The 57,671-nt window shown below is 45.1% G+C and carries 56 protein-coding genes and 3 tRNA genes (1 of these 59 running past the window's edge); 52 read left to right on the top strand and 7 right to left on the bottom strand.

Annotated features, from left to right (window positions below):
- From D1151_RS13670 to D1151_RS13560, 23 genes are all read left to right on the top strand, one after another.
- Positions 1-263 carry the 3' portion of a cell division protein ZapA gene (locus tag D1151_RS13670; protein ID WP_160200506.1) on the top strand. It extends 202 nt beyond the left edge of the window, so only the last 263 of its 465 coding nucleotides appear in the window; the start codon falls outside the window, past its left edge; it ends in the stop codon at positions 261-263.
- A gap of 10 nt (positions 264-273) precedes the next feature.
- Positions 274-2,655, top strand: a complete 2,382-nt coding sequence (locus D1151_RS13665) for an endonuclease MutS2 (protein WP_161909262.1) — start codon at positions 274-276, stop codon at positions 2,653-2,655.
- A 5-nt stretch (positions 2,656-2,660) separates the two neighbouring features.
- Complete coding sequence (locus D1151_RS13660) at positions 2,661-3,107, top strand: DUF523 domain-containing protein (RefSeq protein WP_160200504.1); 447 nt, start codon at positions 2,661-2,663, stop codon at positions 3,105-3,107.
- A complete protein-coding gene (gene argS, locus D1151_RS13655; RefSeq protein WP_161909261.1) occupies positions 3,094-4,818 on the top strand; it encodes an arginine--tRNA ligase in 1,725 nt (574 codons plus the stop codon). Before D1151_RS13660 ends, argS begins: the two co-directional genes overlap by 14 nt.
- 33 nt (positions 4,819-4,851) lie before the next feature.
- Complete coding sequence (locus D1151_RS13650) at positions 4,852-5,724, top strand: radical SAM protein (protein ID WP_160200502.1); 873 nt, start codon at positions 4,852-4,854, stop codon at positions 5,722-5,724.
- Entirely contained in the window at positions 5,724-7,250 is a 1,527-nt protein-coding gene (locus D1151_RS13645; RefSeq protein ID WP_161909260.1) for a B12-binding domain-containing radical SAM protein, read from the top strand. The genes D1151_RS13650 and D1151_RS13645 overlap by 1 nt, the downstream gene beginning before the upstream one ends.
- Positions 7,250-8,272 carry a lipopolysaccharide assembly protein LapB gene (locus D1151_RS13640; RefSeq protein ID WP_161909259.1) on the top strand — a complete coding sequence of 341 codons (1,023 nt, stop codon included), beginning with the start codon at positions 7,250-7,252 and terminating at the stop codon, positions 8,270-8,272. The genes D1151_RS13645 and D1151_RS13640 overlap by 1 nt, the downstream gene beginning before the upstream one ends.
- 473 nt (positions 8,273-8,745) lie before the next feature.
- Positions 8,746-8,820: transfer RNA gene (locus tag D1151_RS13635), tRNA-Asn, on the top strand.
- Between the two features lie 26 nt (positions 8,821-8,846).
- Positions 8,847-8,935 (top strand) — tRNA-Leu (locus D1151_RS13630).
- 25 nt (positions 8,936-8,960) lie between these two features.
- Positions 8,961-9,036: transfer RNA gene (locus tag D1151_RS13625), tRNA-Met, on the top strand.
- A gap of 340 nt (positions 9,037-9,376) precedes the next feature.
- Complete coding sequence (locus D1151_RS13620; protein WP_161909258.1) at positions 9,377-9,982, top strand: CAP domain-containing protein; 606 nt, start codon at positions 9,377-9,379, stop codon at positions 9,980-9,982.
- A 106-nt stretch (positions 9,983-10,088) separates the two neighbouring features.
- A complete protein-coding gene (locus D1151_RS13615; protein ID WP_160200498.1) occupies positions 10,089-10,589 on the top strand; it encodes a DUF4358 domain-containing protein in 501 nt (166 codons plus the stop codon).
- 15 nt (positions 10,590-10,604) lie between these two features.
- Positions 10,605-11,600 carry a transglutaminase domain-containing protein gene (locus tag D1151_RS13610; protein WP_161909257.1) on the top strand — a complete coding sequence of 332 codons (996 nt, stop codon included), beginning with the start codon at positions 10,605-10,607 and terminating at the stop codon, positions 11,598-11,600.
- On the top strand, positions 11,587-12,984 hold the full coding sequence (locus D1151_RS13605) for an MBOAT family protein (protein ID WP_161909256.1): 1,398 nt from the start codon (positions 11,587-11,589) through the stop codon (positions 12,982-12,984). Before D1151_RS13610 ends, D1151_RS13605 begins: the two co-directional genes overlap by 14 nt.
- A gap of 17 nt (positions 12,985-13,001) precedes the next feature.
- Entirely contained in the window at positions 13,002-14,150 is a 1,149-nt protein-coding gene (locus tag D1151_RS13600; RefSeq protein ID WP_161909255.1) for a DHHW family protein, read from the top strand.
- A gap of 121 nt (positions 14,151-14,271) precedes the next feature.
- Positions 14,272-16,539 carry an aspartate kinase gene (locus tag D1151_RS13595; protein ID WP_161909254.1) on the top strand — a complete coding sequence of 756 codons (2,268 nt, stop codon included), beginning with the start codon at positions 14,272-14,274 and terminating at the stop codon, positions 16,537-16,539.
- A gap of 3 nt (positions 16,540-16,542) precedes the next feature.
- Positions 16,543-17,541, top strand: coding sequence for a nucleoid-associated protein (locus D1151_RS13590; protein WP_161909253.1), 999 nt, complete (start codon positions 16,543-16,545; stop codon positions 17,539-17,541).
- Positions 17,542-18,477: a DUF1848 domain-containing protein gene (locus D1151_RS13585; protein ID WP_161909252.1), complete on the top strand. Its 936-nt coding sequence runs from the start codon at positions 17,542-17,544 to the stop codon at positions 18,475-18,477.
- A 374-nt stretch (positions 18,478-18,851) separates the two neighbouring features.
- The gene (locus tag D1151_RS13580; RefSeq protein ID WP_161909251.1) at positions 18,852-19,289 is read left to right on the top strand and encodes a 4Fe-4S dicluster domain-containing protein; all 438 of its coding nucleotides are present in this window, start codon (positions 18,852-18,854) and stop codon (positions 19,287-19,289) included.
- A complete protein-coding gene (locus D1151_RS13575; protein ID WP_160200490.1) occupies positions 19,289-20,230 on the top strand; it encodes an AEC family transporter in 942 nt (313 codons plus the stop codon). Before D1151_RS13580 ends, D1151_RS13575 begins: the two co-directional genes overlap by 1 nt.
- A gap of 32 nt (positions 20,231-20,262) precedes the next feature.
- Positions 20,263-21,081, top strand: a complete 819-nt coding sequence (locus D1151_RS13570; RefSeq protein WP_161909250.1) for an Mrp/NBP35 family ATP-binding protein — start codon at positions 20,263-20,265, stop codon at positions 21,079-21,081.
- A gap of 12 nt (positions 21,082-21,093) precedes the next feature.
- Positions 21,094-22,074 carry a hypothetical protein gene (locus D1151_RS13565; protein ID WP_161909249.1) on the top strand — a complete coding sequence of 327 codons (981 nt, stop codon included), beginning with the start codon at positions 21,094-21,096 and terminating at the stop codon, positions 22,072-22,074.
- A gap of 440 nt (positions 22,075-22,514) precedes the next feature.
- Positions 22,515-22,982 (top strand): helix-turn-helix domain-containing protein, encoded by a 468-nt coding sequence (locus tag D1151_RS13560; protein ID WP_160200487.1) that lies wholly within the window; start codon positions 22,515-22,517, stop codon positions 22,980-22,982.
- 65 nt (positions 22,983-23,047) lie between these two features.
- On the opposite strand, the gene D1151_RS13555 is transcribed toward D1151_RS13560, so the two are convergent.
- Genes D1151_RS13555 through D1151_RS13545 form a run of 3 tightly spaced genes read right to left on the bottom strand, consistent with a single transcriptional unit; the run spans position 23,048 to position 24,108 of the window.
- Positions 23,048-23,224, bottom strand: a complete 177-nt coding sequence (locus tag D1151_RS13555; RefSeq protein ID WP_160200486.1) for a CrcB family protein — start codon at positions 23,222-23,224, stop codon at positions 23,048-23,050.
- A 15-nt stretch (positions 23,225-23,239) separates the two neighbouring features.
- On the bottom strand, positions 23,240-23,722 hold the full coding sequence (locus D1151_RS13550) for a DUF6548 family protein (RefSeq protein WP_161909248.1): 483 nt from the start codon (positions 23,720-23,722) through the stop codon (positions 23,240-23,242).
- 20 nt (positions 23,723-23,742) lie between these two features.
- Positions 23,743-24,108 carry a metal-dependent transcriptional regulator gene (locus tag D1151_RS13545; protein WP_160200484.1) on the bottom strand — a complete coding sequence of 122 codons (366 nt, stop codon included), beginning with the start codon at positions 24,106-24,108 and terminating at the stop codon, positions 23,743-23,745.
- Positions 24,109-24,233: 125 nt separating this feature from the next.
- Here D1151_RS13545 and D1151_RS13540 point away from each other — a divergent pair, with 125 nt between their 5' ends.
- From D1151_RS13540 to D1151_RS13520, 5 genes are read left to right on the top strand one after another with little or no spacing between them, the layout of a single operon-like run.
- The gene (locus tag D1151_RS13540) at positions 24,234-24,530 is read left to right on the top strand and encodes a DUF2325 domain-containing protein (RefSeq protein ID WP_160200483.1); all 297 of its coding nucleotides are present in this window, start codon (positions 24,234-24,236) and stop codon (positions 24,528-24,530) included.
- Positions 24,531-24,578: 48 nt separating this feature from the next.
- On the top strand, positions 24,579-24,791 hold the full coding sequence (locus tag D1151_RS13535) for a FeoA family protein (RefSeq protein ID WP_160200482.1): 213 nt from the start codon (positions 24,579-24,581) through the stop codon (positions 24,789-24,791).
- Positions 24,792-24,805: 14 nt separating this feature from the next.
- Positions 24,806-25,027, top strand: a complete 222-nt coding sequence (locus tag D1151_RS13530) for a ferrous iron transport protein A (RefSeq protein ID WP_160200481.1) — start codon at positions 24,806-24,808, stop codon at positions 25,025-25,027.
- Positions 25,028-25,041: 14 nt separating this feature from the next.
- The gene (gene feoB, locus D1151_RS13525; protein ID WP_161909247.1) at positions 25,042-27,213 is read left to right on the top strand and encodes a ferrous iron transport protein B; all 2,172 of its coding nucleotides are present in this window, start codon (positions 25,042-25,044) and stop codon (positions 27,211-27,213) included.
- 21 nt (positions 27,214-27,234) lie between these two features.
- On the top strand, positions 27,235-27,393 hold the full coding sequence (locus D1151_RS13520; RefSeq protein ID WP_160200479.1) for a FeoB-associated Cys-rich membrane protein: 159 nt from the start codon (positions 27,235-27,237) through the stop codon (positions 27,391-27,393).
- A 60-nt stretch (positions 27,394-27,453) separates the two neighbouring features.
- On the opposite strand, the gene D1151_RS13515 is transcribed toward D1151_RS13520, so the two are convergent.
- The gene (locus D1151_RS13515; protein WP_161909246.1) at positions 27,454-28,065 is read right to left on the bottom strand and encodes a nitroreductase family protein; all 612 of its coding nucleotides are present in this window, start codon (positions 28,063-28,065) and stop codon (positions 27,454-27,456) included.
- A 284-nt stretch (positions 28,066-28,349) separates the two neighbouring features.
- Between D1151_RS13515 and hrcA the strand changes: the two genes are divergently transcribed.
- The 10 genes from hrcA (at position 28,350) to D1151_RS13465 (ending at position 40,425) form a co-directional block, all read left to right on the top strand.
- Positions 28,350-29,393, top strand: a complete 1,044-nt coding sequence (hrcA, locus tag D1151_RS13510; protein ID WP_161909245.1) for a heat-inducible transcriptional repressor HrcA — start codon at positions 28,350-28,352, stop codon at positions 29,391-29,393.
- A 14-nt stretch (positions 29,394-29,407) separates the two neighbouring features.
- Positions 29,408-29,956, top strand: a complete 549-nt coding sequence (grpE, locus tag D1151_RS13505; protein WP_330588345.1) for a nucleotide exchange factor GrpE — start codon at positions 29,408-29,410, stop codon at positions 29,954-29,956.
- 191 nt (positions 29,957-30,147) lie between these two features.
- Positions 30,148-32,031 carry a molecular chaperone DnaK gene (dnaK, locus tag D1151_RS13500; protein WP_160200475.1) on the top strand — a complete coding sequence of 628 codons (1,884 nt, stop codon included), beginning with the start codon at positions 30,148-30,150 and terminating at the stop codon, positions 32,029-32,031.
- A gap of 212 nt (positions 32,032-32,243) precedes the next feature.
- Positions 32,244-33,395 (top strand): molecular chaperone DnaJ, encoded by a 1,152-nt coding sequence (dnaJ, locus tag D1151_RS13495; RefSeq protein ID WP_160200474.1) that lies wholly within the window; start codon positions 32,244-32,246, stop codon positions 33,393-33,395.
- 125 nt (positions 33,396-33,520) lie between these two features.
- Complete coding sequence (locus tag D1151_RS13490) at positions 33,521-34,684, top strand: iron-containing alcohol dehydrogenase (protein WP_161909243.1); 1,164 nt, start codon at positions 33,521-33,523, stop codon at positions 34,682-34,684.
- A gap of 146 nt (positions 34,685-34,830) precedes the next feature.
- Complete coding sequence (locus D1151_RS13485; RefSeq protein ID WP_160200472.1) at positions 34,831-36,123, top strand: DUF362 domain-containing protein; 1,293 nt, start codon at positions 34,831-34,833, stop codon at positions 36,121-36,123.
- Positions 36,123-36,395 carry a hypothetical protein gene (locus tag D1151_RS13480; protein ID WP_161909242.1) on the top strand — a complete coding sequence of 91 codons (273 nt, stop codon included), beginning with the start codon at positions 36,123-36,125 and terminating at the stop codon, positions 36,393-36,395. Before D1151_RS13485 ends, D1151_RS13480 begins: the two co-directional genes overlap by 1 nt.
- A 29-nt stretch (positions 36,396-36,424) precedes the next feature.
- Positions 36,425-37,744, top strand: a complete 1,320-nt coding sequence (locus tag D1151_RS13475) for a nitrate/nitrite transporter (protein ID WP_161909241.1) — start codon at positions 36,425-36,427, stop codon at positions 37,742-37,744.
- Positions 37,745-37,825: 81 nt separating this feature from the next.
- Positions 37,826-39,004, top strand: a complete 1,179-nt coding sequence (locus tag D1151_RS13470) for a thiolase family protein (protein WP_160200469.1) — start codon at positions 37,826-37,828, stop codon at positions 39,002-39,004.
- 92 nt (positions 39,005-39,096) lie between these two features.
- Entirely contained in the window at positions 39,097-40,425 is a 1,329-nt protein-coding gene (locus tag D1151_RS13465; protein WP_161909240.1) for a uracil-xanthine permease family protein, read from the top strand.
- 87 nt (positions 40,426-40,512) lie between these two features.
- Here the strand turns inward: D1151_RS13465 and D1151_RS13460 are convergent, their stop codons facing one another.
- Complete coding sequence (locus D1151_RS13460; protein ID WP_160200467.1) at positions 40,513-42,042, bottom strand: sigma-54-dependent Fis family transcriptional regulator; 1,530 nt, start codon at positions 42,040-42,042, stop codon at positions 40,513-40,515.
- 174 nt (positions 42,043-42,216) lie between these two features.
- On the opposite strand from D1151_RS13460, the gene D1151_RS13455 reads away from it, so the two are divergent.
- The 8 genes from D1151_RS13455 to D1151_RS13420 all read left to right on the top strand — a co-directional run bounded on the left by D1151_RS13455 (position 42,217) and on the right by D1151_RS13420 (position 49,958).
- Entirely contained in the window at positions 42,217-42,972 is a 756-nt protein-coding gene (locus D1151_RS13455) for a LarC family nickel insertion protein (protein ID WP_160200466.1), read from the top strand.
- A 3-nt stretch (positions 42,973-42,975) separates the two neighbouring features.
- The gene (locus tag D1151_RS13450) at positions 42,976-43,827 is read left to right on the top strand and encodes a 3-keto-5-aminohexanoate cleavage protein (protein ID WP_161909239.1); all 852 of its coding nucleotides are present in this window, start codon (positions 42,976-42,978) and stop codon (positions 43,825-43,827) included.
- Positions 43,828-44,087: 260 nt separating this feature from the next.
- Complete coding sequence (locus tag D1151_RS13445) at positions 44,088-45,005, top strand: cyclase family protein (protein ID WP_160200464.1); 918 nt, start codon at positions 44,088-44,090, stop codon at positions 45,003-45,005.
- 75 nt (positions 45,006-45,080) lie between these two features.
- On the top strand, positions 45,081-46,025 hold the full coding sequence (locus D1151_RS13440) for a 3-hydroxyacyl-CoA dehydrogenase family protein (RefSeq protein ID WP_160200463.1): 945 nt from the start codon (positions 45,081-45,083) through the stop codon (positions 46,023-46,025).
- Between the two features lie 12 nt (positions 46,026-46,037).
- The gene (locus tag D1151_RS13435; RefSeq protein WP_161909238.1) at positions 46,038-47,516 is read left to right on the top strand and encodes a 4-hydroxyphenylacetate 3-hydroxylase family protein; all 1,479 of its coding nucleotides are present in this window, start codon (positions 46,038-46,040) and stop codon (positions 47,514-47,516) included.
- A gap of 130 nt (positions 47,517-47,646) precedes the next feature.
- Positions 47,647-48,612, top strand: coding sequence for a 50S ribosomal protein L11 methyltransferase (prmA, locus tag D1151_RS13430; protein WP_161909237.1), 966 nt, complete (start codon positions 47,647-47,649; stop codon positions 48,610-48,612).
- Positions 48,613-48,630: 18 nt separating this feature from the next.
- Positions 48,631-49,227, top strand: coding sequence for a hypothetical protein (locus D1151_RS13425; protein ID WP_160200460.1), 597 nt, complete (start codon positions 48,631-48,633; stop codon positions 49,225-49,227).
- The gene (locus D1151_RS13420; protein WP_161909236.1) at positions 49,224-49,958 is read left to right on the top strand and encodes a 16S rRNA (uracil(1498)-N(3))-methyltransferase; all 735 of its coding nucleotides are present in this window, start codon (positions 49,224-49,226) and stop codon (positions 49,956-49,958) included. Before D1151_RS13425 ends, D1151_RS13420 begins: the two co-directional genes overlap by 4 nt.
- 30 nt (positions 49,959-49,988) lie before the next feature.
- On the opposite strand, the gene D1151_RS13415 is transcribed toward D1151_RS13420, so the two are convergent.
- The gene (locus D1151_RS13415) at positions 49,989-51,716 is read right to left on the bottom strand and encodes a polysaccharide deacetylase family protein (RefSeq protein ID WP_161909235.1); all 1,728 of its coding nucleotides are present in this window, start codon (positions 51,714-51,716) and stop codon (positions 49,989-49,991) included.
- 104 nt (positions 51,717-51,820) lie between these two features.
- On the opposite strand from D1151_RS13415, the gene mtaB reads away from it, so the two are divergent.
- Together mtaB and D1151_RS13405 are read left to right on the top strand one after the other, a co-directional pair.
- Positions 51,821-53,110, top strand: a complete 1,290-nt coding sequence (gene mtaB, locus D1151_RS13410) for a tRNA (N(6)-L-threonylcarbamoyladenosine(37)-C(2))-methylthiotransferase MtaB (protein WP_161909234.1) — start codon at positions 51,821-51,823, stop codon at positions 53,108-53,110.
- Positions 53,103-53,444: a histidine triad nucleotide-binding protein gene (locus D1151_RS13405; RefSeq protein WP_160200456.1), complete on the top strand. Its 342-nt coding sequence runs from the start codon at positions 53,103-53,105 to the stop codon at positions 53,442-53,444. The genes mtaB and D1151_RS13405 overlap by 8 nt, the downstream gene beginning before the upstream one ends.
- A gap of 292 nt (positions 53,445-53,736) precedes the next feature.
- Here the strand turns inward: D1151_RS13405 and D1151_RS13400 are convergent, their stop codons facing one another.
- Positions 53,737-55,050, bottom strand: coding sequence for a uracil-xanthine permease family protein (locus D1151_RS13400; protein WP_161909233.1), 1,314 nt, complete (start codon positions 55,048-55,050; stop codon positions 53,737-53,739).
- 392 nt (positions 55,051-55,442) lie between these two features.
- Here D1151_RS13400 and D1151_RS13395 point away from each other — a divergent pair, with 392 nt between their 5' ends.
- The 4 genes from D1151_RS13395 to D1151_RS13380 all read left to right on the top strand — a co-directional run.
- The gene (locus D1151_RS13395) at positions 55,443-55,694 is read left to right on the top strand and encodes a hypothetical protein (protein WP_160200883.1); all 252 of its coding nucleotides are present in this window, start codon (positions 55,443-55,445) and stop codon (positions 55,692-55,694) included.
- The gene (locus D1151_RS13390) at positions 55,588-56,490 is read left to right on the top strand and encodes a phage replisome organizer N-terminal domain-containing protein (protein WP_306770905.1); all 903 of its coding nucleotides are present in this window, start codon (positions 55,588-55,590) and stop codon (positions 56,488-56,490) included. The genes D1151_RS13395 and D1151_RS13390 overlap by 107 nt, the downstream gene beginning before the upstream one ends.
- Positions 56,491-56,711: 221 nt before the next feature.
- Positions 56,712-57,245 (top strand): HNH endonuclease, encoded by a 534-nt coding sequence (locus tag D1151_RS13385; RefSeq protein WP_161909231.1) that lies wholly within the window; start codon positions 56,712-56,714, stop codon positions 57,243-57,245.
- A 37-nt stretch (positions 57,246-57,282) separates the two neighbouring features.
- Positions 57,283-57,671 (top strand): hypothetical protein (locus D1151_RS13380; protein WP_161909230.1); only part of this gene is annotated, 389 nt, incomplete at its 3' end.

Raw genomic sequence — 57,671 nt, 5'->3', positions numbered from 1 at the left:
GTGAGGTGGAACTGCTTCGCACTGCCAAACAGCAGATGGAAAACGACTCCAAGTATTATCTGAAGATGTGGGAGGACGCAAAGAAAAACTTTGCCCAATATAAGGATAATATGGCGGAGATGAAAAACCAGAAGCAGGAAAGCGACGAACGCTTCAAAGAACTGCAATCCAAATGCACGGAGTTCGAGAATTCCTTTTTCGATTTACAGATGGAGAACATTCAGCTCAAGAGTGAACTTGAAAAACTGAAAAATAATCGATAGAGGATATATTATGAACAAAAAAGCACTGGATGTGTTAGAATATCACAAAATTATTGAGCTTCTGAAATGCGAGGCAGGTTCAGAGATGACCCGGGAAATCATCTCTGAACTTTCTCCCTATACCGATGAACGGGTAATTTCAGAAGAGCTAAGGTCAACCACGGAAGCGGTTGACCTTATTGTGCATAAAGGAGCGCTGCCTACAGGCGGTATCTATGATATCGTCTCAAGCGTTGAATTTTCAAGAAAAGGCGGCACATTGACCATGAAACAGCTTTTGCAGATTCTTTTCAATCTGCGCATTGCTGAGCGGGTTATTTCCTTTACTAAGGGGAGCGATTTGCCTCCTATGCCGCTAATTTCCTCCATGACGGAGCTGCTTGTGGCAATGCCCAGACTTTCTGAGAGAATTGACCGCTGCATTCTGTCTGAAGATGAGATGAGCGACAATGCGTCACCTGCGCTTAGGGATATCAGGCGCAGCATTGCAAGGCAAAATGACGCAATTAAAAACAAGTTAAACCATATTTTGAATACAGCAGATAACAGAACCTATTTGCAGGATGCGCTGGTTACCATGCGCGACGGCAGATATGTGATTCCGGTTAAGCAGGAGCATCGAAGCAGATTTCCGGGGATTATCCACGATCAGTCCAAGGCAGGGGCAACCCTCTTTATTGAGCCGCAGGTCATTGTCAACCTGAACAATGAGCTCAGAGAACTGGAGCTTGCCGAGGAAGGTGAAATCGCAAAGATTCTCAAAGAACTGTCTGAAGCAGTGGCAGAACACTACCACGATATTAAAAATAATCAAAAGCTGCTCTTGCAGCTGGACTTTATTATGGCAAAGGGAAAACTTTCTCGTAAGATGGAGGGAGAGGAACCCCTCATTGATTCGAAAGGCGTGCTTGATATCAGAAGGGGCAGACATCCGCTGATTGACAGCAAGAAGGTAGTTCCAATCAACGTATCGGTGGGAGATGGATACAGGACCTTGGTGGTGACAGGTCCCAATACCGGTGGCAAAACTGTCACTCTGAAAACTATCGGACTTCTTTCCATGATGGCGCAAAGCGGTCTGCACATTCCGGCAAGCAGTCAGAGCAGAATCCCAATTTTTACAGAAATTTTTGCGGATATCGGCGACGAGCAGAGCATCGAGCAGAGCCTGTCCACCTTTTCTTCTCACATGAAGAACATCGTAAAAATTGTGGGTAAGGCAGACCGGCATTCCTTGGTGTTGGTAGACGAACTGGGCGCGGGTACGGATCCGACAGAGGGCGCAGCCCTTGCTATTGCGATTTTGGAAACCCTGTACAGGCAGGGAGCGGTAACGGTTGCCACGACCCATTACAACGAAATTAAAAAATATGCCCTTTCTACAGAGGGAGTAGAGAACGCTTCTATGGAATTTGATGTGGAAACCTTAAGTCCGACTTACAGGCTATCCATCGGCATTCCCGGTAAGTCCAACGCTTTTGAAATTTCAAAGAAGCTGGGGCTTTCGGACAGTCTCATAGAAAGAGCCTCTAAGCTGATTGAGCGAGGCGATATCGAGTTTGAAGACGTCATCGGCGCCATTGAAGCAGATAAGAAAAAAGCTGAAGCTGAGCGTGACGAAGCTATTGCCATTCGCATTACAATGCAAAAACAGCAGGAAGAGGCGAAAGCAAAGCTTGATGAAATCAATAGAAAAAAAGACAAAATTATTGCAGACGCAAGGCAAGAGGCAAGGGAGATGCTCAAAGATGCCAGAGAAACGGCAAGCGAGGTACAGAAAGAGCTGAAAGAGCTTGCTAAGCTTGAGAGTATGGGTGAGCGCAATAAGCGCTACGATAAGAGCAGGAAGCGTTTGCGGGAAAAAGAAGATAAATATGCAGAGCGAATTGTTGCCAAGGTCAACAGCAACCCGGTCAGTGCTGCAGAAATCAAAGTAGGCGACAGGGTCAAAGTGGTGTCTCTCGATCAGAACGGCGAGGTTTTATCTCTGCCGGATGAGAAGGGAGATTTACAGGTAAAAATCGGTATCATGAAAGCAAACCTGAATGTGGATGATTTAATGCTGATCAATGATGGCACCAAGAAGAAAAAGAAACCGAAAGCCACCGGCTACGGCAGTCTTTATAAGAAGAAAGCCCAGAATATTTCCATCACTATCAATGTACAAGGAAAGTATCTGGACGATGCCATTGTGGAGGTGGACAAATACCTGGACGACGCTTATGTAGCAGGACTTTCCGAGGTGACCGTTATTCACGGCAGAGGCGAAGGTGTTTTACAAAAAGGTCTGCGAGACATGATGAAACGACACAAACATGTGGTCAGCTTCCGCAAAGGAAACTATAATGAAGGCGGCGAGGGCGTGACCATTGTCAGGTTAAAAACGGAGTAAAGAATATGTATGTAATCAGCGGATGTCTTCTTGGACACAATTGCAAATATAACGGTGGCAATAACCGAAATGAAGCGGTCATTGAGTTTTGTAAAGGACGCAGTTTCTGTGTTGTCTGCCCGGAAGCTTTAAGCGGGCTTCCCGTGCCGAGACCGCCTGCAGAGTATATAGGCGGCCATATTGTAGACAAAGAAGGCAGTGATGTTACGAAGGCTTTTGAGAAAGGGGCGCAAATCTCCCTTGAGAAAGCCATAAAAGAAGCCGAAAAGCTCGGCGAACCAATAGATGGAGCAATCCTGAAGGCCAACAGTCCTTCCTGCGGCAGCGGGCAGATTTATGACGGCACCTTTACAGGAACATTAACAGCAGGCTATGGCTGCTTTGCAGGAAAGCTTCGGGACAGAGGAATCAAAGTCATTTCAGAAAAGGAGATTATGGATGGTAAATTTTAAAGAAGAAATTGCAAAGATCATTGCGAAACACGTAGATGGTCTGGAACTTGCAGAAATTATGGATATGGTCGAGGTGCCGCAGGATACCAAAATGGGTGACTATGCGTTTCCTTGTTTTAAACTGGCCAAGGTGCTCAGAAAGGCGCCGCCGCTCATTGCAAAAGGAATCGCTGAGGGAATCAGTGCAGAGCCTCTCTTTGAAAAGGTTGAGCAGGTTAACGCCTATGTGAACATGTTCATTTCCAAAGAAGAATTTGTGAAAGATGTGTTGGATGAAGTTTTGACAACTGGCGAAGATTTTGGAAAATCCAACGTGGGCGAAGGCAAGAAAGTCATCGTGGAATACTCTTCCCCGAACATTGCAAAGCCGTTCCATATCGGTCACATCAGAAGTACCGTAATCGGTAACTCCATCTACAAAATTTATGATGCCCTCGGCTACGATGTAGTCAGAATCAACCACCTGGGCGACTATGGCACCCAGTTCGGCAAGATGATCTGTGCTTATAGACATTGGGGCAACAAAGAAGATGTCATCAAAGAGCCGATTAAGACTCTGCTCAGCTACTACACGAAGTTCCACGTAGAAGTAGAGGAACACCCGGAACTGGACGATGAAGCCAGAGAAATCTTTACAAAGCTGGAACACGGTGAAAAGGAAGAAACCGAGCTATGGCAGTGGTTCAGAGACGAATCACTGAAGGAATTCAGCCGCGTATACGACATGCTGGGCATTACCTTCGACTCCTACGCCGGCGAAAGTTTTTACTCCGATAAGATGCCGCGTTTTGTAAAGGAATTAGAAGAAAAAGGTCTTTTGGAAGAATCTCAGGGCGCTCACATTGTAAATCTGGAAGAAGAAGGTCTGGGCGTTGCGCTGATTACAAAGTCGGATGGTTCCACCCTTTACATTACCCGAGATATTGCGGCTGCCGTTTATAGAAAAGAAACCTACGATTTTTATAAAAACATTTATGTTGTTGCGTCTCAGCAGAATCTCCACTTCCAGCAGTGGTTCACTATTTTAGGCAAGATGGGCTATGCATGTGCTAAGGATTGCGTTCATGTTCCGTTCGGTCTTGTCAGTCTAGAAGAAGGTACCATGTCCACAAGACACGGCAGAGTGGTATTCCTGGAAGACGTGCTGAACAAGGCTGTCGAAAAGACCAGGGAAATCATCGCAGAGAAGAACCCGAACGCTTCCGAGGAGGATATCGACGAAATTGCAAAGACTGTCGGTATCGGCGCTGTTATTTTCCAGGAACTGTCGAACAACAGAATCAAAGACTATGTTTTCAAGTGGGATAAGGTCCTTAACTTCGACGGTGAAACTGGTCCTTACGTACAGTACACTCACGCAAGATGTGCTTCTGTACTGCGCAAAGCCGGTGATGAAGTTACAGAAAAGGCAGCCGCTCTTGAAGACATCGACTGCAAATATCTGTGCAGTGAAAGCGCATATGAACTTGCTAAGCTGTTATACAAATTCCCAGAAGTTGTTGCTGACGCAGGTGAAAAATATGAACCGTCTATCGTAACCAGACATATTGTAGATATTGCGCAGAGTTTCAACCGCTTCTATCACGATGAGCATATTCTCACTGACAACGAAGCCGAAAAGACTGCCAAGGTAGCGCTGGTACTGGCTGCGAAAAATGCAATCAGAAACGGTCTTGCGCTTCTTGGCATGAAAGCGCCTGAACGTATGTAATTTTGAAAAGACGGAAAGGAAAAGATAGAAACTATGAGATATGAAGGGGATATTTACAGACCGCCAAGTGAAGCCTATAGTTTGCTGATTCAGGTGACGATAGGCTGTTCTCACAACAAATGTACCTTCTGCAGCATGTTCAAGGACAAAATGTTTCGCGTGCGGGAGGTTTCAGAAGTCATGGAGGATCTGGAAACGGCGAGAAAGACCTATCGCAAGGTGGAAAGAATTTTTCTCTGCGACGGGGATGCCCTTTGTCTGTCAAACGATAAGCTGTTAGTTATTTTGGACAGAATCAGAGAGCTGTTTCCGGAGTGCAAAAGAGTCAGCGTATACGGCTCTGCCAAAGACGTACTGCGCAAGACGCCTGCTGAACTTAAAACTCTTCGTGACCACGGCATGGGCATGATTTATCTGGGTGCGGAGTCGGGCAGCCAGAAGGTGCTGGATATGATCTGCAAAGGCGTCAGCCGCGAGGAAATGATTGAGGCTGTCTGCAAAATTGAGGATGCGGGAATCCCAGCATCGGTAACCTTTATTTCCGGTCTTGCAGGAAAAGAGGCCTGGGAAGAGCACGCAGTCGAGACAGGCAAGATGATCAGCGAGATGAACGCTTCCTATGTGAGTCTTCTGACACTGATGTTAGATAATCGTGCGCCTATTGTGGGACAGATCAATAGAGGTGAGCTTACTCTGCTTTCTGCGGAGGAAGTGGTGGCGGAGGCTTATCTTCTCTTAAAGCACGCAAATCCGACAAAACCTTGCGTATTTAGAAGCAATCACGCCTCCAACTATGTGTCCCTTAGAGGTAATTTGCCGGCTGATAAACCGAGATTGATGGAACAGCTGGAGCGAGCCATGGCAGATACCGGACTTCTCAAAGACGAAAGATTCAGGATGCTGTAATGAAAATTTTACTGACGACGCTGAATTCAAAATATGTCCATTCTAATCTGGCGCTGAAATATCTCTACAGTGTGGCGGTTGGCTCCGGGCTTGACATTGCCCTTAAGGAGTTTACCATCAACAACGAGATGGGCTACATCTACGGTGAAATTTTGCGAGGCGGCTATGATTTAGTGTGTTTTTCTACTTACATTTGGAATGTGGAGAAAATCTGCCAGCTGGGCAGGCAGCTGAAACAGGCAAATCCATCAATTCGAATTATGCTGGGTGGACCTGAGGCTAGTTATGAGGCGGCATCCTTTATGGAAGAGAACCCTTGGTCAGACTATATTCTACGCGGCGAGGGAGAACTGGGATTTTTCCAGTTCTGCAAAGAACTGGTTCTTGGCGGCAGCGTGCTTTCTGGACTCAATCCGGAAAAGGTCTGCGGGCTTACCTATCGCAAGGACAAAGAGGTGCGGGAGACTGCAGACGGTCCTGTGCTCGCTATGGAGAAACTCCCTTTTCCTTATGAGATTTTGGAGATGGAGACGGACAAAGTGGTCTACTACGAATCGGCAAGAGGATGTCCATATCGGTGCAGCTACTGCCTGTCGTCCTTAGAAAAGACTATCAGAGCCCTGCCCCTTGAGAGAACTTTTAAGGAACTGGATTTTTTTCTTGCTGAGAAGGTCAAGCAGGTTAAGTTTATCGACAGAACCTTTAATTATGATAGAAATCGGGCGAGGGAAATCTGGAAACATCTCATTGAGCAGGATAACGGAGTGACCAACTTTCACTTTGAAATCTGTGCGGAACTTTTGGACGAGGAAACTTTTGCGCTGCTTGGGATGGCGAGGGACGGTCTGTTTCAGTTTGAAATCGGCATTCAGACGACCAATGAGAAAACGCTTACCGCCATCGAGCGAAGCAGCAACATACCGAAACTGCTTTCCAATGTGGAGCAACTGATTGCTCTTGGAAACAGTCATATCCATGTGGATTTAATCGCAGGGCTTCCCTTTGAGGGATATACTTCCTTTGGACATTCCTTCAATGCAGTCTATGCCTTGGGTGCGGACAACCTGCAGCTGGGATTTTTGAAGCTTTTGAAAGGCACAAAGGCACGCAGTAAGGCGGAAAGCTATGGCTATGTGTACCGTAGTGAAGCGCCTTACGAGGTGATTGCAAATGATTTTATATCTGCTGGCGAACTGGTGAGGCTGAAGATGATTGAGCACGTACTGGACCTGTATGCAAACAAGGGCGGATTTTCACAGAGTTTGCACTACCTTTGCAAAGCTTCTTCTGCGACGGCTTTTCGGTTTTATGAGAAATTGTCGGCATTCTTCTATGAGGAAGGCTACCAGCACAGATCGCACAAAAAAGAAGATTTGTACCGTATTTTGTTTCGCTTTGCTTTGCATCTGGAAGAAGATTTTCCGGGCATTTCCGAAAAGACAAAAAGGCTGCTTTCTGCCGATTTAGAGCAGACCATGAATTTTGACGCAGTAAAGAAATTTCATAAAAAAGGATGGGAATTTTAATGGATTTTGAACATAAAGAACCGCAAATTTTGCAGGACCGTATCGGTGAATATCTGCTGCCCCATGCAGACCAGTTTATCTTTGATGAACTGTCGGACAGCTACCTTGAAAAAGCAGGCATTGCAGATATTCTGACCGGTGTTCCGGTGCCAATTCGCAAAACTGCCATGACAGGACTTTCGACCTTGGTAATTGCTAAGAATATGGCATTTATTATCGGCTGTGACATCAACTTCAAATATAGAGATCATTATGTGGCATATATTACCAGAACCTTTACCAAAGAGTTTGTAAAGCCTTTGATTAACGAAGGTGTGGAATCTGCTGCTAAAAATGATTTTGACTATGCCTGTATCTGCTTTCGTAGCGCTCTCTTAATTGATCCTGAGTCCGCTGACGCGCTGTACTGCTACGGCAGAGCCTGCAAGGACTCCTATGAAATCGGAGAAGGGGAAGAGTATGTCGGACGCTATAAGGCAGAGTCCCTGGAAGCCTTTGAAAAACTGACCCTGATGAAACCGGACTTCGACATGGGATTTTACTTCTTGGGTTATGGTTATCTGAATATGGGACTTTACGTAAAAGCGAAGCTGACCTTTGATACCTTTATGGAACTTTCGGATAACAAGGAGCAGAAAGAAGAAGTCAGCGGCTGGCTGGAAAAACTGGCTGAGCCTGTAAAAATCGAAGAGGGCTATAATCATGTGCTGGCAGGCCGCTTTGCAGAAGGAATCACCATTCTGGCTGGCTACAAGGAGGACGAACGTTTCAATACCTGGTGGCCTCTGTGGTACTATCTGGGCGTTGCCTACGAAGCAGAAGAACAACTGAAAGATGCCGAAAGCTGTTATCTTCGAGTTCTGCAGCTTTCACCAAGCAATGTAGAAGCGATGGAAAGCCTGGCCGCCTACTATACGGCCTCCGGAGAGATAGAAAAAGCGGAAAAATATACTAAGAAAATTGCAGTAGTTAAACATAACGCGCAGCTGGATAAAGCAGAGAAAAGCAGCAGCCTGTCCTAAGGATAGGCTGCCGGCTTGTGCGCCAGTCGGCGGCTGGTTGCCTGGTTTAATGAGTTGCGGTCAGCGGCTGGCAGCTGTTTGCGGGCATTGAGTCTGTCAAGCAGTCGCCCACATCCCCTCCTGCGTTGACAAAATTGACAAGAAAGCTGAAATTTGTCAATTTTGTCAAAAAATATCCGAATTTCAGTTGTCTTTTGCTGAATTTTTAAGGAAAGATTGACAAAAGTAGCGAAAAATCGAGAATTTGTCAATGTAGGAAATCTATGACCCCGAGATCTTCTGATAATTTTTTTGGAAATCAGTAAAAAGCAGGAATAAAACCGGAATTTATTGTTATAATAGACTGTAGATGGTGAGCGGAAGCCTAAATTCGAATTGAATCTGAAAATATAAAAAAAGTAGAAAAAGATATTGACAATAACTGTGATACTGGTGTATAATAATATCTGCCGTCAGGAATGACGGAACATTGTTCCGAGATAGCTCAATGGTGGAGCAACCGGCTGTTAACCGGTAGGCTGTGGGTTCGAGCCCCACTCTCGGAGCCATTTTTTTGACAGATTTGTATTGATGTGCCGGAATGGCGGAATTGGCAGACGCACAGGACTTAAAATCCTGCGATCCTTACCGATCGTACCGGTTCGACCCCGGTTTCCGGCACCAATTTCTTATCTGTACAACTTAATATCGCGGGGTAGAGCAGCTGGTAGCTCGTCGGGCTCATAACCCGGAGGTCGCAGGTTCAAGTCCTGTCCCCGCAACCATAGAAAAAGAAAACACCTTTCTGATGAATGGTGTTTTTTTGTTGCTTGCGATGACAGGGCTTAAACCTTAGAAGGCTTGCGATATGAAGGAGGAAGCTCCATACTGTTTTTTCCATTCTTTTCGAATAAAGGAAATATTCTTTCCAGCGCTTCCGAAACTGGAAAAAAGTTCAATTTCGAGAGAGAAAAAAGCGGCAGCAGACGTATCAAGATAATTTATTTTAAAACTTTTTTCCCTTACATTCCAACGACTATGGGGAAATGTCAGCTTTTTTCCCTTTCTTTTTGGGAAAAAGTCGGATACAATAACGGCAAAGAAAAGAGCAGGGGAGGAATAAGTGTGATAAAAAATAAGATGCAGATGAGATTCATAGTGTGGATGATTTTTGCAATGGTTTTGCTCGTGCAGCTGCACGCCACAGCAAATGCAGCATATGCAGAAGCCGCACCAGTGCTGGAAACAGCTGATATGACGGAAACATTGACATTGGAGGCTTATGCAAAACGTTATCAAAGAGAAGCTTTGAAGCTACTTAATGCGTATCGCAGGGCTCACGGAGTAAAACCTCTTTCTCTCAATAAGAAGCTGCAGAAAGCAGCAGATTTGAGAGCGACGGAGGCGTTGCAATATCCACAACTAAGCCACAGGCGCTATAATAAAAAAGGAGAACTTCGAAGTTTTTCCAGCGTGTATACAGATTTGAAATTGCGTATCTCTTATCGGGGCACTGGAGAAAACTTAGCATGGAGAGCTTATCAGACTTCGCCGGAAGCCGCAGCAAAGGGAATGTTTCAGCAGTGGAAGAAATCATCGGCTCACCGCAAAAATATGCTGGAATCCAGGTATGACACTGTGGCTACTGCTATCGCTTATGACATGACTGGCAGCAGAGGATACGAGTATGGTGCAGCTTCGGTGCAGCTTTTTATCAGCAGCAGGAAGTAGCGAGGGTATTCTTAATAATTCTTAAATCTCAGAAATCCTATATATTTTTCCCTTAGAAAGTTGTAGAATGAATTTTACAGAGAAAACTTTGGGAAAGGGGAAAAACATGAAGAAAATAATAAAAACTATGACGTTAGTAACTTGTATTCTACTTACTGTAAGTGTGCTTTGCAGCTGTAGTGAGGACAAGGACGAAGGGCGATGTAATGAGGCGGTGAAAACTGTACTGGAACAGTTTGACACCACGCCGATGGATACAACCGTCAGCTTAGGGGAAGATGTATATGCTGATAATTTTGAAAGGCTGTACAATTTCTCCATAAAGAAGATTGACGGAGGAACTATTGCCTATGCAGCAGATGGTGGTAATGCAGATGAGATTTCCATCGTTAGAGCAGGCGAAAATGCAGACGTTAGCGAAATCAAAAAATACATGGAAGCAAGGCTCGCAAAACGGCTCCATGATTTTGAGAACTACAAGCCGGATGAGGTTTATAAGCTAGAAAATGCAAGGGTTACAGTGTTAAAGAATTACGTATTTCTGGTAATTTCAGATCAGCCGGAAGAGATGATTACAGTAATTCAGGGTGTATTAAATCAGGATTAATAGGAGATGCAGAAAATGACAAAGAAGACAAAAATTTTAACAGGGATTTTAATCGGAATGCAGGCGATTTTGCTTATTTCTGTTGCGGGTGTTTTTTTGCAAAACAATGCTCTGGCAGATATGCTAAAGGAATATGTTGCTTCAAAAGGTGAAATTCACGAGATTTACGATGATACGGCAGTGGTAGAAGCCTACAAGTCAGGAACGACAGAAGGACTCAATGAACAGGATAAATATGTGCTGGAGCAGGCAAAGAAAGTCATCGACGAGAATATAACAGATGGCATGAGCGACTACGAAAAGGAAAAGGCAATCTACGACTGGCAGATGGCATATACGGCATATAATGATAATTCTCTGGCTCCAATTGCAAGCGGCGGACAATACAGCCATCTTCCATACGGAGTTTTCAAGTATCATCAGGCAATTTGCGTGGGTCATGCGACTACCTTTAAACTACTGATGGATATGCTGGATATTGAGTGTCAGATTATTCATTCTACAGAGGAAGGCGAGCATGCATGGGATTTAGTTAAGCTGGATGACGAATGGTATCACTGCGATGTAACTTTTGATGGAGGCACCGGCGAAAAACCGGGATATACATATTTTAATGTGCCTGACAGTGTTAAAGATGATGGAAGTTATCCATGGAATCACGAGGAAATTCCGGCTGCTGACGGTACCAAGTACTGTTACCTTGCAGAAAATGCCGGTGATTTAAAGGATATCTACGATATACCGGAATACGTGAAAACACAGATGGACGAAGGCAGCCGTAGAATTGCTTTTACTTTAAAGAATGCTGAAAACTATAATGAAGATGTTGCAAGCTATATTACCAGTGCGTTTAATGACGGTATGACTGAATTGTGCCAGGGTACAACTATGCAGATTGGGGATAAAACTATTTACACGATAGAAGCATATCAGGCAGATGACGGAATGGGTGGACAGCTTGATCCGGAAATTTTAGAGAAGCTGCAGGAGATCATCGATGGTCTTCAGTAGTACAGTTTTTCTGCTGGCATTTTTGCCAACTGTGATAATCTTGTATTATCTTGTGCCCAAGGGTATGCGAAACGGTGTACTGCTCTTAGGAAGCCTCTTATTCTACGGCTTTGGAGAGCCCAGATATTTACTGATTATGCTGGTGTCCATTCTATTTAACTACGGATGCGGGCTGGCAATACCGTGTTGTAAAAATTTCGGAAATAACGAGCATAGGCCAGCGAGGCTTATGCTCTGTTTCGCTGCTCTTGGAAATTTGATTATATTGGGGTATTTTAAATATGCAGGTTTCTTCTTTGGACGTCTGGGATTTCCGGAGGTGGTACTGCCTATCGGCATATCATTTTACACATTTCAGGCTATGTCCTATGTGATAGATGTGTACAGGGAAAAGGCAGCATCACAGAAGAATCTGCTTCGATTTGCACTTTATATTACTTTATTTCCGCAGCTCATTGCGGGGCCTATCGTGCGTTATGTAACCATCCAGATGCAGCTTGCTGAAAGAGAGAGCAATCTGGAAAATTTTGCGGAGGGCGCACGACGTTTTGTCATGGGTCTTGGGAAAAAAGTCCTTCTTGCCAATCAGGCGGGGCTTATATGGGACGAAATCTCGTCTATGAATATCGATCAGATGCCGGCAGCGACGGCGTGGCTGGGCGCAATTGCCTTTACCTTTCAGATTTATTTTGATTTTGGCGGTTACTCGGATATGGCAATCGGTCTTGGACGAATGTTCGGTTTTCATTTTGAAGAGAATTTCAATTATCCGTACACTGCAAAGAACATTACCGACTTTTGGAGAAGATGGCATATTTCGCTGAGTACATGGTTTAAAGAGTATGTGTACATTCCGCTGGGTGGAAATCGCAAAGGAATGAGCCGTCAGGTGGTAAATATTTTTATTGTTTGGGCGCTGACCGGATTTTGGCATGGCGCCAGCTGGAATTTTCTGTGGTGGGGTGTGTATTTCGGTATTCTGCTGATTTTAGAAAAAGTATTTTTGCTGCGGGTTTTGGAAAAGCTGCCGTGTTTTGTGCAGCATGCGTACGCGCTGTTTTTTATCGTGCTGGGCTGGGTCATTTTTGCTCTGACCGATGGTACAACGTTTTTCACCTATTTGAAGGCCATGGCTTTTTGCAGTGGTCTTTGGAACGGGCGAAGCGGGTACTTCCTTGCAACGTCTGGGATGCTACTTGTCATCATGGCTTTTGCGTCTACGCAGTTTCCATCAAAATGTGCAAGAGCGCTGCTTGGAAAGCTTCAGAGAAAGCCAGCAGTTTATCTGACTGTAAAGAATGTCACATATTTGCTGATTTTAACAGCATCTATGGCGTTTTTAGTCAGCGATACATATAATCCGTTTCTGTATTTCAGGTTCTGATAGGAGGCGTGTGGAAGATGAGAAAGAAAGATGACATTATCATGACTGTGCTGTTTGCTGGATTTCTGCTGATTCTTCTCCTGGGAGGAATCTTCCTGAAGGATAAGGTTTTTTCTGACAACGAAAACCGGATGCTGCAGCAAGCGCCGAAATTTACCGCAGAACGTGTGCTCTCAGGAGCGTTTGAGGAGGATTTTCAGCGGTATATGGACGATCAGGTACCGCTTCGCAACCAGTGGATTTCTGCAAAGACTGCCTTACAGCGGCTGTTATTGAAAAAAGATATCGGCGGCGTTTATCTGGGTAAGGATGGCTGGTTTATAGAAAAACTCACCGAAGAACAGATGGATCACCAACAGTTTTTAAAGAATCTGCAGGGGATAAAATCCTTTTATGAGGAGTTGCCTTCTGACATGGAAAAATCCGTTATGTTGGTGCCGACTACTGGCGCGGTGATGGGAGATAAGCTGCCTGGCGGGGCTGCTTGCTTTGATGAGGCGGCTTACGCAAAAGAAGCAGCGCAGCAGCTGACAAACTGCGGTTATGTGGATCTTTACGAGACCTTTAGCTTCATTGCAGGCCGCGGAAATACCCAGCTTTACTATAGGAAAGATCACCACTGGACCACAGACGGGGCGGCTATTGCCTTTGGTGTGTGGAAGCCGTGGCTGGATTTTTTGGGAACGGAAGAAAACGTGCTGACTGAGGATTTTCAGGGCACGCTGTATTCTAAAGTCCTCTGGGACGATGGTCATCGGGATACCATCAGTGCGTTTACAGCGCTGGAGCAGGATGGCTACAAAGTGACTGCAGACGGCAAGGCGCTGCCGGGAGGCATGTACCAAAGGCAGTTCCTTGAGAAAAAGGATAAGTACGCTGTGTTTTTCGGCGGAAATTACGGCAGACTTGCCATTGAAACAGGAAAGAAGGAAACCGGGCAGAATCTGCTGATTATCAAGGACTCCTTTGCTAACTGTTTTGCACCTTTGGCGGCATACCATTACGACAACGTATATATGGTGGATTTGCGCTATTTCAGTGGCAATCTGGCAGAATACGCAGCGGAACAGGGCATTACCGAGGTGCTGACGCTCTACAGTATGGAAAATATGATAAACGACAGGAACTTGTCAGCGCTTTCAGCAGGGGGAATGATTCTTTCGTAAAAAGAAAACTTCCTCTTGAAAGTCGGGCGGATTTGTCGCATAATAGAAATGATAGGACTGTTTGTCCCAAGGATAGAAGGAGACGGACAGTCCATTTTTTTAGTAGAGGAGGCGTTTGTTTATGCCAATTAAAGTACCAAATAATTTACCGGCAATTGAGACCTTGACTTCGGAGAATATCTTCGTCATGACCGATACCCGTGCCATGACACAGGATATCAGACCGCTGCAGATTTTGATTCTCAACCTGATGCCGACCAAAATAGATACGGAAACGCAGCTGACAAGACTCCTTGGAAATACACCGTTGCAGGTGGAACTGGAACTTTTGCAGACCAGTACTCACAAGGCGTCCAATGCGTCGCAGGAGCATATGATTGCTTTTTACAAGACTTTTGATCAGATAAAACATAAAAATTATGACGGAATGATTATCACAGGCGCACCGGTGGAACTGCTGCCCTTTGAGGAAGTGGACTACTGGGATGAGCTTTGCGAAATCATGGAGTGGTCCAAGCGTCACGTTCATAGCACATTTCACATTTGCTGGGGAGCGCAGGCAGGACTTTACTACCACTATGGCATTGAAAAGAGAAAGCTGCCGAAGAAGCTTTCCGGCGTGTATAAGCATACTCTGGATTACAAAAAAGGCATGCTGTTCCGCGGCTTCGACGATGAGTTTTTTGTGCCTCATTCCAGAAACACTACGGTGGACAGGGAAGATGTGGAGAGAATTTCGGAACTGGAAATCATTTCCACTTCCGACGAAGCGGGAATCTATGCTATCAAATCCAGAAATGATAAGCAGATTTTTATCATGGGGCATTCGGAATATGACGGCGATACTCTGCTGAAGGAATATTTGCGTGACAAGAATGCAGGTCTTAATCCTGATGTGCCGTGCAACTATTTTCCTGAAGATGACGACACCAAAGAACCTATCGTAAAGTGGCGCTCATCGGCCAATCTGCTTTACTGCAACTGGCTGAACTATTTTGTATACCAGACAACCCAGTATGATGTGAATCAGATTAACGATGCGACCTTGTCCGATGCATTTACGCAGAAGGCTGACTGCAAAGTTGCCAAGTTTGGAGGCACCTCGCTTGCTGACAGCGGGCAGTTCAAAAAGTGCGCCGCTATTATTGAAGAGGATACGGCAAGAAAGTATATTGTTGTGTCTGCACCGGGAAAGCGGTCTGCAGATGACGTAAAAGTGACTGATTTGCTCATCGCCTGCATCGAAAAGAAAGGCGAGCAGGCAGAAGAAATTCTTGACAAAATCCAGTCCAGATACAAGGTTTTGGTCAGAGGACTTGGTGTGAAACTCGATATTGATCAGGAGTTTAACCAGATTAGAAATGCGTTGTCAGATAATACCAAATCTGACTATATCATCAGCCGAGGTGAATATCTTAACGCTAAGATTATGGCAGCATATATCGGGGCGGACTTTATCGATGCAAAAGACCATATTTTCTTAAAGGAAGATGGGACTTTCGATGAAGAAAAAACCAAAAAGGTTCTGGGTAAAGCGCTGGCAGAAACTAATCGTGCAGTAATTCCGGGTTTTTACGGGACGCTTCCGAGCGGAGAGGCTAAGACCTTTGCAAGAGGCGGTTCTGATATTACAGGTGCTATCGTGGCTGCGGTAGCAGGTGCAGACCTCTATGAAAACTGGACTGATGTATCGGGACTTCTTATGGCAGATCCTAGGATTGTAGATAACCCGCGCAGTGTACCGGTGATTACTTATAAAGAGCTGAGGGAGCTTTCTTATATGGGCGCCGCCGTTCTTCATGAGGATACGGTTTTTCCTGTAGTAAAGCTGGAAATTCCAATCAACATTAGAAATACCAATAAGCCGCAGGAGCACGGCACGCTGATTGTAAAGAATGCGGACTATTACCAGAGCAGTCTGGAAATCTCCGGCATTTCCGGAAAGACAGGCTATACTGCAATCCTAATCGAAAAGGGAAAGATGAGCGAGGAACCGCAGCTTCGTGCAGAGATTTTGGAAATCTTTGATGAGAGAAAAATCGCTGTCAAGAATATCCTGTCCAGTATCGACTCTCTCAATATCATCGTCCATGAGTTTGACGTGAGAGACTGCATTTCTGTGCTTACCGAAGAAATCTGGGACAAAGTGCCACAGGGAACAGTGACGGTTACCAGCGATGTGGCTTTAATTGCCATCGTCGGACGGGAGCTTGGCACTTCGCCAGCTGTTGCCGTAAAGGTGCTTGGTGCTCTGGCAAACCGCAAAATTAATGTGAAGCTTATAGACCACGGCGCACAGAAAATCAACATGATGGTCGGTGTGAACAGCGCAGACTATATGGCTGCAATTCAGGCGATTTATACAGAATTTGCGAGGGTGGAACAGTAAACAATGATTATTAAAAAAGCAATTTTACATATTATGGACTTTAACTCGGATATTTGTATCTTTTCTCAGAAAGAGCTGGAAATTGGCGATTATGGAACGGGTGAGTTTATAGAAAAACATTTGCTGCGCATTATGGAAGATTCGTCAAAGAAAAAAGGTGAGTTTTTAGAGTATAGTATTTTAAAACAGACCTTGGACCGGTATCTTTCTGGAAATATCGATTTTGCGGAGTTTTCTACGGCGGCGGGTAATCTGCTTCATGACCAGATTTCTCAGGCTGATGAGCCGGAATCCATGGATTTTCTGGTATGCCAGTTTACTGAAGAAAGCAGGGAATATATCGGACTTCTGCTGCTTCCCAACAAGACTGCTTACACGCACCAGGTAGAAAACGGTCAGGAAGGTGTTGCCAACAAAATTATCCGTTATTTCACTATGCTGCCAGGTACCAACCAGAAGATTTCCTGTTATGCTATTATCGACACAGAGGATTTGTCGGTGGTGGTTTGTGATAAAAAACGTGCTATTAACGGAGATGAAGTTATGGTGCTGCCTGATAAGGTTTTGCAGTGTACTTATGGTCAGTCGGCAAGAGAAACTGTGCGCATGATTAAAAAAATCACCAGTGAAGTGGCAGAGGAATACGGCAGCAATTCGGCTGTGGCTGTGAGCCGAGCGAAAAGCTGCATCATTGAGCGTGCGGAGCAGAACGTACCTTTTACGCCATCGGATCTTTGTGAAGAGGTATTTCACGACAACGAGGTGATGAAAAAGACTTTCAGGCAGAAAGCAATGGAGGCGGATATGCCGCCGAAAATTTCTGTAGAAAACCCGAAAGTTGTCAAGAGTATTCGCAGCCACAAGATAAAGACCGACACGGGCATTGAAATCAAAATTCCGACGGAATATCTGGAAAACAGTAGATATGTAGAGTTTACCAATAATCCGGACGGAACCATTTCTATTGCTCTGAAAAATATCGGAAAGATTGTGAACAGATAAATGATTTTAAATACAGGAAACAGAACAGACATACCGGCCTTCTACAGCAAGTGGTTTTACCGCCGCCTCAAAGAAGGCTTTGTCTTTGCAAGAAACCCATATCAGTCTCAGCAGGTGACCCGTTATCTCCTGGATCCGACCGTCATTGACTGCATTACCTTCTGCACAAAGAATCCTGCGCCTATGCTGGAAAATTTGGAGCAGCTAGCACCTTTTCGCCAATTTTGGTCGGTGACGATTACGCCTTATGGAACGGATATTGAACCATATGTACCGCCTGCTGATGTTGTAATGGAAAGCTTTTGCGCTCTTTCTGAAAAGGTAGGAAAAAGCTGTATCAGCTGGCGGTACGATCCGATTTTTATTACGGAAAAGTATTCAGTAGATTTTCATTTGGAAGCCTTTGAGAATATGGCAAAAAAGCTTTCCGGTTACACAGAGCATTGTGTCATCAGCTTTCTAGATCTTTATGATAAGACCAAGCGAAACTTTCCGGAAGGGAAGAGCGTGTCAAGAGAAGACCGGCTGCGCCTTGGTGAAGCCTTTGTAACGATTGCGGAAAAAGAAGGCATGAAACTGTACCCTTGCGGTGAAGGTGATGAGCTTGCGCAGTTTGGCGCTGACTGCAGCGGTTGTCAGAGCCAGAAAGTGCTCGAAAAGGCCATAGGACTGCCCTTATCGGTTCCAAAATCTGCCATGACAAGAGATGGTTGCAGCTGTATTTTGGGCAGCGATATCGGTGCGTACAATACCTGCGGACACGGCTGTCTTTATTGCTATGCTAACTACGACAGGGAGACTGTGGAGTACAATATGAAACAGCACGATCCTTTTTCACCTTTTTTAATCGGGGATTTTATGGATGGGGATATTATAAAATCCTGCGAGCAGGAAAGCTGGATTCGCTGGCAGATGTCTTTGGATGAACTGCTGTAATTTTATTTCAGGAAGTTACCTCTTTGGTCAGCTGGCAAAGGGATCCCTACCCCATCTGCCGCTCTAGTGCATAGATTTGGGAAAAATCGTAAAAATATGCACATAGCTGTGCGTAAATTTAAAAGAATCATTAAAAATATGCACATATGGGGCACCTTTCAGCGCGTAACTAGCCAGTATTGAGTGGATTTGTGCATATTTTTTGTGATTTACTCGAAAATCTGCATGGATTTCTGAGAAAATGTGCATATTTTGATGGAAAATTTGGATTATATGCACGTGAAGTCTTTGCTATGAAGAAGTGAACGGGCGGGCTTTTCATTGCGCCGTATTTATGATAGAATAATAAATAAGAAAGAAAAGGAGTTTGAGCAATGCAAATTATAGATAGAGTAAAAAATTGTAACGGATGTGAGGCCTGCACCGTCGGCTGCAAGTATGCCTGCATCAAAATGGAAAGAGACGAAAACGGCAATAAGAAACCGGTCATCAACGAGGACGGCTGTTCCAAGTGCAACAACTGTGTTCTTTACTGTCCGGTCTTCAACCCGGTGGATTTGCCGGAGTTTGAGAATTTTTACGAGTATAAAGATGATTATTATGAAAGGGATATGGCAAAGGTTTATAGAGAAACCATGCGCCAGCTAAAGGCGGGCACTACTACGGAGTTTGTAGGAACTCTGTGTCAGATTGCTGCTCTGAAATCCCTGATGGGAGATAAGCTGAGCCACGACCTTCGGATTTTTCCGCTTCACTGTGACCCGGAAAATCCGAGAAGACCGGAGTGCGCGGCATGTCCTTTTTATAAGTAATGCTTAGTAATTTTATCATAGCCTTGGAAGCGGTGCTTCCCATGTTCATTCTCATGGCAATTGGCGTAGCGGTCAAAGAAACAAAGCTGATGGAGCCTCCTGAAATCAAGAAGATGAACCATATGGTCTTTGTGGTATTTTTTCCAGCCATGATGTTTCACAGCCTTTACGGAAAAGACCTTGGGGAAGCCTTTAACGGAAAGCTGCTTGCCTTTGGTGTCATTGCAGTGCTGGTAATCTATGCAGTAGCTATGGCGGTGACTTTTGCCGTAGAGAAGAATCCAAAGAGCAGGGGTGCTATGATTCAGGGACTCTACCGGAGCAATTTTGTCATCATGGGGCTTCCCATTGCGGTGAATCTTCTTGGCAGAGAAAACTTAGGTGTAACTGCTATGATGGTAGCGGTGATAGTACCTATGTACAATGTGATGGCGGTGATTACCCTGGAACTGTTTCGGGGAGGAAACCCCAGCCCCAGCGAGATTGTCAGAAAAGTGTTGACCAATCCATTGATTTTGGGTGCAATGGCGGGACTTGCAACAGTGATTTTTAAGATTCGACTTCCAGAGATGCTGGAAGATGTCATCAGCGATATGGCGGCTGTGACAACACCTCTTGCACTTGTCATTTTGGGCTCTTCCATTGATTTTAAGGAGATGGGAAACAGGGGCAAGAATCTCTTTATCTGCGTCATCGGAAGGCTGGTGGTGATTCCGGCAGTTGGGCTTTGCGCAGCGGCGCTTTGCGGATTTCGCGGTATTGAGTTTGTGACGCTGCTCGCTATGTTCGCATCCCCTGCGGCGGTATCCTCTTTTACGATGGCGCAGTCCATGGACAGCGACGGACAGTTGGCGGGAGAAATTGTAATTTTTACCACGGCATTTGCAAGTTTTACCATGTTTTTATGGATATTCCTGTTTAAAAACTTGGGAATGTTTTAAAATATGAATGAGAGATAAAGGAGAAAAAAGCGATGAGTGATTGTAATCATGATTGTGGATCCTGCAGTGCAACCTGCGGAGAAAGACAAGAAGATCCGGGCATCAAGAAAGCCCCGATGAACGATTTGTCTGATGTGAGAAAAGTAATCGGTGTTGTCAGCGGTAAGGGCGGCGTAGGTAAATCCTCCGTAACTTCCATGCTGGCAGTCGCTGCAAAGAGACAGGGCAAGAATGTTGCCATTTTAGATGCGGACATTACTGGCCCGTCCATTCCAAAGGCTTTCGGTCTTACTGAAAAAGCGCAAGGTAACGACCAGATGATTCTGCCGTCGGTAACTGGCAGCGGCATTAAGGCGATGTCTATCAACCTGCTTCTCGAAAATGAAACCGATCCGGTTGTTTGGAGAGGTCCGATTCTGGGCGGCGTGATCGAGCAGTTCTGGAGCGATATATGCTGGGGTGATGTAGATGTGATGTTTGTCGACATGCCGCCGGGAACCGGTGATGTGGCGTTGACTGTATATCAGAGCCTGCCTGTAGACGGCATTATTATCGTAACTTCTCCGCAGGAACTGGTAGGCATGATTGTGGAAAAAGCTGTGAAGATGGCGGAACTGATGGATATTCCTGTTCTTGGAATCGTAGAAAACATGTCCTATTTCAAATGTCCAAGCTGCAATGAAAAGCACATGATTTTCGGTGAAAGCCACATTGAAGAAGTAGCTGCAAAGCACGGCATTCCAAACGTTGCCAAGCTGCCGATGGATATGGAGGTTGCAAAGGCATGCGACAGCGGCCGCATTGAAGATTATGTGAGCGAGGAAATGGAGCGGCTGGCAGCACAGCTGTAAAAGGTGAACAAAATGAAGAAAAGTCTTATAAAAAAGTTGTTGCTATATCTGGTGATTCTGGCTGGTGTTTTCGTTTTTTGTGCCTGTGGAGATGCAGAAGTGACTCTTCAGATGGGAGAGACTTCCGTCATTTCTGAAAAGGCTGAGATTACGCCCAAGAATGTGCTGGTAACGCCGCAGGTTTATGCGCCTCTTACTCAGAACTTCAGTATGGGCTGGGAAGCTGGTAAAGATGAGAGCTTTGTTGTGGTAGAAGCTACTGTAAGAAATCTGGCAGCAGAGGATATGACTCTTGCAGATATCTGCGCTTTCAGGCTGGAAAGAGACGAAGAAACCTTTACAGAACAGATGACGGCAGCCGTTGATGAAGGAGGCAAGACGCTGACATCCTACCCGACTATCAAAGCTGGGGAAGAAAGCACGGTGTATTTTGTCACAAAGCTGGAAGAATCAGAGGCTAGTGCAGGCAACATGATAGCAGCATTTGCTTTCGATACCGATAAAGATAAAGCTTCATATAACTACAGACTTCCAATTGATACATCAGAGCCAGTAGCAGTATATCAGAAACTGGAATTGAAAGAGAAGGTTATTGTTGAGGGGCTTTGTGAGTTGACCCCAGGTAAGCTGCGCTTTACCACAAAGATTGAGCCGGAAAACCCTGGCTATTTCTACAACTATTTTAAAGCCAGCAACAAGGACGAGAAACTTCTTGTTCTTTATGTGAAGGTGAAGAATCTTTCCAGCGAGAAGAAAGACGCTGACAGTTTTTATGGTGTTCGTATCGTGACGGAGGATGGGGAGAACTATATCGGCAACGTGGTGGCTGACGATGAAAACAAAGCCAACATCACCTCTTACGAGGATATCGGGAAGGGAAAAAACCGCGGGACTTACGGCGTGGCAAGCATTCCAAAAGCTGCAGGAGATGGCAAGTGCAGTCTTTATCTGTATACAGGCGGAAACTATTATTTGTATGAATATGAGAAATAGATGAGAAAGCCCTCGGCAGTATGTCCGGGGGTTTGCTGCTGCTTGCAAGTATGTGAAGAAAGCGCGGAAGATAATACGCAAGTAGGAAGAGGCACTTTAACCTAAATCGCTATTTTTCTAAAAAAGTGTATAAGAAGGTGGGCAATTTTTAACCGAAAAACAGAAAGCATTGAAAAAGTGTATAAGTCAGGGTAAGGTGTATTGCGGTACATCGTGAATTTTCCTTAAATCCTTATAGATTATGCAAGAATATCGAGATGTTGAGAAGTATCTTGCAGAAAATGCAAGCCATGCAGTGATGGAAGGCGAAAGTTTTATACATTTTTCAGGTAAAAATAGAAAATGGGTTAAACGAGGTACTAAAAAACAGCAAATCAACCGACGGTTCCTGTTCAAAAAAACGTATTTCCCTATAATAAAAGGGTAAGGAGGAAGGAATTTTGAATCAAGTAAAAATCGGCAGATTCATAGCAGACTGCCGCAAGGAGAAACACATTACCCAGGCACAGCTTGCGGAGAAATTGAACATTACCAACAGAGCAGTGTCAAAGTGGGAAACCGGAAAGAGTATGCCGGACGTATCCATCATGGTTGAACTATGCGGCATTTTGGGTATTACGGTCAATGAGCTTTTGAGCGGAGAAAGGATTTCCATGGAGCATTATCAGAAAAAAGCAGAAAAAAATTTAATTGAACTGCAGGAGAAAAAAGAAAAAGCAAGAAAGGCCCTAAACAGGGTGGAATTGATTTGGACTATCGCTGCCGTATTGCTGGCACCTGTTCATTTTATGATTAATTATTATTATCCGCAAAATAATGGAACAGGCATCGGCCTATTAATCTTACTGATTGGTCTGTTCCTGTTCACGGGATATTTTCTGCGATATTATGAATTGCGGCTGAAGTAGTCTGGGAGCGCTAGACTTATGCATTGTCGGTCGGCTAAGTGCAGCAAGCTGACCGGCATAAACGCCTAAAATACAGCAAAAAACGCTGAGCACAGCGAAAATGATTCCGATGGAAATTTTCCTTCTTCAAACAGGGTTAGCGTTTCCAGTGAAAAAGTGGAAAAGGTTGTAAAACCGCCGCATACGCTGACTTTCAGAAAGAGCATGAGGGTCGGCGATACGTCTTTTTTGACTGAAGTCATACCGAACAGAAATCCTTACATGGTTTTCATAAAATAAATGAAAACAAAAATTACAATGAAAGCAAAAGCTAAACAGCCGTAATGGGACTCTTGATTTCTGTAAGATGACTGCGATGAATAAGATGGCTTTTTTTGAAGAGGCTCTTGCTTTGGCTTCATGCATCTCTTGCTCTGCTGCTGTTTATAAAGCAATGCCAGCGGATCAGTTTGATTTAAAATCCGTCGATAAAATGAACGAACCCAGTCTATGTCTTCCTGATCACATAGGTCTTCAGAAAATGCGTCCTCTTCGTGGGCCAGATAGTTACGTATGTGGCGAAGGTGTTTCAGCTGTTTCAAATCAGAGTACCAGTTTGGAATGCCCTGACATTCCCGCGCGTAGTTTTTTTGCATTTCATCAATATAAAGCGTCACACCGTGGTTTTCACCATAGAGGTCGCCGCACAGCTTGTCCAGTCGTTTGAATTCTTCAAAGAATGTATAATTTGAATTTCTCATAACAAATCCTAACAGAAACGTTACAGCTTTTCGATATGTTTTTTAATCGCTTCAAAGCTGGTGTCGCTGATGCAGTGTTCCATGCGGCAGGCGTCTTCGTAAGCAAGGGATTCCTCTACACCCAGAAGTATCAGTGCTTTTGCCAGCACATTGTGCTTCTCATAGGTCTTTTCAGCGATAAATAGTCCCTGTTTTGTCAACTCAATCTGTCCATCACTGTCCATTGTCACAAAACCGTTTTCGCGAAACTTTTTCATGGCGACACTGACGGTAGGCTTAGAAAAACCCATTTCATTGACGATATCGATGGAACGGACCGAACCGTTTCTCTTCTTTAAAATATATATGGTTTCAAAATAATCTTCTGCAGATTGTTGGATTTTCATAACATGTCCTCATTTCATTTTTTCCTATTCTATCATAAAAAAAAAGTATTGACAAGAAGGTTAGGGTGTGCTAACCTATAAAAGCAATGAGTTAGAATAAACTAACTGGAGAGGAGGATAGGTCGATGAGTGTGGTAATTATTGGAGGACACGAGCGAATGGAGCGCAGGTATCAGAAAATATGTGAGGAATACGGGTGTACTGCCAAAGTTTACACCAAGGAAAAGGGCGCCATGAAGAAAAAAATCGGCTCACCGGATTTATTGATTTGTTTTACTACTACAGTATCGCATAAAATGGTACATGCGGCGTCTCAAGAGGCAAAGCGAGGCGGCTTTCCGATTGCACATTGTCACAGCAGCAGCGGCTACGCTTTGGCAGAAGTGCTGAAGCAGCAGATACCTGCGTCTTTGAATCCGTGAGTTAGGTAGTGCTAACTATTGCAGCAAGAACACATGTAAGGAGGAATTATGATGCCTTTATCCATGGCAAAACCGGGTGAAACCGTAACAATAAAGAAAATCGGCGGTAAGCCTGAAGTCCGTCAGCATATGGCAGAACTCGGGTTTGTGGTAGATGAGACGGTAACCGTTGTCAGCGAAGTCGGTGGAAATATGATTCTGCAGGTAAAAGATAGCAGAATTGCTTTGGGCAAAGATATGGCCGGAAAAATTATGTTTTAAATTGGGAGGTAATGATGCGTACTTTAAAGGAAGTAAACGTAGGAGAAACTGTTTCAGTGGAGAAAATTAACGGAGCAGGCGCAGTAAAAAGAAGAATTATGGACATGGGGTTGACAAAAGGAACGACTGTTTATATCAGAAAAGTTGCTCCGCTGGGTGACCCTATTGAATTGACTGTCAGAGGATATGAACTCAGTATCAGAAAAGCGGATGCTGAAATGATAGATGTTAAATAAGGGAGGAAGAAAGAATGCAGTACAAAATAGCCCTTGCCGGAAACCCAAACAGCGGTAAGACGACTTTATTTAACGCCTTGACAGGAAGCGCCCAGTATGTGGGCAACTGGCCTGGCGTAACCGTAGAAAAGAAAGACGGAAAACTGAAAGGACATAACGATGTTATTATTCAGGACTTGCCGGGCATTTATTCCCTGTCCCCATACACCTTAGAAGAAGTTGTATCCAGAAGATATCTTGTCACTGAAAAACCGGACGCAATTTTAAATATTATCGATGGCACCAACATCGAAAGAAATCTGTACTTAACCACACAGCTCATCGAGCTGGGGATTCCTGTGCTGGTGTGCGTCAACATGATGGATCTTGTCAGAAAGAACGGAGATAAGGTTGACCTTGACAAGCTTAGCAAAGAACTGGGCTGCCAGGTTCTTCCAATCAGCGCCTTGAAAGGGGAAGGCTGCATCGAGGCAGCAGAAAAAGCGCTGAAAATCGCAGAGAAACATAAGACAGTAGATATGCCTCACGTATTTACTGGAAGCGTGGAACATGCCATTGCGCATATTGAAGAATCCATCTCACTGATGGTCGATCAAAATTTCCTGCGCTGGTATGCAATTAAAATCTTTGAGAGAGATGAAGATGTTTTAGATACGCTGAAAATAGATGCCGATTTATTAGAACATTTGGAAGAACATATCAAAGACTGCGAAACGGAACTGGACGATGAAGCGGAAAGCATCATCACAAACCAGAGATACGCATATATCAGTAAAATTGTCGGCAGTGCAGTCGTGAAGAAAGAAAGACGCGAAAATCTGACTATTTCTGATAAAATTGACAGGATTGTTACCAATAGAATTCTAGCACTTCCAATTTTTATCGTGGTTATGTGGCTGGTATACTATATCGCCATGTCTACAGTGGGTGCAATGGCAACAGATTGGACCAACGATGTGCTCTTTGGAGATATTGTACCGCCTGCAGTTTCCGGATTCTTAGAAGGCATTGGCTGTGCAGACTGGCTGGTTGGCTTAATTGTAGATGGTGTGGTTGCCGGTGTAGGTGCAGTGCTCGGATTTGTACCGCAGATGTTAGTACTGTTCATTTTGCTGGCGTTCCTGGAAAGCTGCGGCTACATGGCAAGAATTGCTTTCATCATGGATAGAATCTTCCGCAGGTTCGGACTTTCCGGAAAATCCTTTATTCCGATGCTGGTCGGCGTTGGCTGTGGTGTGCCAGGCGTTATGGCTTCAAGAACCATCGAAAGCGACCGCGACAGAAAAATGACTGTTATGACGACAACTTTTATTCCGTGCGGCGCAAAGATGCCGATTGTAGCGCTCATCGCAGGCGCGCTCTTTGACGGAGATGCATGGGTAGCGACCAGTGCATACTTTGTAGGTGTTGCAGCTATCGTAATTTCAGGAATCATCCTGAAGAAGACAAAGATGTTTGCGGGAGAACCTGCACCGTTTGTTATGGAACTTCCGGCATATCATATGCCGACCATCGGTACACTTCTTAGAAGAATGTGGGAAAGAGGCTGGTCTTTTATTAAAAGAGCTGGTACAATTATCTTATTATCCACAATCGTAATCTGGTTCCTGTCCAACTTCAGTGTACAGGGCGGATTCCATATGATTTCCGACGTATTGGAACAGGATACGACACTGCTTGCAAATCTGGGGACACTTCTTGCATGGATTTTCGTTCCACTGGGATTCGGAAGCTGGAAAGCGACCGTTGCGGCTATTACCGGTCTTGTAGCGAAGGAAAACGTAGTTGGTACATTCGGCGTACTTTATGGATTTGCAGAAGTTGCTGAAGATGGTGCAGAATACTGGAGTGCATTGTCCGCAGACTTTACCGCAGCAGCAGCTTACGCATTCTTAGTATTCAATCTGCTCTGCGCTCCATGCTTTGCGGCAATGGGTGCAATTAAGAGAGAAATGAACAACACCAAGTGGTTCTGGTTTGCAATCGGTTATCAGACCATCCTTGCTTATCTGGTATCTATGTGTGTATATCAGTTCTGGACAGCTTTCGCCGGCGGCGGATTCGGAATCGGAACAGTCGCAGCAATTGTAGCGGCAGCGTTCATCATTTATATGTTGGTTCGTCCGGCTTCTCAGAGCACTGAAAGTATTAAAAAAGTTGCGTATAAGAATAATAAAGCGGCATAAAAAATATGGAGGGGTGATAGCATGAATGCAGCGACGATTGGCGTATTACTCATTGTAGTAATACTGGCAGGGCTTGCGCTTTGGTCGATTATCAAGAGCAAGAAAAATGGCGGCGGCTGTGCGGGCTGCGATGGCTGCGGCGGTGGCTGCAGTCACTGCAATGTTGAAAAGGGAAATTGAAGAGAGTATGAAAGAAAAGGACGGTGCGCCAAATTGATGCACCGTCCTTTGATATTGGTACTAGATAATCTCTGCGATTTCTTCAAAACTCTTTTTCTTTAGTATAGGAAGTTTGTAGTTAGGATCAGGTTTACCCACGACAAGAACCATAACCGGAGTTTCCTCTTCCGGACGCCCGAGAAGGGTGCGAAGGAAGGTTGGCGGTGCCGGTGTATAGGTCAGACTGGCAAGACCGGCGTTTCGCAGTGCATTGATCAGAAAACCGATGGAAATACCGATGGATTCGTTGACATAATAATTCTGATCTTTGGTACCGTCTTCCAATGTTTTGTACCATTCCTTGAAGATAACGATGAGACAAGGTGCTTGTGTAAGGAAAGGCTTTTCCCAGTTGACGTCCAGCTTGTCAAGGTCAGCTTGCCATTCGGCAGTAATTTTGCTTTCGTAAAATTTCTTTTCGACTTTTTCGGCTTCTTCTCGAATTTTTGCTTTCATAGCCGGATCGGTTACGATACTAAAATGCCAAGGCTGCTTGTCTGCACCGTTAGGGGCAGTTCCCGCAGTTAAAACACAGTTTTTGATCACTTCCATGTCAATGGGATCTGGCAGGAATTCTCTGTAAGTGCGGCGCTTGCGGGATTCTTCCAAAAGTTTTTTTGATTTCTCTTTCATGAAAAAATACCTCCTGTAAAATAACTAAGAAAAGAATAGCACAGTTTTTTTGACAATGCAAGGTATAATTGTTATACTTGAACAAAAAATATTCATATATATTGTGGTTTATAAACATGAAACGCTGTTTCTCTGTACAGTGGAACAGTGCATGCATTCACCAAAAATACACAAAAACATCATAAAAAAATGTGAAAATCCTGTTGACATTAGGGCAGAATAGGACTATATTATATATAGTGATTAGCACTCAAAAGAAGTGAGTGCTAATAAGGAGAAGCGTTATGGAATTAACAGATAGAAAATTGAAGATTTTACAGGCCATTATCAGTGACTATGTCAGATCAGCAGAGCCTGTGGGTTCCAGAACCCTCTCGAAGAGATTTGATCTGGGCATCAGTCCGGCCACAATCAGAAATGAAATGAGTGACCTAGAGGAGATGGGATATCTGACCCATCCGCATACTTCGGCTGGAAGAGTTCCTTCTGATAAGGCGTACAGATTATATGTGAATAAGCTGATGGAGAAACGTGAGCTGAGCCCGATTGAGAAAAATCTCATTGCAGAAAAACTCAGGGCAGATGTCAGCGAATTTGATGAGACCATCAAGCACGCTGCCAGAATCCTTTCAGAGATTACCAATCTGACTTCTTTTGCGATGACGCCGACCAAAAATGAGGATACTCTGAAGTTCATCAACCTATTGCCGGTGGATGAGAATACAGTGGTTTTGATGATCGTGTCAGAGAGTGGAAAGATTTCCAACACAGCCCTAAGAATGCGGGTACCCTATACCGAAGAAGGACTGCAGATTCTGGCAAAGAATATGACCTATAATTTTAACGGCAAGAAGATTACAGATGTTCTGAAAGAACACATTATCGCAAGTTTTGAGTCTGACATAGAGGCGATGAGCAAGCTGGCTGAGAATATCATGCCAAACTTTATGAAGACATTGGAAGATATGCTCAATGTGAATCTCTATATGGATGGACTTACTAATATATTCGACATTCCGGAATATAACGATCTGGAAAAGGCAAAGAGCTTTCTTTCGCTTCTGGATAAGAAAGAAGACTTTGCGAAGAAGTTAATGGAGAGAGAAGATGGTATCATCGTTACCATTGGAGATGAAAATGCTGATGATTTGATGAATGATTGTTCCATGATTACGGCAACCTATCATGTAGACGGCAAGATGGTCGGCAAGATTGGCGTTATTGGTCCGACTCGTATGAAGTATGGAGAAATTACTTCTATCATCGAGTATCTGACTGACAATCTCAGCAGCACATTTCAACTAGAAGGCGGTGAAGACGAAGAGTGAGTGAGGAGACTAAGGTGAACCAGGAAGAATTAAAAGAAGAATTGAACCAAGAAGAAGCATCAGAAATGGAAGAAAATGAAATGCCGGCAGATGATAATGCTGAGGAATCCTGCGAAGAGCAGACAGAAACCAAAGAAGAGACATCTGAGGAAGACGAAGCGTTGAATACCAAATATCTTAGATTGATGGCAGACTTTCAGAACTATAAGAGACGGGCAGAAAAAGAGAAAGGCGATATTTATGCCTATGCCAATGAGAAAATTATTGTAGAACTTTTGACCGTCATGGATAATTTTGAAAGAGCGTTGCAGCACGAATCCGCAGACGAAAGCTTTGCAGAAGGCATGCGAATGATTTTCAAACAGCTGACTGACGTATTAGAAAAAGCCGGTCTGGAAGAGATCAAGGCACAGGGCGAGGATTTCGATCCGAACTTCCACAATGCTGTCATGACTGAAGACAATGCAGAGTATGAAAGCGGCAAAGTGACAGAAGTGCTTCAAAAGGGATATTTGCTTAATAAGAAGGTTATTAGACCTTCGATGGTTAAAGTCAATAATTAACTTGTCAAATTGTCCCACAGCGTTGTTGCTCTTGATGTTTCGCTTCTCACGTACCAGGAGTACGCTCCGAGGCTTAACATCTTCGGCGCCTAGCTGTGAAACAATTTTACGGCGTTAATTAAAAGGAACGGCTTTAACGAAACTAATGTAAAAAAAGAAAATTTATTATAATCCAAAAGGAGGAATTTTAAATGGCTAAAGTAATCGGTATAGATTTAGGAACAACAAACAGTTGCGTATCCGTGCTGGAAGGTGGCGATCCTGTCGTAATCGCAAATGCAGAGGGTAACAGAACTACACCATCTGTAGTGGGTTTTGCAAAGAATGGTGAAAGACTGGTAGGTGAAACTGCAAAGAGACAGGCAGTAACCAACCCGGACAGAACCATTGCGTCCATCAAGAGACACATGGGTGAAGACTACACTGTAGAAATCGACGGCAAGAAATATACGCCGCAGGATATTTCTGCAATGATCCTTTCCAAGCTGAAGGCGGATGCAGAGGCTTATTTAGGTGAAAAAGTAACAGAGGCAGTTATCACTGTTCCTGCTTACTTCTCCGATGCCCAGAAGCAGGCAACTAAGGATGCAGGTAAAATTGCAGGTCTGGAAGTAAAGAGAATCATCAACGAGCCGACTGCCGCATCTTTGGCATATGGTCTTGACAAGGAAGAAGGGTCTCACAAGATTCTGGTATATGACCTGGGCGGTGGTACTTTCGACGTATCCATTCTGGAACTGGGCGACGGCGTATTTGAAGTACTGGCAACCAACGGTGATACCCACCTGGGCGGTGACGACTTTGACAATGCAGTGATGAACTTCCTGGCTGACAGCTTTGCGAAGGAAAACGGTGTAGATCTTCGTGCAGACAAGATGGCACTGCAGAGACTGAAAGAGGCAGCTGAAAAAGCAAAGAAAGAATTATCCAGTGCACAGACCACTAACATCAATCTGCCGTTTATTACAGTAACCGCAGACGGTCCGCTGCACATGAATATGGATCTGACCAGAGCGAAATTTGACCAGCTGACTGCTGATTTAGTAAAGAAATCAATCGAGCCAATGAAGAAAGCTATGGCAGACGCAGGTGTTACCAATGCTGACCTGGCAAAGGTTATCTTAGTCGGCGGTTCCACCAGAATTCCGGCAGTACAGGAAGCTGTTAAGAATGTAACCGGAAAAGATCCGTTTAAGGGTATCAATCCTGACGAATGTGTATCTATCGGTGCTGCTATTCAGGCTGGCGTATTAACCGGCGAAGTTAACGATGTACTGCTTCTGGATGTTACACCGCTGTCTCTGTCCATTGAAACACTAGGCGGCGTAGCTACCAAGCTAATCGAAAGAAATACAACGATTCCAACTAAGAAGAGTCAGATTTTTTCCACAGCTGCTGACAATCAGACTGCTGTAGATATTCACGTAATGCAGGGTGAACGCGAAATGGCTTCCGGCAACATTACACTGGGTCGTTTCCAGCTGACCGGTATTGCACCGGCTCCTCGCGGCATTCCGCAGATTGAGGTTACTTTCGACATCGACGCAAACGGTATTGTAAACGTTAGCGCAAAAGACTTGGGTACCGGTAAAATGCAGAACATTACTATCACTTCTTCCACCAATCTGTCTGAAGATGAAATCAACCAGAAGGTAAAAGAAGCAGAACAGTACGCAGAAGAGGACAAGAAGAGAAAAGCTGAAATCGAAGAAAGAAACAAGGCTGAAAATCTGGTATACGAAACAGAAAAGGCGCTGGGTGAATTAGAAGGCAAGATTTCTGATGATGAAAAGAAATCTGTAGAAGACGCAAAGGAAGACCTGAAGAAAGCATTAGAAGCAAACAATCCGGATGATATTAAGGCAAAGACTGAAGCTTTAACTGAAAAGTTCCATGCAATTTCCACCAAGCTTTACGAGCAGGCTGCGCAGGCACAGCAGGCGGCAGGCGGAGCAGGTTTTGATCCGAATATGGCTGGCGGATTTAATCCGAATGCAGGCGCAGATAGCGCAGCAGGTCCTGCAGGGGATAATGTTGTGGATGCAGATTACGAGGTTGTGGACGACGACAAATAAAATGCTTGCTAAAATCGCTTGTGGCGTTGTTGAAGCCCTAGCCCGATTTGCATGAGCAAATCGATGGTTGGCAAACCTGTGCACTACGAAAATTTTTCGACGTGAAAACAACTAGCTGCTAAATGAAATTTATGAATTTGCTCACGGCGGAGGGACTCCGTCGCGGGCAAATTTCTGCGTTATTGTAAATTAAGTAATGGAAGGTGAAAGTAATGGCAGAAAAACGAGATTATTATGAGGTTCTGGGGCTACAAAAGGGTGCCAGTGACGATGAAATAAAGAAGGCCTTCCGAAAGATGGCGATGAAGTATCATCCTGACAGAAATCCGGGTGATAAGGAGGCCGAAGAAAAATTCAAAGAAGTCAATGAGGCGTATGGTGTATTATCGGATGCTGATAAGAAGAGTAAATATGATCGCTTCGGTCATGCCGGTGTGGATCCAAATGCCGGTTTTGGCGGAGGTGGCTTTGGCGGCTTCGGCGGAAGTGGTGGCTTTGATGATATCTTTGATATTTTCGGCAATATGTTCGGTGGCGGAGGCGGCTTTGGCGGCGGCAGTGCCAGAAGGAACGGACCGAAAAAAGGTCGGGATCTGCAAAAGGCGATTACGATTGAATTTGAAGAAGCTGCTTTCGGAACAAAGAAAGAGATTAGTATTAATAAATATGTAAAGTGCAGCACCTGCAACGGCGAAGGAAATGCGCCCGGAACCGAGAAGAAAACTTGTGCAAACTGCGGCGGAACAGGTCAGGTTCATACCGTGCAGAGAACGCCGTTTGGGCAGTTTCAGAGCACAGGTCCGTGTCCTGAGTGCGGCGGTAAAGGTACTGTGATTGAGACACCGTGTCCTGACTGCAGCGGTAGCGGTAGAGTTCGCAAGACCATTAAAATCAACGTGGATATTCCTGCCGGCGTGGACAACGACAGCGTAATTCCAATCAGAGGGCAGGGTGAACCGGGAGAAAACGGCGGACCAAACGGAGACCTCTACGTTGTAATTACTGTAAAACCGCACAAGGTTTTCAGACGTGAACGTGACAATTTATACTTAGATATTCCAATCACATTTAATCAGGCGGCGCTAGGCGATGAAATCACCGTGCCAACTCTGGACGGCAAGGTTTCCTACAAAGTGCCTGCCGGAACACAGCCCAACACAGTATTCCGGTTAAAAGGCAAAGGGATGAAGAATGTACGCAGCGGCCGCATGGGTGACCTCTATGTGAAAGCAGTGCTGGAAGTTCCAACCAAGCTGAACGCAAAGCAGAAAAAGGTCATTGAGGATATGGGAAAAGCAGTAGACCATAAGTGCTATCAGAAAAAATCCAGCTTTGCGGAGAAGATGAAGGAACTGTTTAAATAGCAATTTTCGAGAGAAAAATAAGCGTGTATATGCTAAAAGCATATGCACGTTTTTTTGTAGATAAGAAAGTTAAGCTGGCATATTTCTTGCTTTTTTATTGATCAGAAACAAATGGAGGTACAGATATGTTTGATTTTCATTTTAGTATACCGACGGAAATCTATTTCGGAAAGGGATGTGAAGAGCGGGCTGGCGCTCTCATGAGCCAATATGCCAGCCGGGTACTGATGATGTATGGAAGCGAGCGGATTTTTCAGATGGGGCTGGGTGAAAAACTGGTCTCATGGCTGGAAGAAGCGGGCTGCACTGTATTTCGATTAGGCGGAGTGAAGCCTAATGCGAGCACAGACTATATTCGCAGCGCGATAGAGCTGGTTCGCAGGAAACAGATTGACGGCATTTTGGCCATTGGCGGCGGCAGCGTCATGGATTCAGCGAAAGCCATTTCCGCAGGCGCTTATTTTGAGGGAGACATCGTGGAATTGTATTCGGATCCACAGGCTGAGCCGAGTCGATTCTTGCCTGTGGGTGCAGTGGTGACGATGCCGGCTACAGCCAGTGAATCCAATGAAATGTCGGTAATCAGTGACAGTATATCGGGAAAGAAAATTGCCCGGGCATTTGCCCAGTCAAAGCCTAAGTTCGCGTTACTTAATCCGGCGCTGACCCTTAGCATCAGCTGTTTTCAGACTGCCAGCGGAGGTTTCGACATCTTTGCGCACGCCTTTGAGCGGTATTTTGACTTAAACAGAAAGAGTAGTCTCTTGGATCGTATGACACTTGCGCTCATAAAAGAAGTGGTGGAAACTTTGCCTAAAGTGCTCAAAAATCCGGAAGACGAAGGGCTGCGCGCAGAACTCATGCTGGCGGCGACAGCAGCGCATAATGACATGCTTGGCCCGGGCGGTGATTTTGCCTGCCATGAAATGAGTCACCAGATCACAGAGACCTTCGGCGTGGCGCATGGCGCTGCTCTGGCCATACTAATTCCGGCTTGGTGCGAATCTGTCAATCATCGCGCGCCACAACGCTTTTGTGAATTTTTCCGGGAAATCTTTGGCGCTGAGGGAACCTGCGAACAAGAGATTATCCAAAATGGAATTGCTGCCTTAGAGCGTTTTATTGCGGAGATTGGTCTTTCTCAAAGACTGGAAATAGAGGAAAGAGATTTTGCTAAGTTGGCTGAACAGACGCTGAATGGAAGACCGTTTATCGGATGGGGCCTGGCAGGGCTTTCTGCCGCAGATATAGAAAAAATTTATAGAAAATGCCTGGTATGTGTTGCATAAGCGCAACAGGTTTGCGAGTACACGCAACAAGATTTGTTATTTTCATAACAATTCCTTGCAAAAATCACATTTTTTCTTTGGCACAGTTTTTGCTCTAGTTAGAAATGTAATTATAAATTATGTCGGAATTTTTAAGGAGGAGAAAAATGAGTAAAGCGAAATCACTGGTTGCTCTTGCAAAAGGCGATGATATTCAGGCAAATGTAACAAAGGTATTTGACCTGATGGGCGGTGTTACCAATGTCATTCGCAAAGGGACTACTGTGGTTCTAAAACCAAACGCAGGACATGCGGAACCACCAGAAACTTCTGTATGTACCAATCCGGAGGTAGTAAGGGCGGTTATTCGCGAGGTAAAAAAGGCAGAACCGAAGAGAATTATCGTAGCGGAAGCTGCTGCAATTGGATGTGATACGATGGAATGCTTTAAGGTCAGCGGCATTCAGGCTGTTGCTGAAGAGGAAGGCGTTGAACTGATGGATATCAAACGCGACAAGGATTTGGTAAAGGTCGCAGTTCGCGGATTCCGCTCTAATATCGATTCCGTAAAGCTGCCTAGATTCCTGCTGGAAGCGGATCATCTAATCAACCTGCCGATTCTGAAGGCACATGCTTCCATGGTATTCTCCGGCGCGCTGAAGAATATCAAGGGAGTGGTACAGGACAAAGTACATATGGATATGCACAAGCAGAACTTGACGATGGCGATGATGGACGTGTGGTCCGTATGCCGCGCCGATATCAATATTATGGATGCGCACCGTGCAGCGTCTGGGTACAGCCCGCATATGCCGGTTCCAATTGAATCTCATATGATTTTGGGCTCTAAAGATCCGGTTGCCATCGACCGTGTTGCTTGTGAAGTGACCGGTATCGATACGACAGCCGTAGATTATTTCAAAGTAGCAGAAGAAACCGGTTTAGGAAACTATGCCATGGATCAGATTGAAGTCGTGGGCAATACCATCGAAGAGTCCTTCATGAAGATGTGGATTCCGTATATCGGAGATATGAGCACCAGATGGCCGGAATACGATGTAAGATGCAAAGGCGGATGCTCCAGCTGTCAGGCGCTGCTTGCCATTAATATGGAAGAACTCAAGGCGGTAAACGCTTACGATGAGAATGCCGGAATGACTGTTGTAATCGGCGGACTCAACGAAATTCCGGAAGACATTCCAGATGAAAAGATTGTACTTCATGGAAACTGCACCAAGAAATATCTGAAACAGCATCCTGGCGCATATCATATCCTGGGATGTCCTCCGAATGAACCGGCGCTGTATTTGACCATTCAGCGGCATGAAACAATTGATGGAACAGGTGATCAGGAGGATGAAATCATTCGTCCGTGCATGGCAAGAGATGCACAGGTATGGCACGATTACGTTTTCGCTAAATTTGAAGAATACAAAAAAGAAAATCCGGAGGCAAAATAATGGATGGTTATATCAGAGTAAAAGCTGGGAAGGAATTTTGGGATATTCTGAATCTCATTTTTACCGATGAATTCATGCAGAAACATACCAACTTTGAGAACTTTGAGTACTTCCGTTATTCCAGCGCGGTAATGTGCAGTTGGAGCGGGGAATATATGATTTATCCGGAAACTGTCTTCAATAATTTTGTGATCGAAAGCACTGTTTTCAAGACTTGGGACGAGATGGTCATGAAAGCGGCGGACGAAAAATTTGAGAAGAAAATAAGCTAAAACTAAAATGATAAAGAGGAGATATAGATATGGCTGACAACAAACAAAAGCTCCAGTCTGAAAACACCAAATCTAACTTTGGTAAAGGCTGGCTGATCATATTTTATTCAATGATTATGTTTTTCTTTCTGATTGGCTTCTCTATCGATGGGCAGAATATCGTAATCGATCAGTGGATCAATGCGAACGGCGGCGGAGCTGATCCAACCGAATTAAAACCGCAACTGCTGAAATTGGCCATGTATGCCGGATTCATCGGCGTAGTTGCTTACTTTGTCATCGGTAGAATCCTGGTCAAGGTTGGAGGAAGAGCGCTCTCTGCAGCATGTCTTGCTTTAGCAGGCGCTTCCTACATCTACTACGGACATTCAACGACAACTACAGGATATTTCATCGGTTTAACGCTGGTTACAGTATTTATCAACGGCGCTGCTTACATCGGAGGCGGCAACCTGGTTACGCAGTGGTTCCCGAAGAAAAAGGGTCTGGCAAACGGATACACCACCATGGGTCACAATCTGGGCTCTGCATTTTATGTACCACTGATTAGCGGATTGATCGGTGCATTCGGCATTGCGAAAGGGATGATGATGCCTGGTATCGCTGCGATTATTATCGCTGTAATCGCTTACTTCATCATAAGAAACACACCGCAGGAAAGAGGTATGTATCCCGATAATGTATCAAAGGAAACATATGAATCCGAATATGCGCAGGAGACAGAAAACGGCGAACCAAGATGGACCGTCGCGAAGCTGTTAAAGACCAAAGAGATGTGGTTCGTTGCCATCATCATCGGCATCAACCAGCTGGTTACCACCGGCGTAATGAGCCAGATGGTTCCAAGAAACATCGAACTGGGTTTTGCGCCTGAAAAGGCTGTATGGTTAATGACAGTCTGCGCCGTTGTCGGCGTCTGCGGATCTTACGGATTCGGCTGGCTTGACCAGAAGCTGGGTGTTAAGAAGGCGGTCATCATGTTCCTGGTATGGTATTGTGCAGCTCTGGCTGTAAACTACGTCCTGAACAGTATGTTAGGCGGATATATCTGCGTGGCAATGGTAGGCGTAGCCATCGGCGCTGCCGCCAACTTCATGACTTCACTTCCTGCATCCGTATTCGGAAGACAGAGTTTTGACGTTGTATACTCCATCTACTTCCCGGTGATGCAGATCGTATTGATGATGAACTACTACATCAACGCGAAGGCTCTGGAATTGACCGGATCCCTGAGAGGCGCTTACCTGGTATTCATCGGTCTTTTAGTTGTCAATGTTGTACTGATCAACTGCTTCGATACGAAGAAGTACAACCTGGACTACAAGAGAGAAGAAGAGCTGGGTGCGTAAACAGTTTTAGAAAATCTGGACAGGCTGCTTCCGTAGTGAAGCGGCCTGCCCGTATATATAAACGGAAAGGTGGAATTTCACATGAGAAACGTAGTGATTACAGCGGGCTGCAGAACGCCGATTGGAGCGCTTGGCGGCCAGTTTAAAACTTTGACATCCTTAGATCTTTCTATTCCGGTCATGCAGAACCTCATCGAGCGCGCAGGCATTGATCCGGTTATCATCGAGGACGTAATTTGGGGATGCAACTATCAAAGAACCTATAAAGAAAACAATCTAGCCAGAGTAGCTGCAGTCAAAGCGGGGCTGCCGGTGACCGTTCCCGGTATCACCATTCACAGAAACTGCACCTCATCCATGTCTTCCATTCAGTTCGGCTATTATCAGATTAAAGCTGGTGAAGCGGACTGCATCATGGCAGGAGGCGCGGACAGCATGAGTACGGCGCCGCATATGGTATTCAACGCTCGCTACGGGCAGAAATACGGCCATATGGAGCTTCGGGATTCTATGTGGGATTCTCTGACTAATCTGGGCGTAGGCCCTGCCATGGGTATCACGGCAGAAAATGTGGCGGACGAGTACGACGTGACCAGAGAACAGATGGACGCCTATGCTCTGCGTTCTCAGCAGAGAGCCGTAGCTGCCATTGACGCCGGCAAGTTTCAGGACGAAATCATTCCGATTACTATAAAAGGTAAAAAAGGCGATACTGTCATCAATACAGACGAGTATCCGCGTCGTGATGCCAGTCTCGAAAAGCTGGCAAAGCTGAAGCCGACTTTCAAAGAGGACGGCAGGGTAACGGCAGGCAATGCCTCCGGCATGAACGACGCGGCTTCCGGCGTGATTCTCATGGCGGAGGATAAGGCAAGGAAGCTGGGTGTTCCGATTCTTGCCCGCATCAAAGCAGTGGCAACCACAGGCGTGCGTCCTGAGGTGATGGGAATCGGTCCAATCAGCGCATCCCAGAAGGCGCTGGAAAAGGCAGGTCTGGCAGTGGACGACATCGACCTCTTTGAAATCAACGAAGCTTTTGCAGCGCAGTGTCTCGCCTGCCAGAAGACGCTGGGTATCCCTGATGAAAAGCTGAACGTCAATGGCAGTGGAATTTCTCTGGGACATCCGGTAGGTGCGACCGGTTCTCGTCTTGTCATTACCTGTATGTACGAACTGATGAAGCGGAAGCAGAAGTATGGACTTGCAACCCTTTGTGCTGGTGGCGGTATGGGAACTGCAGTCATTATTGAGATGGTATAATGAACGCAAATAACCATATCAGCGTTGCTGCAAGGAAGCGTTCATTGAATCATGACTTGCGATTCTATATTCAAAGGAATCGTCATGGTATAATGGAACAAAATGTTGAAAATGGACTGAAATACCAGCTGGACGACAGGGTGCCTTTTGGAGAAAATATGATGTACGGCTTTCAGCAGATTGTCCTGTTTGTCGCGTCGGCTGTGGTGATGCCGGTTGTCGTGGGATACGCCTTAGGACTGGCGCCGGCGGCGGTGGCGGCTATGCTGCAGAGAACCTTTGTCCTCTGCGGTGTGATGACGTTGCTGCAGGTTAGATGGGGTCATCGCTTTCCCATTCAGGACGGTCCGGCAGGTCTCTGGTCGGGACTGTTTCTGCTGATGGTTTCCTCCGCACCGGCCCTTGGCATTTCTTTGGAGAGCCTTCGGACAGATCTGGAAATGGGCATGCTGCTTGCAGGAATTCTGGTCATGGCGCTGGCGGCAAGCGGTTTGATTTGTCGGATGGCAAAGCTGTTTACACCAATCATCAATGGACTTCTGATTCTTCTCATGGTGCTGCAGATCAGCGCCAGCATCATGAAAGGCATGCTGGGCGTCAGCGAGGAATCGCCGGGCATTGACGGAACAGCATTTCTCGTAGCAGTTTTTACCATGGTAGTAATTCTTTTCATCAATCTGTTTACAAAGGGATTTATCCGCAGTATTGCGACCTTTATCGGCATGGTGGCGGGATGGATTTTAGCGGTGGTGCTGGGGATTACAGAAAAGGTGAATTTTCTGCAGAACGGGATCGTGACGATGCCTACGCTTTTAGCCTGGGGAAAACCGACCTATGACGGTGGTGTCGTTTTGACCTGCATGATTAGCGCTTTTGTACTGATTTCTATGGTGTTTGCCAGTATTAACGGCATGGGCGCTATGGTAGGAGAAACGATTACGGAGAAGAAAATGCAGCGTTCTATCTTCTTTCACGGGATGGCGACCTTTATGACCGGCGGATTTTCTTCGATTGCATTTATGCCGTATGTTTCTTCTATCGGGGTGGTGGAAATGACCGGCGTAGCATCCAGGAGACCCATGTATCTGGCAGCGGGCGGTATGATTGTCATGGGATTAATCGCGCCCTTCGGTGCGCTCTTTGCGACTATTCCTGCCTGCGTGGGAAACGGTGCGCTGATTATCATCTTCGCGCTGTGCATCGGGCAGGCGCTCAGGGAATTTCGTAAAGTGGAATTTGAGAGTAGAGAAAACCTGATCGTAGGATTGTCTATGATTATCGGCTGCGGCATCATGTTTCTGCCGGCGGGCACGTTCAGCAAGCTTCCGGCTACGGCAGCCTGCCTCTTGTCTAATGGACTGATTGTAGGAATGGCAGCAGCGTTTTTGCTAGAACATGTGGTAATGCGGAAGAAATCATAGATTTATATAGTTTCAAAATTTGAAAAGCTGTTTGCAGGTAGGGATGAACTGCAGACAGCTTTTTCTTCTTGTGTTTTTTATATGCGATTATTTCGCTCCCGGATAGTCGATGCCGTACTGCTTGATCTTGCGGGATATGGTAGAGGCGTTGACACCCAGCTTTGCACCGGCGTCCCGAAGACTTCTGGAGTTTTGCAGAGCAGACTCTATCAGACTCTTTTCGTAGTTTTCCAGCGACTGAGACAGGGAACTGCCAGAAGACGGGAGCATATCATCACCTTGGGAGATATCTAAAAGACCGTAAAGCATTTCATCGGCGACTTCTTTTGTGCCGGAGGAGCAGATGGTCAGATATTCGATGACATTTTCCAGCTCACGGATGTTACCTGGCCAAGAATACTGTTTCATAATCGTAAGCTGGTCGTCGGTAAGCGTAAAGGGACGATTGTGCTTTTCGGTAAAATATCTGACAAAGTGTCTGCAAAGCTCGTCCAAATCGTTGAGCCGCTCTCGAAGGGGCGGAATGGAAATTGGGATGACGTTGAGACGGTAGTAGAGATCCTGGCGGAATGTGCCGTCTGCAATCTTCAGTTTCAGATTGCTGTTCGTTGCAGCGATAAATCGAATGTCCAGTTTAATTGGTTTTGTTCCGCCTACGCGGGTGATTTCTTTGTTTTGAATCGCGCGAAGGAGCTTGACCTGCAGATCCATGGACATATCGCCGATTTCATCCAGCAGCAGGGTACCGCCGTTTGCCATTTCAAACAATCCCTGTTTGCCGCTTGCGTTTGCACCGGAAAATGCGCCCTTTTCGTAGCCAAAGAGCTCACTTTCCAGAAGATTCGCGGGGATAGAGGCACAGTTGACTTTGACAAAGGTTTTGTCGGAAAGTTTGCTGAGCCGGTGTATTTCATCGGCAACAACTTCTTTGCCTACTCCTGATTCTCCTGTAATCAAAACGGTTGCATCGGTAGGAGCGGCCATTCTGATGGTGTTCCAGACCTTCTGTAGAGAATAGGAGGATCCAACCAGTCGCTTGGAATTTTCTGTGCTTTCGATAATGCGCACATTTTCGCGGCTCTTGTCCAAGGCATTGGCCTCTGCCAGAAATTTACCGAAATCCTCCTGCAAGGATTGCAGAGACAGAATGGGGCGGCTGCTGACCACCACCTGGTGCAGAGTGCCATTTTGGTTAAAAATCGGTACACCTACTGCATAGCCGACGCTGGGCGGATTGGTTTTCTGTACGGTGGAAAGACGAAACACTTTTTTCTGTGTTCTGAGAACGTCTAGTGTGGCGCCACCGGTGAACAAATGCCCATCTTCCACAATGTCAGACACTTTGTGCCCAATCACTTCTTCCGGCAATATGGTCGTGTTGCGCTGATGGGCGGGATTTACGTATAGGCAGACGCCGTCCTTGTCGGTGATAAAAATGCTGTCATCCAGCGCATCGACAACAATCTTAAAATCGACACCCTGTGCCAGGAATACCGATAAATCCTGATAGATTTCCCGCAAGATGTGTGCGCTTTTCTCCGGACTCTGATGGTCGTTTGCTTCTAGTGAATGTTTGATTTTTTCCTGTACCTTCTGAATTGCTAAAACCTGATCCATACGACTGTCTCCTTTATGAAATTACTATTAGTATAACAAAGTTGTTGCTTTGACGCAACAGTGATTTGACTGATGCAACGCAAAGCAGAAAAATTGGCTGAATTTCAATCATTATGCTTTGGCATGGTATTTGCTTTTAATATTGATAACAGATAGAAAAGGAGGCGGCGTTTCGTGAAAAAACTGTATATCAATTGCCAGTCAGGCGTCAGCGGCGATATGATGCTGGGCGCAATGCTGAATTTAGGAGTACCGGAGGAATATTTGACGGAAAATCTGTCCCATCTGAAGCTTGATGAATTTCAGCTCGCTGTAAAGAGGAAAGAAACTGGCGGTGTGGTCGCAACCGATGTAGATGTAGTGCTGAATCAGCCGAGCGATTTGACTACTGCGCCTTACAGTGGAAACTACAGGAATTATGGTCAGATAAAGAAGATAATCGCGGGGAGCAATCTAAGCAACAACGCAAAGGCATTGAGTCGCAGAATTTTCGATATCAAGGCGAAGGCAGAAGCGAAGGTTCACCGTGTATCAGAAGATGAGGTGCAGTTTCATGAGGCGGGTGCCGTGGATTCTATCGTGGATATTGTAGGCATTGCCATCTGCTGTGACTATTTAGATGCCGGTGAGATTATTGCAAAGGAAGTTCCAACTGGTTTTGGCACAGTACAATGTGCCTGTGGAGAACTGCCGGTTCCGGCTCCTGCAGTCAGACAGATTTTGAGCGATGAACAGATTCCGCATTATCGTTCAGATATTCACCAGGAAGTTTTGACGCCAACCGGCGCGTCAATTTTAGCAGGTCTAACCGATACGTTCGGCTGGGACGAAATTCGAGAAGATATATTATCCAGAGGCTACGGAACGGGGAAACGAGATACCGGTCTTGCGCCGCTGGAACTGATATTAGTAGAAGCAAAGGAGAGTTAGAATATGTTTGAAACCAGAAGATTAAATCACAAAAGTAAAGTGATTATTTCGGCAGCTTTGACGGGTGCCGTTACGACAAAGGAGAATAATCCCAATTTACCGACGCAGCCAGCGGAAATCGTAAAATCCGCGATTGCTTGCTATGAAGCGGGTGCTGCGGTAGCGCATATTCACGTCAGAGATGATGAAGATAAGGCCAGCATGCGCTTTGATAAGTTTGAGGAAACGGTTAAGTTGCTGCGCGAGTCCGGCTGCCCGGTTATCATCAATCTGACATCTTCCGGAGGACAGGGCTTTTCCTGGGAAGAAAGAATCCGTCCGTTTAAAGAATTGAAACCGGACATGGCTTCCTTCGATGCAGGAACGATGAACTGGCTCAATTCAGTAGTGTTTATGAATGAGCCGGGATTTCTGGAACTATGCGGCAAGGAAATGATTGCGGCAAACGTAAAGCCCGAAATAGAGGTTTTCGATATGGGCATGCTGAATACCGCCAAATACTATATTAAAAAGGGTTTGATCAAAGAACCTGCCCATTTCCAGCTGTGCCTTGGTGCGCCGGGCGGTATGGAAGCAACCACAGAGAATCTGGTATATCTTGTAAATCATTTGCCGGAAAACTGTACCTGGAGTGCTTTCGGCATCGGTAGAGGCGCCAACGAGATTCTGCTTTCTGCCCTTGCCATGGGCGGAAATATTCGTGTCGGTCTTGAAGATAATGTTTATTATAATGCGGGACAGTTGGCAGAATCCAATGAACAGTTTGTGGCTCGTGTGAAACGGCTTGCGGAGGAAATGGGCAAGTTCGTCGCAACCCCAGATGAAGCCAGAGAAATTCTGGGTCTTGGAAAATAAGTAAGAAATTGTCTGTGTTGTCCTTTCGCAACGGAGGTGCCGCTTTGCAACAGAAAAAGCCTGTGATAGAGAAAAGGCGGGCGGGACATCCTTTGATGGAAAAAGAGCAATTTCAGGGCAAGAGAGTTTTTTTGAGCCCTGGTTAAAACTTTGGCACAACCTTTGCGATACAATATAGCATCAAGAATTAAAATTTCTCTTTTGGTGTCGGAGGAAAAATTGCTACACCAAAAAATATAAGATGAAAAGGAGAACTTATCATGTCAGAAATCGCTGTAAGACACACGCGCGAAGAGTGCTTCGCTCATACAAATGATTGGAAAAAACCTTATGATGGAAGTATCTTTGATATGTTTAGAGATGGCTCATTTGAGCTGATTGATCTTTCAAACCCGTTTGGCAGAGGTAATCCGCTCTGGCCGTCCAACGGAGATTTTCATATTGACAGAGTACAGCATATGCCGATGCACTACAGATTACTACAGACTTTCAATGATTTTCATATGCACAATTCTACTCATGCGGATTCTCCGTCCCATGTCATTCCGGAGAGTCCGTTTACCCATGAGCTGCCAATTCAGAACTATTTTGGCGAGGCAGTTTGTCTGGATATTCCAAAGGGAAAATGGGAACTGATTACTGTTGAAGACATTGAAGAGGCGGCAAAGAAGGTTCCGGGCGGTATCAAAGAGGGTGACTGGGTGCTTCTGAACACCGGCACACACAGACGCTGGGGTGAAAACGATGACTACTTCGCATATAGTCCTGGTCTTTCTATTGATGGCGCGAAGTGGTTTGTAGAACACCATGTAAGAGGTGTTGGCTTTGATATGCAGGCTATTGACCATATTCTGTACACCTATGCTGCAGATCATGGCCCTGGACCATATGTACCGCGTATCGTAGAAGAGTATGAGGAACAGTTTGGACATCCTGCATTGGAAGATTTCCCGGAATGGGAGCCATGCCACGATATTTTGATGGCAAACAACGTCATGGGAATTGAAAATCTGGGCGGAGATTTGGACAAAGTAACCAATCAGAGATTCCTGTTCTGCGCGTTCCCACTTCGCTGGTACATGGGTGATGGTACCATCGTTCGTGCCGTTGCATTTGTTCCGTCTGACAGAATTGACAGAAACGTTCCGGATAAAGAATATCCGTACGGCGTATATTAAAAACTTCATGGGAAATTCCGCACGCAGGAGTTTCCCATATTCATAGGAAAGAAGATGGAGAAAGGAAAAACTGACATGAACGAAAAGAAAAGGATTGCGGTTTTGGGCGCCGGCGTCATGGGCACGGGAATCGGACAGACCTTTGCGATGAAAGGACATGAGGTCATGATGATCTATGTCTATGATGACAAATTGCGGGCAAAACCGATTGAAACCATGACTGAAAATTTGAAGATACTGGCTGAAAACGGCGTCATTGAAGAAGCTGCAATACCGGAAGTTATAGGAAGAGTCAGATGCACAGAAAGCCTAGAAGAAGCAGCAGAATTTGCAGATGTAATCTTTGAATGTATCGTAGAAAATTTGGCGGTGAAGCAGGATTATTTTGCCAAGCTGGATGCGATGTGCAAAGAGAGCACGATTTTGGCTACCAATACATCAGCAATCAGTGTGACGGAAATTGCGGAAAAATCAATACATAAGGAAAGAATTATCGGGACTCACTTCTGGAACCCGGCATATTTGGTGCCGCTGGTCGAAGTCATTAAGACCAGATATGTGGCGGAGGATATCGTGCAGGAAACCTATGATCTCCTTGAAAAGGCTGGGAAATGTCCGGTTATCGTACAGAAGGATGTTCCGGGATTTCTTGCCAATAGAATGCAGCATGCTTTGTTTAGAGAAGCGATTTCCATCGTGGAAAACGAAATCGCGACTGCAGAGGATGTGGACAAGGCGATTAAATATGGGTTTGGCATGCGCCTTGGCGTGAGAGCGCCGATGGAAGTCATCGATGCAGGCGGTACCGATTTAACCTACAGTATTCATGAATATCTGTTTCCGCATATTGAAAACAGTAAGGAACCGTCTCGGCTGCTGAAACAGAAAATGGAGGAGGGAAAATTGGGCTTTAAGAGCGGCGAAGGCTTTATGAAGTGGTCCAAAGAAGAAATCGAAAAATCCCAGAAAGATTTGCTGGAAGGTCTGATTAAAGTGGCGAGAGCCCTGGATCGTATTTAGGAGGTAAAACAGATGGCATTGATGACAGCAGCAGAATATATCGAGAGTCTGCGTAAATTAAAAACTAGAGTATATATGTTCGGAGAAAAGGTTGATAACTGGGTGGATCATCCGATTATTCGCCCGTCTATCAACTGTGTGGCGATGACTTATGCACTGGCGCAGCAGCCGGAATATGCAGACATTATGACAGCGAAATCCAGCATTACAGGTAAGACTATCAATCGTTTTACGCACCTGCACCAGAGTGCGGATGATTTAGTGAAGAAGGTAAAGATGCAGCGGCTTTTGGGGCAGAAAACAGCAAGTTGCTTCCAAAGATGTGTGGGAATGGACGCATTTAATGCAGTATTTTCTACCACCTTTGAGCTAGACGAAAAGTATGGTACTGACTACCATCAGCGCTTTGTTAAATTCCTGGAAATGGTGCAGGAGGAAGATTTAACGGTAGATGGAGCCATGACTGACCCGAAGGGTGACCGTGGTAAGGCGCCGCACCAGCAGGAGGATCCGGATCTTTTTTTACATATCGTAGAGCGAAGAGAAGATGGCATCGTAGTCAGAGGTGCAAAAGCACACCAGACAGGCTCCATCAATTCCCATTGGCATATTATTATGCCGACCCAGGCCATGAAGGAGGCCGATGCGGATTATGCCGTTTCATTTGCTTGTCCAAGCGATGCGGAAGGTCTGTATATGATTTACGGCAGACAGTCCTGCGATACCAGAAAACTGGAAGAGAAAGCAGATATCGATCTGGGCAACCGGAAGTTTGGCGGGCAGGAAGCACTGGTTGTCTTTGATGATGTCTTTATTCCGAATGCATACATCTTTATGGCAGGCGAATATGACTTTGCGGGCATGATGGTAGAACGGTTCGCAGGTTACCACAGACAAAGCTACGGTGGATGCAAAGTCGGCGTTGGCGATGTGGTCATCGGTGCAGCAGCATTGGCGGCGGAATACAACGGCGCAGAAAAGGCTTCTCATGTAAAAGATAAGCTGATTGAAATGACCCACTTAAATGAAACCCTGTATTCCTGCGGCATTGCATGTTCCTGCGAAGGATGTGCGACCAAAGCAGGAAATTATCAGATTGACCTTTTACTGGCAAATGTCTGTAAGCAGAACATTACCAGATATCCTTATGAAATCGTCAGACTGGCAGAAGACATTGCGGGAGGCTTGATGGTTACCATGCCGTCTCAGGCGGATTTTGAATCCGATACGGTAGTAGGGAAAAACGGAGAAACCGTCGGTGAAATCTGTCAGAAATATTTTGCAGGCAGAAGTGATGTAAGCACGGAAGACAGAATGCGCGTCCTTCGTTTCCTGGAAAATATCTGTTTGGGCTCCGCCGCGGTAGGCTACAGAACAGAGTCGCTTCACGGCGCAGGATCTCCGCAGGCTCAGAGAATTATGATTGGAAGACAGGGAAACATTGAGGGAAAGAAAGACTTGGCGAAGATCATTGCAGGCATAAAAAAATAAAGAACCTTCTAAGTAAAATACGAAAACAGGCGGAACCGCTATGGGGCTGTCTGTTTTCGCTTTTTTCTTTCTTCTATGATTGCCAAGTCGGCGGTTTTACGGTAGAATAGTAGAGCAGGAGGACAGGAACATGAAATATTTGGAAATTAACATAGAAACTTCAGCCGCCGGAATCGAGCCGGTAGTCAGTGCGCTTTTGAACCTGGGTATTACGGATACGGTGGTAGAGGATCCCAGAGATATCGAGGATCTGATGGACAAGAAGCAGACCTATGACTGGGATTATCTGGACGACAGTATTATCGAAAAGATGAAGGAAAGTCCAAAGGTGACGGTCTACTTGGAGGATACCGAAGAAAACAGAACCCTGGCAGAGCAAATTGCGCCGGCTATGGAGGAATTACGCTCGAAGGCAAGGGAAGGCATCTTTGGAGAAGGCGCCGATTTTGGAAGCCTGCGTGTAAGCAAGAAACAAGAAGACGACACGCAGTGGAAGGACAAGTGGAAGGAGTACTTTAAGCCGGCAAGGATTGCAGAGAACATTGTCGTAAAGCCGACTTGGGAGAGCTACGAAAGGCAAGGCGATGAAAAGGTCATCGAAATTGACCCGGGTATGGCTTTCGGCACAGGCACCCATGAAACGACTTCCCTCTGCGTGAAAATGCTGGAAAAGTATCAGAAAGAAAGCGATAAGGTACTGGACGTAGGCTGCGGAAGCGGTATTCTTTCCATAGCGGCGGCGCTCCTTGGAGCAGAAGACGTATTGGGCGTGGATATTGACCCAGTTGCTGTGGAAGTTGCGGCGGAAAACATCGAATTAAACGGTGTTGCCAATGTGGCAAAGGCACAGTATGGAGATTTGACCAAGGGAATCGACTATAAGGCGGACATTGTGGTCGCTAATTTGATGGCAGACCTTGTTATGATGTTATCAGAAGATGTGGCAAGGCATATGCAGCCAGGTGGGCTTTTTATCTCCTCCGGTATTCTGCTGGAAAAAGAAGTGCAAGTCACAGAACATCTGCGCAGTCAAGGCTTTGGTATTGTAGAAGTTAGAGAAGACGGCGGTTGGTGTTGTATTGTCTGCAGAAAATAGCACATGGGAGGAAACTATTTGAAAAAGGGTAACGCAAAACAAAGAAACGATATTATATTTATGCTGTTTGCGCTGGTTTTGGGACTGTTCATGGGATGGGCAGCTTATGACCTTGAGGGCATCGGCATTGCCGGTGCAATTATAAAAAATATTGGAATTTGGGTATTTGTTTCGGCTCTTCTTGCTGTGTATACTCCAGAGGCTTTTAAAGCGGCGCTTCACGTGCTGCTGTACTTTATCGGCGTGATTGCTGCATATTTTACGAATTTTGTCGTTATGGGCGGCAGCGTATCTTTCCGGACACTGATTTATTGGCTGATATTTGGCGCAATCGGGGCGCTGGTCGGCTTTATCGACTGGCATGCCTGCGGAAAGGAATGGCTCGGGGCAGCCTGTGCGGCGGTGCCGATTTCTCTTCTGGTGGCGGAAGGCTACTATATATATAAGGGATTTTCTATTTCCCTGGCTTTTGATATCGTGTGCGCAGTGGTGCTTTATATCATCATGGCACCGGGTAAAATGCAGAAGTTGATGGCGCTTCCGTTTATCATTGTCTTTACTTTTGCACTGGTGTATTTTCATGTTCTGTCAGGGATTTTAGGAGGATGGATATGAAGATTTTTACAGATGCAGCTAATATAGAAGAAAGTCTGATTCGTATTACCGACAAAGGAGACATTCGCCATATGATTAAGGTCATGCGCATGAAAGAAGGCGATATGCTTGATGTTTCTGATTCGACAGAATGGGAATATCAGGCAGAGATTCTGTCTATCGATGAAGATTTGGTGTTGCTGTCTGTTTTGGATAAGCAGAAATTTGCCAGAGAGCCGCGGCTTCAGGTGACTTTATTTCAAGGCGTGCCAAAGGCGGGAAAGATGGAAACCATTATTCAAAAGTGCGTAGAACTGGGGGTGTCTTCTGTGGTTCCAGTCTTTATGGACAGAACAGTTGTGGTCGAAAAGGGGAATTTTGCAAAAAAATTGGAGCGCTGGCAGAAGGTAGCAGACGAGGCGGTCAAACAGTGTAAGCGCGGCGTTATTCCAAGTGTTTGCCAGCAGATAAAATTTGCAGAGATCGGTGAGCAGTTGGCAGAATTTGATCTAGTGTTGTTTCCATACGAAAATGAGGAAAATTACTCTATTAAGGATTGCCTGCGAGGACTTTCCGAAAATCCGCAATCTGTTGCTATTGTCATTGGACCGGAGGGTGGTTTTTCTGATAAGGAAGCAGCGTTGATGAAAGAGTGGAATACCTCTTGCGTGACTTTGGGAAAAACCATTTTACGTACGGAGACTGCCGGTATGGCGGCTCTTGCCATGACTATGTACGAACTTGAACTGTAACCGAAAAGGACTGTTATAAAACAGTCCCTTTTAGTCGTTAAGACATTCTGCGATATTAGAACGAGGAGTTCTGATATTACGTTTTAACAAGAATAATCCTTCTGTATCGCCTTGTTGGATTTTGTTGACACCGCCGTTACAGCTGAGACTTGCCTCAAAGCCAAGAGTTTTCAGTAAACTGCGGCAATCCTTCGTGTAAGCACCATAGGGCCAGGTGAATGTGTTGGGAACAGTATTCAATGTTTTTTTTAGCTCTGTCTGAAGAGAAGACAAATCTTCTTTGAGCATCTTTTCGTACGCTTCTTCGGCTTCACCGGCTTTGCGACTGGCGCCTTTGCGTCCTTTGTTTAGATCGTGCAGATCATAGGTATGATTCTGAACTTCCCAGACACCGGATTTTTGCATCTCTGAAAGTTCTTCCCAAGTGACAGCACAGGTCTTTTTATTCTTATAAAGCGTATTTGACATCTCTTCGGTGGCGCTGCCGATGACGGAGATGACAGCTTTCATTTGATATTTTTTCAGAAGATCCGTACCATAGGTATGATTATTGAGAAATCCATCGTCGAAGGTGAGGATGACAGGCTTTTCTGGAAGGGTCAGTTTTCCTGTTTTATCATAGACATAGTCTATGAGTTCGCTCATGGTAATGGTAGTATAACCGTTTTCTTTCAGGTATTTCAGGTCACTTTCAAAAGCTGCTTGACTGACATAGTAATCTCCCATAGCGATGCTGCCGTCGCTTAAGCCATGGTACATCAAGATTGGAACCTCTTTCGTATCGGCAGGATCAGCTGGGATTTCTGTTTCTGCGGCGGCAGGGGCAAGAGCCTGTGAACGGTTTGCAGAGAGCAGACGAATCAGCGGATATGTGTCAATCCAGATCTCCGAAAGACATTCTTTTTGAGATTCGTCAAAGATGAGCTGCATGCCAAAATGTAGATGCGGCACATTGATATTATTGACGTTTTCTTTGATACTGTAACCGGTTTGACCGGAGTAGCCAATGACTTGACCTGCTTTTACACTGTCTCCGATCTTTAGATTTTTGATGTAAGGAGTGTCTTTTCGCAGGTGCGCATAATAATAGTAACGCTGTCCATCACCGGAGCGAATGCCGATACGCCAGCCGCCGTATTGGTTCCAACCTAACGCTTCGACTTTTCCGTCCTCTACGGCGATAATCGGTGTGCCTACAGAGCAAAACATATCGTGTCCCAGATGTTTTCTTGCAAAACCGTAGCTGCGGCCGTTGCCAAAGTCATCGCTTTCGGTGTACCAGTAGCCGGCAGCGACAGGAGAATAGGCGGTAAGCCCGTAGGTGCCGTCTTTGCGGAGTCCCAGCAGGTTGCCGATGACAGCTGAGTATGCGTTGTAATAATAATCGTAGACCTTTAAGTTTTTGGTCAAATCGTCCATGGAACTGCCTGCCTGGCGGGCTTCTGCAAACTGTTGCAGATTCGTTTTTTTATAACTTTTAAAGTTTCCGCCATTTTGAGCCGCCAGATAAGCCAGACTTTCTACCCAGGGCAGGTGCAGATCCTGCTCAAAGGTTTCAATATCCAGTTCCATAGCGTCTTTTAAAGCTTCGTAAGTGATATTAAAATCCACCCATTTGATATAGTCTGTCTGTTTGCTTGTACTTGCGACAGCAGAGACGGCAGTGGCAGAAGATTCGGCGGGCGGTGTGGATTTTTCTGCGACCGTTACAAAAACCAGCAGACATAAAAGAAAAACAGAAAAAAATTTTTTTAGCATGATACTATCCTTTCAAGATAATATATCGGGAAAAGACAAGATTATTCTTGAAGAAAAGGGAAAAAGGTTGTACTATTTATATAGAAAGAGCAGAAAGGAATTTTATGAGAATTGCATTTCACACATTGGGCTGCAAGGTCAATCAGTATGAAACAGAAGCCATGAAGGAACAGTTTGCTGCTGCAGGGCACCAGATTGTAGGGGAAGAGGACTTTGCTGACGCCTATGTTATCAATACATGTACGGTAACGAATTTGGCAGACCGTAAGTCACGCCAGTATATTCGCAGAATGAAAAAAGTAAACCCAAAGGCGCTTGTAGCGGTAACGGGATGCTACGCTCAGGTCAGTCCTCAGGAAGTACAGGCTATTGCAGAGGTAGATATTGTTGCAGGAACTGGCGAAAAGCAGAACTTGCTCAGCTATATTGAGGCTGGTGTTTCCAGTTGTCATGTGCTTGCCTATGAGGAGCTGACCGAATATCAGTCTACAGGGATTATTACGTCTATGGAATCTCGGACGAGAGCTTATATCAAGATTCAGGAGGGCTGTAACAGGTTTTGTTCTTACTGCATCATTCCCTATGCCAGAGGCAAAGTTCGCAGCCGAACTTTAGAGGAAATTGTTGAGGAGGCCAAAGGGCTTATTGAGAAAGGGTTCAAAGAAATCATCTTGACCGGCATTAATACCGCCCTTTACGGAGAGGATTTAGGCTACGATGGAATAGAGCCGCTGATAGCAAGACTGAGCGCTCTTGCCGGTGATTTTCGCATACGCCTCAGCTCTCTTGAGCCTACGGTTATCAACAAAGATTATGTAAAGGGACTTTTAGGCTACGAGAAGTTGTGTCCGCATCTGCACCTGTCCATTCAAAGCGGTGCTGACAGCGTACTTTCCCGCATGAACAGGCATTACAGTCGGGAGGAGTATCTGGATATTGTGAAAGTTCTACAGGGTTTTGATCCCCTTTACGGCATTACAACGGATATTATTGTAGGTTTTCCCGGGGAAACGGAGGACGAGTTTGCTGACAGTCTGCGCATAGTGGATCAAGCCGGTTTCTTAAAAGTACACGTCTTCAAATACTCTCCGCGCAAAGGCACCAAAGCTGCTGACATGACCGAACAAGTAGGTGGAACAGTTAAGAATGCGCGCAGTCAGAGACTTATAGAAAAAGCCGACGCTGCCAGTCAACAGTTTTTTGAAAAGTGTACCGGCGCTGTTCGCAGGGTTTTGTTCGAGGAATTGACAGAAGATGGACTTCTGACGGGATATTCGGATAATTATGTTAAGGTTTATGCTATGGGAACGCCCGAAATGCTAAATCAGTTTTACTGGGTAAAACTTTTAGAACCATATCAAGACGGCATGAAAGGAGAGATTGAAAATGGCTGATTGTATTTTTTGCATGATTGCAAATCACGAGATTCCTTCCAATGTGGCATATGAAGATGATCAGATTATTGCATTTCATGATTTGGATCCGCAGGCGCCAGTTCACGTGCTGGTGATTCCGAAAAAGCATATTGCGTCTCTGGATGATGTTAAGGAAGAGGACCGGGAGCTGATGGGACACATCATGTTCAAGATTCACGAAATTGCGACCGATTTGGAGCTGGAAAATGGCTACAGAGTTGTCAGCAATAACGGCGAAGATGCTTTCCAGACTGTAAAGCATTTGCATTTCCATATCCTTGGAAAACGTAAGCTGACCTGGCCACCAGGCTGATAGCAAGCTGCGGTGCGGAACAAAGCGAATATCGACGCATGTGCATATTTTGGAGAAAAAGTCCCGAAATATGTACAGCGACGTACATATTTCAAGAGAAAATCAAAAATATATGCACGTTTGTAACTGCTAGACACGAATTTTACGTCTGTTTAGCAGTTATTTTATTGGAGATTCACATATTTTGAAGGAAAATCCAAAAAATATGCACACCTTTCGAGAAGAATGTGCATATTTTTGAGGTTTTTTGTTGAAATATGTATGGTCATGAAGTTGATGACATCGCCACGCACTACAGCTTAAAGGTCTGGAACTTTTCCTCGGTGCCCTCTTCCTCACTGAACTCGTAGTCGTTGCCCGGCAGAATTGCGTTAGCAACGATGCCGACGATTGCAGCAATAGCAAGTCCGGATAAAGTGATGGTTGCACCTGCGATGGTGAAAGAAATACCTCCTGCAGCGTTAAAGCCCAGTGCGCAGACCAGAATCAAAGCTGCGATGATGGTGTTTCTTGATTTTGTGAAATCAACCTGATTTTCGACTACGTTGCGGATTCCGATGGCGGAAATCATGCCGTAGAGAATCAGGGAAACACCGCCGATGACAGCCGCCGGAATAGAAGAAATTGCAAAGCTGATTTTTGGAATAAAGGAAAGCAGAATTGCGAAGCAGGCTGCGATTCTGACAACGCGTGGATCATAAATCTTTGTTAGAGCAAGAACACCGGTGTTCTCACCATAGGTAGTGTTTGCAGGACCGCCGAAAGCTGAGGAAAGGCAAGTAGCAAGTCCATCGCCCAGAAGGGTTCTGTGCAGTCCCGGATTAGAAATATAATTCTTTCCTGTGGTAGCGCCGATAGCGGAAATATCTCCGATGTGCTCCATCATGGTTGCAAGAGCAATCGGCATAATAGTGATAATGGCGGAAATGTCGAATTTCATCACTGTCAGGTGAGGAAGTCCGATGATGGCTTCTTCACTGATTGCTGACAAATCGACTTCGCCCATGAAGATTGCTGCAATGTAGGAAATGATTACACCAAGAATGATCGGAATGATTTTAACCATGCCTTTTCCCCAGATGTTAAAAATAATGATGGAAAGCAGGGCAATCAGTGCAAGGGGCCAGTTGGTCTGGCAGTTAGTGATAGCAGTCGGTGCCAGAATCAGTCCGATGGAAATGATAATCGGACCTGTTACAACCGGCGGAAAGAAGCGCATAACTCTTCTTGCGCCGAAAGCTTTAATTAGCGCCGCCATAATTACGTAGATGATGCCGGCAGCAAAGACACCGCCGCATGCGTAAGGCAGCATCTCTTCGTTAGGCGTGCCGTCTACCATCGGTGCAACAGCAGCATAACCGCCAAGGAATGCAAAGGACGAACCTAGAAAGGCAGGAACTTTGCCTTTGGTCAGTAAATGGAATAAAAGGGTTCCAAGACCTGCCATCAGCAGGGTAACAGATACGTCAAGACCTGTCAGAATCGGAACCAGTATGGTCGCGCCAAACATGGCGAAAGTGTGCTGCAACCCTAGAATCAGCATTTTTGGCATGCCTAGGGAAGAAGCGTCATAGATACCGTCAGCTAGTGTTTCTTTCTCAGTCATATATTGATTCTCCTTTATTGAAACGGTAGGGATAATTACTCAACTATTCATACTACTTTAATTTTGGGAAGATGTCAATATAAAATACGGCATTAGTGTGACTTCTCTCGACTTCTCTCTGGTGGAATATATAATTAGGTTAGAAAATTTTTCTGACCTATTTTTTTTATATTGAAATTCCAACGTTTTATGAACCTGATTTTCTTTGGTTTATAGAGGCGATGCAAAAATACGGGTTAAAATCCGTTGGGATTTTTAGAGCCTATGGACATTTGTCCGACATAGTAATAATAAAAGAAATAGAAATAGAAATAGAAATAGTCAAAGAAAGAGGGAGAGAGTATGAGAAACTGTATAGTTAAATTTGTTCATGTTGGAAAGGAGGAAGAATAATGGCAAGCAAGCTGTGGACAGATGCTAATAGAGAAAACCTGGAATTTCTGTTGCAGGAGGGCTATCAGGTCCCTAAAATATCAAAGCTGATTGGCATTTCTCCGGCAACGATCTATAGCGAACTGCGAATGACGCTCACGGAAGATGAATATGCAGATAGACGCTTTACTAAATATACAGCAGAGAGAGCTTGGCAGCAGGAGCGGGCAAGCAGGAGCGGAAAGGTGGTATCTGTACATGAAAATGAATGATCAGTGTGAAGGATGTTCGGCAACAAAGTATTGGTATTTTCGATTTTCCAAAAACTTTTTTAATGATATCGGTATTATTAAAATGGAGAGTTTGATTGGTGGTTATGAGTACCTTGTGATCTTGCTTAAGCTATATGCTCTCTCAACCGAACACGGAGGTGTCTTGAGCTTACCAGCAACGCCATCTGGTGGTTTGGATGTAGCGTTATTGTCGGAAATCCTGCGGCATAAAGTACTGGCAGTAGGAAGTGCGATAGAATATTTTATTGATCACGGATTTATGAAATTGGTATCTGAGCCGGAAACGGAACAGACATATTTGCACTTCCCGGAAGTTAAATATAATACTGGACAATCCAGCAAGGACGCAGATCGGAAGAGAATAGAGAGACAGAAGAAGACAGAAGCAACTACATTGCCTGAACCTGCAAAGGAAAGCGAAAAGCAGGGAAAGGATTATGGGGAATTTAGGAATGTATTTCTTACGAATGAGGAATACCGAAAATTTTCAAATCGGTATGAAAATGCAAAAGTGATTATTGAAAAGCTTTCTATTTGGAAAGCAAAGCGTAATAAATCTGCATCGGCGAATGATTATGCCTATTTATTGAGCTTTGCTGAAACAGACGGTATTTTGAAGCAAAGTGAAAAAGAAAAACAAATGATTACTTATGAGAGATACAAAAGAGAGGCTTTGCTGGGTTATCCGCCGCCACAGGATATAAAGGATATCCTTACGGAGATGCAGTGGAAAGAACTTAACGAACTCGCAGAGAAGAACTTTGATAAATCATAAGACAGAGGGATTAATACATGTGTAGAAAAGAGATGGCACGACATCCGCTTGAGGGGAAGACGATATATGGATGGGAAGTCTTGAGTTACGAAGGATGCCGTAATAATAAAAGTTATTATTGGTGTAAATGCAAATGCTGTGGTCGGCTGTATTTGCGCCGGGCAGATAAATTACTTGCAGGCAGGACAAAACGCTGCGGTGAATGCGCAAAGGAAAAAGTAATGTATGAAGGAGAGGGGAAAGAAAAAATGAATGGACCGATTATACCGAAGAAGATGCGGGAAAATGCGTATGAGAGGTTTAAAGGACATTGCGCTTATTGTGGCAAGCAAATTAAATATAGTGAAATGGAAATGGACTTTTTACTACCGGTTAAGTATGGCGGAAAGATTGAAATTGAAAATTTATTACCGAGCTGTAGGGTATGCAACCGCTATCGCAAAAATCGCAAATTAGAGCAATTTCGATCCAGCTTGGAGTTGATACCGAAGATATTAACCAGGGATAGCGGTGCGTATCGAATTGCGAAACAATATGGCATGATTCAGGATGTTCCCAAACCGAGTGTACAATTTTGGTTTGAAGAAGAAAAGCATCGGGCCAGGGAGCAGACTTTTGCCAAGGGCTCTATACTAGATGCAATGAATACGATTTCTGCATTTTGTAAAACCCATGATTGTGATGACTGTCCGATGGAGATAAATTGTAGCCATCAATTGGAACCAAAGAATTGGATACCCGATGAAAACTTGTGAGACATAAAATGTGAGGGGAGGTCGCCAGGAAAGCAAAATGAGGACAAAAAGAACAAAATTTAACGGGACTGTTTTGCAGTCGGACATATTTGACTCTTGCTACTACGCCCTGAGAAGCTATCCGTTTTTGCAAAAAGTGCAAGTAAACCTTTGTGAGATAGATGTATATGGCTATAGGCAAAGCTTTATCGACAAAATACATGAGAAAGTGGATATTGAAAAGCAAATCGCTGTAATGGATGAGGCATTTGCAACTGTGCCAGATAAATATATCGATGCAGTAAAATACTGCCTTTTTACAAAAGACAGCAAAGCTGTACAGCAAGATACGGTTGTCTATACATATGGGGTGGATTATGCAGAAGTGTGCGTTTGGCTGGACAAGCTGATATATCAGTATGCAGTATTGTCAGGGTGGCCAGTACC

Origin of the sequence: Emergencia sp. 1XD21-10 (genome assembly GCF_009936045.1) — a bacterium.
GTDB lineage: Bacteria > Bacillota > Clostridia > Peptostreptococcales > Anaerovoracaceae > Senimuribacter > Senimuribacter intestinalis.
The sequence above is the reverse complement of the archived record's forward strand: the minus strand, read 5'-3'. Positions and strand labels throughout refer to the sequence as shown.

Coding starts and splice junctions, on each gene's coding strand:
- D1151_RS13660 (WP_160200504.1), top strand. CDS start 2,661: ATGTATGTAATCAGCGGATGTCTTCTTGGACACAATTGCAAATATAAC.
- D1151_RS13570 (WP_161909250.1), top strand. CDS start 20,263: ATGAGTGATTGTAATCATGATTGTGGATCCTGCAGTGCAACCTGCGGA.
- D1151_RS13440 (WP_160200463.1), top strand. CDS start 45,081: ATGAACGAAAAGAAAAGGATTGCGGTTTTGGGCGCCGGCGTCATGGGC.
- D1151_RS13545 (WP_160200484.1), bottom strand. CDS start 24,108: ATGAAAATCCAACAATCTGCAGAAGATTATTTTGAAACCATATATATT.
- D1151_RS13395 (WP_160200883.1), top strand. CDS start 55,443: ATGGCAAGCAAGCTGTGGACAGATGCTAATAGAGAAAACCTGGAATTT.
- D1151_RS13400 (WP_161909233.1), bottom strand. CDS start 55,050: ATGACTGAGAAAGAAACACTAGCTGACGGTATCTATGACGCTTCTTCC.
- D1151_RS13640 (WP_161909259.1), top strand. CDS start 7,250: ATGGATTTTGAACATAAAGAACCGCAAATTTTGCAGGACCGTATCGGT.
- prmA (WP_161909237.1), top strand. CDS start 47,647: ATGAAATATTTGGAAATTAACATAGAAACTTCAGCCGCCGGAATCGAG.
- D1151_RS13450 (WP_161909239.1), top strand. CDS start 42,976: ATGTTTGAAACCAGAAGATTAAATCACAAAAGTAAAGTGATTATTTCG.
- mtaB (WP_161909234.1), top strand. CDS start 51,821: ATGAGAATTGCATTTCACACATTGGGCTGCAAGGTCAATCAGTATGAA.
- D1151_RS13535 (WP_160200482.1), top strand. CDS start 24,579: ATGATGCCTTTATCCATGGCAAAACCGGGTGAAACCGTAACAATAAAG.
- argS (WP_161909261.1), top strand. CDS start 3,094: ATGGTAAATTTTAAAGAAGAAATTGCAAAGATCATTGCGAAACACGTA.
- D1151_RS13575 (WP_160200490.1), top strand. CDS start 19,289: ATGCTTAGTAATTTTATCATAGCCTTGGAAGCGGTGCTTCCCATGTTC.
- hrcA (WP_161909245.1), top strand. CDS start 28,350: ATGGAATTAACAGATAGAAAATTGAAGATTTTACAGGCCATTATCAGT.
- D1151_RS13605 (WP_161909256.1), top strand. CDS start 11,587: ATGGTCTTCAGTAGTACAGTTTTTCTGCTGGCATTTTTGCCAACTGTG.
- D1151_RS13610 (WP_161909257.1), top strand. CDS start 10,605: ATGACAAAGAAGACAAAAATTTTAACAGGGATTTTAATCGGAATGCAG.
- D1151_RS13445 (WP_160200464.1), top strand. CDS start 44,088: ATGTCAGAAATCGCTGTAAGACACACGCGCGAAGAGTGCTTCGCTCAT.
- D1151_RS13600 (WP_161909255.1), top strand. CDS start 13,002: ATGAGAAAGAAAGATGACATTATCATGACTGTGCTGTTTGCTGGATTT.
- D1151_RS13475 (WP_161909241.1), top strand. CDS start 36,425: ATGGCTGACAACAAACAAAAGCTCCAGTCTGAAAACACCAAATCTAAC.
- D1151_RS13405 (WP_160200456.1), top strand. CDS start 53,103: ATGGCTGATTGTATTTTTTGCATGATTGCAAATCACGAGATTCCTTCC.
- feoB (WP_161909247.1), top strand. CDS start 25,042: ATGCAGTACAAAATAGCCCTTGCCGGAAACCCAAACAGCGGTAAGACG.
- D1151_RS13580 (WP_161909251.1), top strand. CDS start 18,852: ATGCAAATTATAGATAGAGTAAAAAATTGTAACGGATGTGAGGCCTGC.
- D1151_RS13480 (WP_161909242.1), top strand. CDS start 36,123: ATGGATGGTTATATCAGAGTAAAAGCTGGGAAGGAATTTTGGGATATT.
- D1151_RS13460 (WP_160200467.1), bottom strand. CDS start 42,042: ATGGATCAGGTTTTAGCAATTCAGAAGGTACAGGAAAAAATCAAACAT.
- D1151_RS13665 (WP_161909262.1), top strand. CDS start 274: ATGAACAAAAAAGCACTGGATGTGTTAGAATATCACAAAATTATTGAG.
- D1151_RS13490 (WP_161909243.1), top strand. CDS start 33,521: ATGTTTGATTTTCATTTTAGTATACCGACGGAAATCTATTTCGGAAAG.
- D1151_RS13515 (WP_161909246.1), bottom strand. CDS start 28,065: ATGAAAGAGAAATCAAAAAAACTTTTGGAAGAATCCCGCAAGCGCCGC.
- D1151_RS13615 (WP_160200498.1), top strand. CDS start 10,089: ATGAAGAAAATAATAAAAACTATGACGTTAGTAACTTGTATTCTACTT.
- dnaK (WP_160200475.1), top strand. CDS start 30,148: ATGGCTAAAGTAATCGGTATAGATTTAGGAACAACAAACAGTTGCGTA.
- D1151_RS13590 (WP_161909253.1), top strand. CDS start 16,543: ATGATTATTAAAAAAGCAATTTTACATATTATGGACTTTAACTCGGAT.
- D1151_RS13465 (WP_161909240.1), top strand. CDS start 39,097: ATGGAACAAAATGTTGAAAATGGACTGAAATACCAGCTGGACGACAGG.
- D1151_RS13555 (WP_160200486.1), bottom strand. CDS start 23,224: ATGACTTCAGTCAAAAAAGACGTATCGCCGACCCTCATGCTCTTTCTG.
- dnaJ (WP_160200474.1), top strand. CDS start 32,244: ATGGCAGAAAAACGAGATTATTATGAGGTTCTGGGGCTACAAAAGGGT.
- D1151_RS13595 (WP_161909254.1), top strand. CDS start 14,272: ATGCCAATTAAAGTACCAAATAATTTACCGGCAATTGAGACCTTGACT.
- D1151_RS13650 (WP_160200502.1), top strand. CDS start 4,852: ATGAGATATGAAGGGGATATTTACAGACCGCCAAGTGAAGCCTATAGT.
- D1151_RS13645 (WP_161909260.1), top strand. CDS start 5,724: ATGAAAATTTTACTGACGACGCTGAATTCAAAATATGTCCATTCTAAT.
- D1151_RS13520 (WP_160200479.1), top strand. CDS start 27,235: ATGAATGCAGCGACGATTGGCGTATTACTCATTGTAGTAATACTGGCA.
- D1151_RS13485 (WP_160200472.1), top strand. CDS start 34,831: ATGAGTAAAGCGAAATCACTGGTTGCTCTTGCAAAAGGCGATGATATT.
- D1151_RS13385 (WP_161909231.1), top strand. CDS start 56,712: ATGTATGAAGGAGAGGGGAAAGAAAAAATGAATGGACCGATTATACCG.
- D1151_RS13565 (WP_161909249.1), top strand. CDS start 21,094: ATGAAGAAAAGTCTTATAAAAAAGTTGTTGCTATATCTGGTGATTCTG.
- D1151_RS13435 (WP_161909238.1), top strand. CDS start 46,038: ATGGCATTGATGACAGCAGCAGAATATATCGAGAGTCTGCGTAAATTA.
- D1151_RS13585 (WP_161909252.1), top strand. CDS start 17,542: ATGATTTTAAATACAGGAAACAGAACAGACATACCGGCCTTCTACAGC.
- D1151_RS13415 (WP_161909235.1), bottom strand. CDS start 51,716: ATGCTAAAAAAATTTTTTTCTGTTTTTCTTTTATGTCTGCTGGTTTTT.
- D1151_RS13390 (WP_306770905.1), top strand. CDS start 55,588: ATGAATATGCAGATAGACGCTTTACTAAATATACAGCAGAGAGAGCTT.
- D1151_RS13420 (WP_161909236.1), top strand. CDS start 49,224: ATGAAGATTTTTACAGATGCAGCTAATATAGAAGAAAGTCTGATTCGT.
- D1151_RS13550 (WP_161909248.1), bottom strand. CDS start 23,722: ATGAGAAATTCAAATTATACATTCTTTGAAGAATTCAAACGACTGGAC.
- D1151_RS13470 (WP_160200469.1), top strand. CDS start 37,826: ATGAGAAACGTAGTGATTACAGCGGGCTGCAGAACGCCGATTGGAGCG.
- D1151_RS13540 (WP_160200483.1), top strand. CDS start 24,234: ATGAGTGTGGTAATTATTGGAGGACACGAGCGAATGGAGCGCAGGTAT.
- D1151_RS13530 (WP_160200481.1), top strand. CDS start 24,806: ATGCGTACTTTAAAGGAAGTAAACGTAGGAGAAACTGTTTCAGTGGAG.